Origin of the sequence: Gordonia alkaliphila (assembly GCF_039542465.1) — a bacterium.
GTDB lineage: Bacteria > Actinomycetota > Actinomycetes > Mycobacteriales > Mycobacteriaceae > Gordonia > Gordonia alkaliphila.
This window is the reverse complement of record NZ_BAABIE010000003.1, coordinates 225932-283032: the sequence shown is the minus strand read 5'-3', so window position 1 is coordinate 283032 and position 57101 is coordinate 225932. Positions and strand designations below refer to the sequence as shown.

At 69.2% G+C, this 57101-nt stretch carries 49 protein-coding genes, 1 tRNA gene and 1 pseudogene (2 of these 51 running past the window's edge); 26 read left to right on the top strand and 25 right to left on the bottom strand.

Annotated features, from left to right (window positions below):
• From ABD989_RS05135 to ABD989_RS05110, 6 genes are all read right to left on the bottom strand, one after another.
• Window positions 1–348: the beginning of a protein kinase domain-containing protein gene (locus ABD989_RS05135; protein WP_345312666.1), read on the bottom strand. 975 nt of this gene lie to the left of the window's left edge; 348 of the gene's 1323 nt are visible here — the first part of the coding sequence; the start codon lies at window positions 346–348; its stop codon lies off the left edge, out of view.
• A complete protein-coding gene (locus ABD989_RS05130) occupies window positions 348–1835 on the bottom strand; it encodes a peptidoglycan D,D-transpeptidase FtsI family protein (RefSeq protein WP_345312665.1) in 1488 nt (495 codons plus the stop codon). Before ABD989_RS05130 ends, ABD989_RS05135 begins: the two co-directional genes overlap by 1 nt.
• Window positions 1832–3247 carry an FtsW/RodA/SpoVE family cell cycle protein gene (locus ABD989_RS05125; RefSeq protein ID WP_246993195.1) on the bottom strand — a complete coding sequence of 472 codons (1416 nt, stop codon included), beginning with the start codon at window positions 3245–3247 and terminating at the stop codon, window positions 1832–1834. Before ABD989_RS05125 ends, ABD989_RS05130 begins: the two co-directional genes overlap by 4 nt.
• A complete protein-coding gene (locus ABD989_RS05120) occupies window positions 3244–4683 on the bottom strand; it encodes a PP2C family protein-serine/threonine phosphatase (protein WP_345312664.1) in 1440 nt (479 codons plus the stop codon). The genes ABD989_RS05125 and ABD989_RS05120 overlap by 4 nt, the downstream gene beginning before the upstream one ends.
• Window positions 4680–5141 (bottom strand): FHA domain-containing protein FhaB/FipA, encoded by a 462-nt coding sequence (locus ABD989_RS05115; RefSeq protein ID WP_246993200.1) that lies wholly within the window; start codon window positions 5139–5141, stop codon window positions 4680–4682. The genes ABD989_RS05120 and ABD989_RS05115 overlap by 4 nt, the downstream gene beginning before the upstream one ends.
• Before the next feature lie 121 nt (window positions 5142–5262).
• Window positions 5263–6729 carry an FHA domain-containing protein gene (locus ABD989_RS05110; protein WP_345312663.1) on the bottom strand — a complete coding sequence of 489 codons (1467 nt, stop codon included), beginning with the start codon at window positions 6727–6729 and terminating at the stop codon, window positions 5263–5265.
• Between the two features lie 258 nt (window positions 6730–6987).
• On the opposite strand from ABD989_RS05110, the gene ABD989_RS05105 reads away from it, so the two are divergent.
• From ABD989_RS05105 to ABD989_RS05085, 6 genes and pseudogenes are all read left to right on the top strand, one after another.
• Window positions 6988–7073, top strand: a tRNA-Leu gene (locus ABD989_RS05105).
• Between the two features lie 183 nt (window positions 7074–7256).
• Entirely contained in the window at window positions 7257–7613 is a 357-nt protein-coding gene (locus ABD989_RS05100) for a TSUP family transporter (protein ID WP_345312662.1), read from the top strand.
• Between the two features lie 213 nt (window positions 7614–7826).
• Window positions 7827–7913 (top strand): annotated as a pseudogene (locus ABD989_RS17725) (IS3 family transposase); the annotation flags it as partial.
• A 226-nt stretch (window positions 7914–8139) separates the two neighbouring features.
• Window positions 8140–8421, top strand: coding sequence for a hypothetical protein (locus tag ABD989_RS05090; RefSeq protein WP_345312660.1), 282 nt, complete (start codon window positions 8140–8142; stop codon window positions 8419–8421).
• Between the two features lie 10 nt (window positions 8422–8431).
• Window positions 8432–8587, top strand: coding sequence for an integrase core domain-containing protein (locus ABD989_RS17720; protein WP_425556480.1), 156 nt, complete (start codon window positions 8432–8434; stop codon window positions 8585–8587).
• A 151-nt stretch (window positions 8588–8738) separates the two neighbouring features.
• Complete coding sequence (locus tag ABD989_RS05085; RefSeq protein WP_345312659.1) at window positions 8739–9965, top strand: GNAT family N-acetyltransferase; 1227 nt, start codon at window positions 8739–8741, stop codon at window positions 9963–9965.
• A 6-nt stretch (window positions 9966–9971) separates the two neighbouring features.
• Here the strand turns inward: ABD989_RS05085 and ABD989_RS05080 are convergent, their stop codons facing one another.
• From ABD989_RS05080 to ABD989_RS05070, 3 genes are all read right to left on the bottom strand, one after another.
• Window positions 9972–11051 carry a cutinase family protein gene (locus tag ABD989_RS05080; protein WP_345312658.1) on the bottom strand — a complete coding sequence of 360 codons (1080 nt, stop codon included), beginning with the start codon at window positions 11049–11051 and terminating at the stop codon, window positions 9972–9974.
• A gap of 268 nt (window positions 11052–11319) precedes the next feature.
• Window positions 11320–12411 (bottom strand): PE-PPE domain-containing protein, encoded by a 1092-nt coding sequence (locus tag ABD989_RS05075; RefSeq protein ID WP_345312657.1) that lies wholly within the window; start codon window positions 12409–12411, stop codon window positions 11320–11322.
• A gap of 293 nt (window positions 12412–12704) precedes the next feature.
• The gene (locus ABD989_RS05070) at window positions 12705–14018 is read right to left on the bottom strand and encodes a cutinase family protein (RefSeq protein ID WP_246993228.1); all 1314 of its coding nucleotides are present in this window, start codon (window positions 14016–14018) and stop codon (window positions 12705–12707) included.
• Window positions 14019–14264: 246 nt separating this feature from the next.
• On the opposite strand from ABD989_RS05070, the gene ABD989_RS05065 reads away from it, so the two are divergent.
• The 8 genes from ABD989_RS05065 to ABD989_RS05030 all read left to right on the top strand — a co-directional run bounded on the left by ABD989_RS05065 (window position 14265) and on the right by ABD989_RS05030 (window position 24404).
• Window positions 14265–15074, top strand: coding sequence for a thioesterase family protein (locus ABD989_RS05065; protein ID WP_246993230.1), 810 nt, complete (start codon window positions 14265–14267; stop codon window positions 15072–15074).
• Window positions 15075–15177: 103 nt separating this feature from the next.
• Window positions 15178–15945 (top strand): hypothetical protein, encoded by a 768-nt coding sequence (locus ABD989_RS05060; RefSeq protein ID WP_246993232.1) that lies wholly within the window; start codon window positions 15178–15180, stop codon window positions 15943–15945.
• Window positions 15946–16119: 174 nt separating this feature from the next.
• Complete coding sequence (locus ABD989_RS05055; protein ID WP_345312656.1) at window positions 16120–17313, top strand: thiolase family protein; 1194 nt, start codon at window positions 16120–16122, stop codon at window positions 17311–17313.
• A complete protein-coding gene (locus ABD989_RS05050; RefSeq protein WP_345312655.1) occupies window positions 17310–18158 on the top strand; it encodes an acyl-CoA thioesterase in 849 nt (282 codons plus the stop codon). The genes ABD989_RS05055 and ABD989_RS05050 overlap by 4 nt, the downstream gene beginning before the upstream one ends.
• Window positions 18159–18299: 141 nt before the next feature.
• A complete protein-coding gene (locus ABD989_RS05045; RefSeq protein ID WP_345312654.1) occupies window positions 18300–19766 on the top strand; it encodes a class I adenylate-forming enzyme family protein in 1467 nt (488 codons plus the stop codon).
• A 129-nt stretch (window positions 19767–19895) separates the two neighbouring features.
• On the top strand, window positions 19896–21704 hold the full coding sequence (locus ABD989_RS05040) for a DUF3556 domain-containing protein (protein ID WP_345312653.1): 1809 nt from the start codon (window positions 19896–19898) through the stop codon (window positions 21702–21704).
• Complete coding sequence (locus tag ABD989_RS05035) at window positions 21701–23119, top strand: phytoene desaturase family protein (protein ID WP_246993243.1); 1419 nt, start codon at window positions 21701–21703, stop codon at window positions 23117–23119. The genes ABD989_RS05040 and ABD989_RS05035 overlap by 4 nt, the downstream gene beginning before the upstream one ends.
• 13 nt (window positions 23120–23132) lie before the next feature.
• Complete coding sequence (locus tag ABD989_RS05030; RefSeq protein ID WP_345312652.1) at window positions 23133–24404, top strand: PucR family transcriptional regulator; 1272 nt, start codon at window positions 23133–23135, stop codon at window positions 24402–24404.
• 88 nt (window positions 24405–24492) lie between these two features.
• Here ABD989_RS05030 and gdhA read toward each other — a convergent pair whose 3' ends face one another.
• From gdhA to ABD989_RS05015, 3 genes are all read right to left on the bottom strand, one after another.
• Window positions 24493–25836: an NADP-specific glutamate dehydrogenase gene (gdhA, locus tag ABD989_RS05025; protein WP_246993246.1), complete on the bottom strand. Its 1344-nt coding sequence runs from the start codon at window positions 25834–25836 to the stop codon at window positions 24493–24495.
• Window positions 25837–25975: 139 nt separating this feature from the next.
• Window positions 25976–26539, bottom strand: a complete 564-nt coding sequence (locus ABD989_RS05020; protein WP_246993248.1) for a DUF2812 domain-containing protein — start codon at window positions 26537–26539, stop codon at window positions 25976–25978.
• A gap of 142 nt (window positions 26540–26681) precedes the next feature.
• Window positions 26682–28280: a DUF6777 domain-containing protein gene (locus ABD989_RS05015; RefSeq protein WP_345312651.1), complete on the bottom strand. Its 1599-nt coding sequence runs from the start codon at window positions 28278–28280 to the stop codon at window positions 26682–26684.
• A gap of 223 nt (window positions 28281–28503) precedes the next feature.
• Here ABD989_RS05015 and ABD989_RS05010 point away from each other — a divergent pair, with 223 nt between their 5' ends.
• On the top strand, window positions 28504–29079 hold the full coding sequence (locus tag ABD989_RS05010; protein ID WP_345312650.1) for a Rho termination factor N-terminal domain-containing protein: 576 nt from the start codon (window positions 28504–28506) through the stop codon (window positions 29077–29079).
• Between the two features lie 18 nt (window positions 29080–29097).
• Here the strand turns inward: ABD989_RS05010 and ABD989_RS05005 are convergent, their stop codons facing one another.
• Entirely contained in the window at window positions 29098–29484 is a 387-nt protein-coding gene (locus tag ABD989_RS05005) for a YccF domain-containing protein (RefSeq protein WP_246993256.1), read from the bottom strand.
• Between the two features lie 60 nt (window positions 29485–29544).
• On the opposite strand from ABD989_RS05005, the gene ABD989_RS05000 reads away from it, so the two are divergent.
• A complete protein-coding gene (locus ABD989_RS05000) occupies window positions 29545–29796 on the top strand; it encodes a hypothetical protein (protein WP_246993258.1) in 252 nt (83 codons plus the stop codon).
• A 28-nt stretch (window positions 29797–29824) separates the two neighbouring features.
• Here the strand turns inward: ABD989_RS05000 and ABD989_RS04995 are convergent, their stop codons facing one another.
• The 4 genes from ABD989_RS04995 to ABD989_RS04980 form a co-directional block, all read right to left on the bottom strand.
• The gene (locus ABD989_RS04995; protein ID WP_246993260.1) at window positions 29825–30397 is read right to left on the bottom strand and encodes a LemA family protein; all 573 of its coding nucleotides are present in this window, start codon (window positions 30395–30397) and stop codon (window positions 29825–29827) included.
• A 70-nt stretch (window positions 30398–30467) separates the two neighbouring features.
• Window positions 30468–32288 carry a DUF2207 domain-containing protein gene (locus tag ABD989_RS04990; RefSeq protein WP_345312649.1) on the bottom strand — a complete coding sequence of 607 codons (1821 nt, stop codon included), beginning with the start codon at window positions 32286–32288 and terminating at the stop codon, window positions 30468–30470.
• A gap of 50 nt (window positions 32289–32338) precedes the next feature.
• Window positions 32339–32938 (bottom strand): DUF937 domain-containing protein, encoded by a 600-nt coding sequence (locus tag ABD989_RS04985; RefSeq protein ID WP_246993264.1) that lies wholly within the window; start codon window positions 32936–32938, stop codon window positions 32339–32341.
• Window positions 32939–33112: 174 nt separating this feature from the next.
• On the bottom strand, window positions 33113–34117 hold the full coding sequence (locus ABD989_RS04980) for an alpha/beta hydrolase (protein ID WP_246993266.1): 1005 nt from the start codon (window positions 34115–34117) through the stop codon (window positions 33113–33115).
• A gap of 230 nt (window positions 34118–34347) precedes the next feature.
• Between ABD989_RS04980 and gltB the strand changes: the two genes are divergently transcribed.
• Window positions 34348–38922: a glutamate synthase large subunit gene (gltB, locus tag ABD989_RS04975; protein WP_345312648.1), complete on the top strand. Its 4575-nt coding sequence runs from the start codon at window positions 34348–34350 to the stop codon at window positions 38920–38922.
• Window positions 38915–40369: a glutamate synthase subunit beta gene (locus tag ABD989_RS04970; RefSeq protein ID WP_345312647.1), complete on the top strand. Its 1455-nt coding sequence runs from the start codon at window positions 38915–38917 to the stop codon at window positions 40367–40369. The genes gltB and ABD989_RS04970 overlap by 8 nt, the downstream gene beginning before the upstream one ends.
• Before the next feature lie 38 nt (window positions 40370–40407).
• On the opposite strand, the gene ABD989_RS04965 is transcribed toward ABD989_RS04970, so the two are convergent.
• Window positions 40408–41436: a LacI family DNA-binding transcriptional regulator gene (locus tag ABD989_RS04965; RefSeq protein ID WP_345312646.1), complete on the bottom strand. Its 1029-nt coding sequence runs from the start codon at window positions 41434–41436 to the stop codon at window positions 40408–40410.
• Window positions 41437–41580: 144 nt separating this feature from the next.
• On the opposite strand from ABD989_RS04965, the gene ABD989_RS04960 reads away from it, so the two are divergent.
• Window positions 41581–42768, top strand: coding sequence for an acyl-CoA dehydrogenase family protein (locus ABD989_RS04960; protein WP_345312645.1), 1188 nt, complete (start codon window positions 41581–41583; stop codon window positions 42766–42768).
• Complete coding sequence (locus tag ABD989_RS04955) at window positions 42765–43883, top strand: CaiB/BaiF CoA transferase family protein (protein ID WP_345312644.1); 1119 nt, start codon at window positions 42765–42767, stop codon at window positions 43881–43883. Before ABD989_RS04960 ends, ABD989_RS04955 begins: the two co-directional genes overlap by 4 nt.
• Before the next feature lie 18 nt (window positions 43884–43901).
• Here ABD989_RS04955 and ABD989_RS04950 read toward each other — a convergent pair whose 3' ends face one another.
• Together ABD989_RS04950 and ABD989_RS04945 are read right to left on the bottom strand one after the other, a co-directional pair.
• Complete coding sequence (locus tag ABD989_RS04950) at window positions 43902–45308, bottom strand: serine/threonine-protein kinase (RefSeq protein WP_345312643.1); 1407 nt, start codon at window positions 45306–45308, stop codon at window positions 43902–43904.
• 76 nt (window positions 45309–45384) lie between these two features.
• Window positions 45385–46356 carry a DUF4352 domain-containing protein gene (locus ABD989_RS04945; protein ID WP_345312642.1) on the bottom strand — a complete coding sequence of 324 codons (972 nt, stop codon included), beginning with the start codon at window positions 46354–46356 and terminating at the stop codon, window positions 45385–45387.
• A 436-nt stretch (window positions 46357–46792) separates the two neighbouring features.
• Here ABD989_RS04945 and ABD989_RS04940 point away from each other — a divergent pair, with 436 nt between their 5' ends.
• Window positions 46793–47314, top strand: a complete 522-nt coding sequence (locus tag ABD989_RS04940; protein WP_345312641.1) for a hypothetical protein — start codon at window positions 46793–46795, stop codon at window positions 47312–47314.
• Here the strand turns inward: ABD989_RS04940 and ABD989_RS04935 are convergent.
• On the bottom strand, window positions 47311–47541 hold the full coding sequence (locus ABD989_RS04935) for an RNA-binding S4 domain-containing protein (protein WP_246993281.1): 231 nt from the start codon (window positions 47539–47541) through the stop codon (window positions 47311–47313). The two genes, ABD989_RS04940 and ABD989_RS04935, sit on opposite strands and share 4 nt — an antisense overlap.
• Before the next feature lie 175 nt (window positions 47542–47716).
• Between ABD989_RS04935 and rraA the strand changes: the two genes are divergently transcribed.
• The gene (gene rraA, locus ABD989_RS04930) at window positions 47717–48199 is read left to right on the top strand and encodes a ribonuclease E activity regulator RraA (RefSeq protein ID WP_345312640.1); all 483 of its coding nucleotides are present in this window, start codon (window positions 47717–47719) and stop codon (window positions 48197–48199) included.
• 40 nt (window positions 48200–48239) lie between these two features.
• Window positions 48240–49793 carry a succinic semialdehyde dehydrogenase gene (locus tag ABD989_RS04925; RefSeq protein WP_345312639.1) on the top strand — a complete coding sequence of 518 codons (1554 nt, stop codon included), beginning with the start codon at window positions 48240–48242 and terminating at the stop codon, window positions 49791–49793.
• Window positions 49794–49826: 33 nt separating this feature from the next.
• Here ABD989_RS04925 and ABD989_RS04920 read toward each other — a convergent pair whose 3' ends face one another.
• Entirely contained in the window at window positions 49827–50324 is a 498-nt protein-coding gene (locus tag ABD989_RS04920) for a hypothetical protein (RefSeq protein WP_345312638.1), read from the bottom strand.
• Window positions 50325–50337: 13 nt separating this feature from the next.
• The gene (locus tag ABD989_RS04915; RefSeq protein ID WP_345312637.1) at window positions 50338–51051 is read right to left on the bottom strand and encodes a DUF6474 family protein; all 714 of its coding nucleotides are present in this window, start codon (window positions 51049–51051) and stop codon (window positions 50338–50340) included.
• Between the two features lie 130 nt (window positions 51052–51181).
• On the opposite strand from ABD989_RS04915, the gene ABD989_RS04910 reads away from it, so the two are divergent.
• On the top strand, window positions 51182–52822 hold the full coding sequence (locus ABD989_RS04910; RefSeq protein ID WP_345312636.1) for a TM0106 family RecB-like putative nuclease: 1641 nt from the start codon (window positions 51182–51184) through the stop codon (window positions 52820–52822).
• A 56-nt stretch (window positions 52823–52878) separates the two neighbouring features.
• Here ABD989_RS04910 and ABD989_RS04905 read toward each other — a convergent pair whose 3' ends face one another.
• On the bottom strand, window positions 52879–53595 hold the full coding sequence (locus ABD989_RS04905; protein WP_345312635.1) for a TMEM165/GDT1 family protein: 717 nt from the start codon (window positions 53593–53595) through the stop codon (window positions 52879–52881).
• A gap of 162 nt (window positions 53596–53757) precedes the next feature.
• Here ABD989_RS04905 and ABD989_RS04900 point away from each other — a divergent pair, with 162 nt between their 5' ends.
• Window positions 53758–55800 (top strand): ABC transporter ATP-binding protein, encoded by a 2043-nt coding sequence (locus ABD989_RS04900; RefSeq protein WP_345312634.1) that lies wholly within the window; start codon window positions 53758–53760, stop codon window positions 55798–55800.
• On the top strand, window positions 55797–56549 hold the full coding sequence (locus ABD989_RS04895; protein ID WP_345312633.1) for an energy-coupling factor transporter transmembrane component T family protein: 753 nt from the start codon (window positions 55797–55799) through the stop codon (window positions 56547–56549). The genes ABD989_RS04900 and ABD989_RS04895 overlap by 4 nt, the downstream gene beginning before the upstream one ends.
• A 75-nt stretch (window positions 56550–56624) precedes the next feature.
• Here the strand turns inward: ABD989_RS04895 and ABD989_RS04890 are convergent, their stop codons facing one another.
• Window positions 56625–57101, bottom strand: the 3' portion of a protein-coding gene (locus ABD989_RS04890; RefSeq protein ID WP_246993301.1) for a superoxide dismutase. Its footprint extends 153 nt past the window's final position; the window shows 477 of its 630 coding nt (coding positions 154–630); the start codon falls outside the window, past its right edge; its stop codon occupies window positions 56625–56627.

Sequence of the window (57101 nt, the reverse complement as noted above, 5' to 3'; positions counted from 1 at the left end):
CAGCGACAGCGTGCCCATGCGGGTGATCACCGAGTTCAGCGGTTCGCCGTCGACCAGTTCCATCACCAGGTACGCGAGCGGATCACCGCCGTTGCGGTCCGGGGTCTCGCCGTAGTCGAAGACGTTGGCGATGCCGGGGTCGTTCAAGCGCGCGGTGGTCTGCGCCTCGGTGCGGAACCGGGCCAGGAAGGTCGGATCGTTCGAGTACTCGGCCTTGAGGACCTTGACCGCCACGTGTCGTCCCAGGCGGGTGTCGAGGGCCTCCCACACCTGGCCCATGCCGCCGGTGGCGATCAGTCGGACCAATCGGTACCGGTCGGCGATGATGGTGCCGTTCTGCAGGCTCATCAGTTACCTCCCGTATAAGCATTCAACACTGCGCGTCCAATCGGCGCGGCAATCACGCCGCCATAGGATTCGGCTCCCTGGTTTCCGTTCTCCACCACTACGGCGACGGCTATTCGGGAGTTCGAGCTGGGAGCGAAGGCGATGTACCAGGCGTACGCGCTTCCGCTTCGGTTCGGATCGGTGGTTCCGGTCTTGGAGGCGATACCCGACTGCGACTGGTACGTCTGCTGTTCGGACTTCACCATCATCTCCGCGATGGAGTCGGCCTCTTCGGCGCTGATCGGTCGATTGACCGACGACGGCGTGGTGGTCGAGACCGTCCGCAGATCGGCCGTCTGCAGCTTGTCCACCAGGTACGGCCGCATCCGGATGCCGCCGTTGGCCACCGTGGCGGCGATCACCGCGTTCTGCAGGGCCGTGACGCGGACGCTGCGCTCGCCGATGGACGACTGCGCGAGGGCGGCCTTGTCGTCGCCGAGATCGCCGACGGTGGAACTGGCGACGTGCATCGGGATGCCCGGCGGGTTCTCGCCGACCCCGAACTTCTTCGCGGTGCCGATGAAGGCGTCGAACGGATTGCCGGGCAGCTTCTCGGTCACCAACTGCGCGAACGCGGTATTGCACGAGTATTCGAAGGCCTGGGTGAGGCTCACCGTGCCGCCGGTGGAGCCCGGGCAGGCCTCGCCGTTGTTGTTCGGCAGGGAGGCGCTGGAGTCCGGGAGCGGGAAGGTGGGCGCGGCCGTCAGACGGGTGTTCGGCGAGAGTCCGGCGGCCAACCCGGTGGCGGTGGTCACCACCTTGAAGGTGGAGCCGGGCGGATACAGCTCGTCGATCGCGCGATTGGTCATCCGCGACGGCATGTCCTCGTCGGTCAGCTCGTTCCAGCTCCGCTCGGCTGCCGCGAAATCCTGTGTGGCCAGGGAGTTCGGGTCGTAGCTGGGGGTGGAGACCATCGCCAGGATCTTGCCGGTGGCCGGCTCCAGGGCGACGACGGCACCGCGGCACACACCGTCGCATTGGCCGTTGCGCAGCGCGTCGAAGGCCGTCGTCTGCAGGCGCGGGTCGATGGTGGTCACCACGTTGCCGCCGCGCGGATCGCGGCCGGAGAACATGTCGGCGAAGCGTTGGGTGAACAGGCGGTCGTCGCTGCCGCTGAGGAACGCACCCTCGGCGGCCTCCAGGCCGCGGTCGGCGCCGTAGCGCAGCGAGTAGAAACCGGTGACCGGCGCGAATGCGTTCGGGTTGGTCGGGTACTGCCGCTGGTACTTGAAGCGATTGCCGCTGGGCACCGATCGCGCGAGCACCGTGCCGTCGGCGGCGACGATCATGCCGCGCTGCCGGGAGTACTCGTCGAACAGGACGCGGAGGTTCCGGGGATCGTTGCGGAGGGCGTCGGCCCGAAACACCTGGACGTAGGTGGCGTTGCCGAGCAACAGCACGATGATGACGATCACCGCGATCGACACCCGTTGAATGGGACGGTTCACTTGCGCACCACCTGGGTGGGCAGCGCGGTGACCGGCGCCTTGGGGCGTGCCTTGGGCACGTCGGGTTCGCGGGCGGCGTTGGAGATCCGGATCAGCAGGGCCAACAGGATGTAGTTGGCCAGCAGCGACGAGCCGCCGTACGACAGGAATGGCGAGGTGAGGCCGGTCAGCGGGATCAGCTTGGAGACGCCGCCGAAGACCACGAACAGCTGCACGATGATGGTCACCGACAGGCCGGCGGCCAGGAGCTTGCCGAAACTGTCGCGGACGCTGATCGCGGTGCGCAGGCCGCGCATCACGAAGATGAAGTACAGCATGAAGATCGCGCCGAGACCGACGAGACCGAGTTCCTCACCGAACGCGCTCATGATGAAGTCCGTGTTGGCGAAGGGCACCATGTTGGGACGACCCGAACCCAGTCCGGTCCCGAAGAGACCACCGGTGGCCAGCCCGAACAGGCTCATCGCCACCTGGTTTCCGGTGTTGTAGAAGTCCGCGAACGGGTCCAGCCACACCTGGATGCGGACCTGGAGGTGGCTGAACAGCTGGTACGCCACGATCGCGCCGACGGCGAACAGTCCGACGCCGAGCATCAGCCAACTGACGCGCTCGGTGGCGATGTACAGCATGGTCAGCACGGTCGCGAAGATCAGCAGCGAGGTGCCCAGGTCGGTTTCGAAGACGAGGACGCCGAGCGCGATGATCCAGGCGGCCAGCAGCGGTCCCATGTCGCGGGCGCGCGGGAAGTCGATGCCGAGGAACCGGCGGCCCGCATTGGTGAACAGGTCGCGGCGGGACACCAGGAACGCGGCGGTGAAGATGATGATCAGGATCTTGGAGAACTCACCGGGCTGAATGTTGAACAGCGGGGTCTTGATCCAGATCTTGGCGCCGTTGATCGACGACCCGGGCAGGATCGCAGGCAAGGCGAGGAAGATCAGGCCGGCCAGGCCCAGGGTGTAGGCGTAGCGGGCCAGCGTGCGGTGATCGCGCAGCAGGATCAGGGTGGCGGCGAAGGCCAGGATGCCCACCGCCGCCCACAGCAGCTGCTGGTCGGCGTTGTAGGTGCGCTCGGTGGCTTCCATCAGCTCGTCGGTGCGCGCCGTGCCCAGGTCGAGGCGATGGATCATGACCAGGCCCATGCCGTTGAGTGCGGCCACCGCGGGCAGGAGAGTGGGATCGGCGTACGGGGCGAACCGTCGGATCACCAGGTGGGCGACGGCGAACAGCGCGGCGTAGGCCCCGACGTACTTCGCGAGGGCCCAGGAGATCTCCTGCGCCTGCGCGGCTTCCACGATCAGCAGCGCGACCGTCACCAGCACCAGGGCACACAGCAGCAGCACCAGTTCGGTGGTGCGGCTGCGATCGGCCGGTGCCGCGGCGGGCGCGTGCGGAGCGGGAGTATCGGTCACCGGGGCTCCCGGCAGGTCTTGCGACCTTCGTCGTCGACGGTCGGGGCGGCCGGGCTGGACTCCGGCGCACTGGTCGCGCTCGAGGTGGGGCGCTCGGAGGTGCGCGGGTTCGGTTCCGGCGAGGTGTCGTTGGGGTCCGGGACGGGCGTCGGGCCCACGCACAGCGGCAGGAACTCGAGCGTGCGCACCGTCTCGTGGATCTCGGCCCGCGGCAGATTCTTGATGCTGATGGTCTCGACGGTGGTCTGGCCGACGCCGGTGAGGTCGGCGACGCGCATGGGGTCGCAGACCGTCGCCGAATCGACGTCGACGAAGGTGACGTCGGGCTTGTCCTGATCGAGGTTGGTGACGCACACCTTCTCGGACGGCTCGTTGAAGTCGAGGAACAGGATGCCGCCGGGGGTGCCGCGGTGGATCACCACCGACGAGCCGTCGGCGGTGACGAAGTAGTTGGACAAGGCTTGCGCGCGCACCACGAAGAACGCGGTGATCAAGGCGCCCACCACGAGAAGCGTGCCGATCAGCAGCAGGGCCGGTCGCCACGGGCGGTGTCGGGTGTCGGTCGGTGGTTCGTCGTTGATCGTCGGACGCTGGGTGGGCGTGGGCGGCGGCCGGAGTGCGGCGGCGCGCCCGGCGGCGGTCGACGGGTCCGGGGTGTACCCGGCCTGATCGTCGCCGCTCGCGGCACCGCCGAGGATCGGTCGGGAATCGCCGAATTCGTTGTCGACGACGTCGGCCAGCACCACGGTGACGTTGTCCGGGGCGCCGCTGCGGAGGGCGAGCTCGATCAGGCGGTTCGCGCACTGGGGTAGGTCGGCCACCGACGACAGGGTCTCGGCGAGCGTCTCGTCGCTCACCACGTCGGACAGACCGTCGCTGCACAGCAGGTAGCGGTCGCCGGCGCGGGACTCGCGCATGGTGAGGGTCGGTTCCACCTCTTGGCCGGTGAGGGCCTTCATGATCAGCGATCGCTGCGGGTGCGTGTGCGCCTGCTCGGCCGTGATGCGGCCCTCGTCGACGAGGCTCTGGACGAAGGTGTCGTCGCGGGTGATCTGCGTGAGGACGCCGTCGCGCAGCAGATAGCCGCGGGAGTCGCCGACGTGGCACAGGCCGATCTTGGTGCCGGCGAACAGGATGGCGGTGAGGGTGGTGCCCATGCCGTCGAGTTCGGGGTTGCGTGCCACCTGCGCGGCGATCGCTTCGTTGCCGTGCCGGGTCGCGGCGTCGAGCGCCTCGAGGAGGTTGCCGCCGGGCTCGTCGTCGTCGAGGGTGCGCAGGGCCTGGATCACCAGCTGGCTGGCGACCTCGCCGGCCGCGTGACCGCCCATGCCGTCGGCCAGCGCCAGCAGACGGGCGCCGGCGTAGGCGGAGTCTTCGTTGTTGGACCGGACCAGGCCGCGGTCGCTTTGCGCGATATAGCGCAGGCCGAGGGTCACGACCGGAGCTCGATCACGGTCTTGCCGATCCGAATAGGCGTGTTCAGGGGGGCTCGCACGGCGGTGGTCACCTTTCCGCGGTCGAGGAAGGTGCCGTTGGTGGACCCGAGGTCCTCCACGTACCAGTCGTCGCCGCGCTTGGACAGTCGTGCATGGCGTTCCGAGGCGTAGTCGTCGGACAGCACCAGGGTGGAGTCGTCGGCCCGACCGATCAGGACCGGCTGGTCGCCGAGCGTGATGCGGGTGTTGGCGAGGGCGCCGGCGGTCACCACCAGGTAGCGGGCGCTACCGCGGCCGGAGGCGCGACGTCGTTCGCGGAAGCCGCCGCCGCCCGACGGACGACGCTGCCCCGCGGCCGACGACAGATCGTTGCGCATCGAGCGGATGATCGCGTACACGAAGAGCCACAACAGGATCAGGAACCCGAAACGGGTGAATTGAAGGACGATTCCCTGCATTTCGCGTTTCACCTCCCGTGAAATCTGTGCTGCCGGGGGTTCCGGCGGCATGCACCAACGCTTCGATGCAGTACGCGGCCGGGGCGTCGAATGGCCCCGACCGCATTCTATGGGCTGCTGACTACTGGAAGCGGACCGTGATGTCGGAGTGGCCCAGGCGGATCTGGTCGTTGTCGGCCAGGTTCCAGTCGCTGACCGGGTGGCCGTTGACAGTGGTGCCGTTGGTGGAGTTCAGATCCTTGAGCATGGCGTTCTGGCCGTCCCACCGCACCTCGACGTGGCGGCGCGAGACGCCGGTGTCCGGGAGGCGGAACTGCGCATCCTGGCCGCGGCCGATCACATTGGAGCCGGGGCGCAGAGCGTAGGTGCGGTTGCTGCCGTCCTCGAGGACCAGCGTGATGGTGGCCGGCGCCTGGCCGCCGCCTGCAGCGGGCTGGCCGTAGCCGGGCTGCGCGTAGGCGGTCTGCTCGTACGCGGGCTGACCGTACTGGTCGTAGCCGGGCTGCTGGTCGTACTGGGGCTGCTGCTGGTCGTAGCCGCCCTGCTGCTGGCCGTACCCGGCGTCGGCCGGCTGCTGGCCGTAGCCCTGGTCGTACTGCGGCTGCTGCGCGTAGCCCTGGTCGTAGCCGGCCTGCTGCTGGTCGTAACCGGGCTGCTGTGCGTAGCCCTGGTCGTAGCCCTGCTGCTGGTCGTATTGGGGCTGCTGGCCGTAGCCCTGGTCGTAGCCGCCCTGCTGCTGGTCGTAGCCCTGCGGCTGACCGTAGGCCGGCTGCTGGCCGTAGCCCTGCTGCTGGTCATAGCCGGGCTGCTGTGCGTAGCCCTGGTCGTAACCCTGCTGCTGGTCGTAACCCTGCTGCTGGTCGTAACCCTGCTGCTGGTCGTAACCCTGCTGCTGGTCGTAACCCTGCTGCTGGTCGTAACCGGGTTGCTGACCGTACGCCGGCTGCTGGCCGTAGCCCTGCTGCTGCGGCTGACCGTACTGGTCGTAGCCCTGCTGCCCGTAGCCCTGATCTCCGGCGGGCTGACCGTACTGGGGCTGCTGTCCGTAACCCTGACCCTGCTGGTCGTACTGCTGCTGGTCGTAGCCGCCCTGCTGGCCGTAGCCCGGGTACTGGCCGTCGTTGCCGGGTGGGTTGGTCATTTCGGGAGCTCCTCGGTTCGGGCTTTCGGATGGTAGGGCCGGTTCAGGCCGCGGCGGGACCGGACGGGGGCGCACATCGGGATCGATGACCCCGCGCGTGCGGAACTGACCGGTATGGAGCGCGTCCACTTGATCGAACTCTACGACGACGGGGCCGTAAGTCTGCCACCCATTGTCACGGATGAAGTCTTCGAGGTGGCGAGAAAAGATCTTCCGGTTCAGTTCGTACTCGTCACCGACATGGTCCAGATCGGAGGAGCTGAGGGTCACGACGTAGCTGTTGGCCACCAGCGATGCACCGTCGCCGAGATCCTCGGCGGAGGCCTCGGCTTCGCGTTGCAGACTGTTCTCGATCTCCTGCGGAGCCACTTGACCGCCGAAGACCCGCGCGAAGCCGCCGTCGACGGCGGACTCGAGCTTGCGCTCGAATCGGTCGAGAAGACCCACGAGTGCTCCTTCCAGTCGGTCGTCAGCGTGTCCACGTGCTCGTGTTAAGGGTCAATGCTACCGGGATCAAGCTCCGACGTGCTTCTTGCGGCCTCTCAGGCGCACCGCTGGTCACTCTCGTATCGGGCTGCGGTTTCTGCGCCGCCTCACATCGTTGCTGGTCAGCGCCTGGAGCTGTCGCCGATTTTCGCTTGGGCGCTCCGCCGTGTAATCTCGGTCAAGTCGTAAGCAAGACAACGTCGAGCGAGCGACAGCCGCGGGCGAGTGGCGGAATGGCAGACGCGCTGGCTTCAGGTGCCAGTGTCCTTCGGGACGTGGGGGTTCAAGTCCCCCTTCGCCCACCATGAGAAGAGCTGCACCATCGTTACTCACGATGGTGCAGCTCTTTTGCTTGTCCGGGTCGACGCTCGTGGCCGGACGGAGGCGTGAAGAAAACGGGCGGTGTTACCGGTGTGGCGGATCGCGGTCGAAGTGTGGTGCGGTTGCCTGGTGAGCCGTCCACCTCGTCGCAAAGAGCACCCCGGTCCGTGACTCTCCTCGTCATCGCCGCGCTCTGCACCGCCGTGGCCTGCGTCATTGGCGGCGCCAGTGGATTCGGTGCCGCGATGATCGCGACGCCGCTGATTTTGATCGGTGGTCTGGACATCACCGACGTGGTGGTGGTGAACCTGGTGGTTGGGCTCCTGACTCGGCTTGCAGCCGGGTATCAACTTCGCCGACACGTCGAATGGCCGCGGGTACTCATCCTCGACGGCGCCAGTTTGCCCGGTGCTTGGCTGGGCACCCTGGTTGTGACGATGCTCCCGCAAGCGGTCCTTAAACCTGCTGCTGGCATCGTCGCAGTCCTGTGCGGAATGAAGTGTCATGGGTTTGATGGAGAGTGAGTAACCCGGAAGGAACAATCCCTCTCATGCCTCGTCCATCGAAGTACCCGCAAGAGCTTCGTGACCGACCACAAGGATCGATGGGGAATCGAGCCGATCTGCACTGTGCTGACCGAGCACGGCTGCAAGATCGCCCCCTCGACCTCTTACGCCGCCCGCCATCGGCTGCCGTCACAGCGGCAATTGCGTGATGAGGAACTGAAAGCCGAGATCATGGCCTCGTACGACGCCTCCAAGCAGGTGTACGGGATACGCAAGATCCATGCCGACCTGCGGCGTAAAGGTATCGATGTCGCGCAGTGCGCGGTCGAACGATTGTGCCGTGACCGGGGCATTCGCGGTGTCGTGCGGGGCAAGTTCCCGCGCACGACCCGGCCGGCGCCCGAGACCGGCCGGCCCGCCGATCTGGTCGACCGTGATTTCACCGCACACGCGCCGAACCGGCTGTGGGTCGCCGACATCACCTACGTCCGTACCACCGCGGGCTGGGTGTACGTCGCATTCATCCTGGACGTGTACTTCCCGGATGATCGTCGGCTGGCAGTCCTCGACCCGCATGTTCGCCGACCTGGTTCTGGACGCGCTCGCGATGGCGATCTGGCAGCGCAGCCGCCACGGGCAAGACCTTGCCGGTCTGATCCACCACTCCGACCGAGGCGTGCAGTACCGGGCGATCCGCTACACCGAGGAACTCGACCGCGCCCTCGCAGTCACCTCGGTCGGCTCACGCGGGGACTCCTACGACAACGCCATGGCCGAAGCCCTGAACTCGCTGTACAAACACGAACTACCGGCAGACGTGGACTGACGCCGCCGCGGTGGAGTACGCCACCGCCGAATGGGTCGCTTGGTACAACCATCAGCGCCTCCACGGCGCTCTCGGTCACGTCCCGCCCGCCGAGTACGAAGCCGCCTACTGGACCGTCGCGAACACCGGCGAACCCATCCCTCAACCCGCCCTACAGAACAACTGATCGGTCTCCATCACACCCGTGACTTGACATTTCCGTACCGGCGCCATCGTCTTGATTCTGGCGGCCGGGGTGATGACGGTGGTGTCCAGCTTCCTGTAGGCGGATGGAGCGATAGCCTCGGACGAGCGACCGGCGGATGGAGGAGACGACGATGAACCCTGGTGAACTGCGCGCACGTGGGACCGACGTGGCGGTCGTGACCGAGCCGGATCTGGTGCGCGAGGCGTACGCGGTGTTCAAGCGCGCGATGGTGGGCTTGGAGTTCGGTCCGTTCGATCCGGTCGACGTGTCCGAACCCGGCCGCTTCCTCGCCGCATTCGACGGCGAGCAGGTCGTCGGCAGCGCCAACTCCTACGCCACGCAGCTCACGGTACCCGGCGGCGCGCGGGTGCCGCACGCCGCGGTGAGTCAGGTGGGGGTGTTGCCGACGCATCGTCGTCGAGGCGTGGTCACCGCGCTGATGCGCACGCAGCTCGCCGCTGCCGCGGCGGCCGGGGAATCGGTGGCGACGCTGCGCGCGAGTGAGGGCGGCATCTACGGCCGCTTCGGCTACGGCATCGCCAGCCACGTGCGGTCGGCGCGGATCGACACTCGGACGGCCCGCTTCGTCGACGACGGCCCCGGCCCGGGCAGCGTGCGCCTCGCCGACGACGGCGGGGTGGCGGTGATGGCCCCGATCGCGGCGCGGGCCGCCCAGAACGGGGCGGTCTCGCGCGCGCACGTCTGGTGGCGCAAGTGGGAACTGCGCGCCGCCGAATACAAGAGCCCGAGCTACCTCGTGGTGCACAGCACCGACGGCGTCGACGACGGCTACGCGATGTACCGGCCGCTGGACACCGCGGGCTGGTTCACCAGCGACGACAAGACCATCGAGGTGAACGAGCTGGTCGCGCTGAACCCGGGTGCCCACCGCGGCCTGTGGCGGCACCTGCTGGAACTCGACCTGGTGGACACCGTCACCGTCGGCACGCTGGCGCTCGACGATCCGCTCCCGCTGCTGTTCGTCGACGAACGCGCGGTGACGCTCGGTCCGGTGCGCGACGAGTCCTGGCTCCGCCTGACCGACGTCGCCGCCGCGCTCGCGGCGCGCACCTACGGCGACGCCGCGCCGGTCCACCTCGCGGTGCACGACAGGCTGCTGCCCCAGAACGACGGCGTGTACCGCATCGGCGCCGACGGCGCGGTCCGCGTCGCCGCCGACACCCCGGCCGCGGTCACCGTGTCGGTGTCCGACTTGGCCGCGACGTACCTCGGCGGGACGCGCTGGTGGCGGTTGGCCGCCGCGGGCCGGATCGACGTGGCCGACCCGGCGGCGGTCGCGCGGCTCGACCGGCTGTTCCGCGTCGACCGCGAACCGTACGCGGGAGTGTTCTTCTAGCTAGAACTACTGGGTCGCGGTCTGCTGGGCTGCGGCCTGTGGGGTTTCATCCTCGTGGGCTTCGCGGATCGTCGGCAGCGGCGGCAACACGACGCTGCCGAGCTCCTCGGGCACCGCCCCGGCGAGCACCGGCGGCGCGTAGTCGCGCAGCGGCGTCGGAATGTATCGGGTGAGACTGAGTTCGGCGGGCGGCACCAGCTCGGGCGCGACGGTCCGCGCGATGTCCTGGGCGACGGCGAGTACCGGCTCCAGCTCGGCGGGATTCGGCAGCACGGCGAGGTTCACCTGCACGGTCACCTCCAACGACAGCAGCGGGGCGGGCTCGCTGCCGTCGGTCGCTGCGAGGTCGACGGGTGCGCCGACGCGCGTGGGACCGGCGACGGTGTGCTCGCCGGGGACGTCGCTGACCTCGCTGCGGCGGTACCCGTGGTCGCCGGCCGCGTAGCCGAGCAGACCGTTGATCAGCGGCAGCGGATTCTCCAGCGGGTTGCCGACGTAGCAGACGAAGTCGGCGGCGGCCCGGCAGACGGAGCTGGTCGGGATGGCAGCGGCCGGCCGCGGACCGGTATGGGTGAAGCCGGGAATGACCGACGGGAGCTTGGCCATCGCGCCGTGGTCGGCGCGCGGATCGGCCACGAGCGTGAACGAGGTGTTCTGCCGCATCTTCGGGTCGCGGTTCCAGTCGTCGCGGACGTTACCGGCCACCAGGGCGCCGAAGCTGTAGCCGGTCACGTGGATGGCGCTCTCCGGGCAGCGCGCTCGGAACGCCCGGGCCTGGGAGTTCAGGGCGCGTTCACCGCGGGCGGCGGAGACGTCGCCGGGGGTGAGGCCGACGGGGGCGAGTGAGGCCGGGTAGACGATGCCGGTCGCATCGCGCGGGGCGCCGGGCACGTGCTGCCCGTGGGTGTCGCCGACGCCGCCGACCGCGAATTCCTTGGTGTCCGGGCAGCCGCCGGCCGCGGCGGATCCGGCGGCCATGGTGCCCGCGACAGTCGCGGCGGGCGCCAGAAGCGCTAGGGCCAGCACGGCCACCCAGCGTGCGGAGGATCGACGGTGGGGTGATTCGAGAGTCGTTGATCGAGTCATGGGCGGTATCTCCTCGGGGCGGACGGGTCGCTGAAAACCCTTGGCGGACAAGCCCATCCGCGGGAGATGAACCTTTGCCGCTATAGAGATACCGACGCCGTGTCGCCGCTGAATCGCCGTTTCGTTAACTGACAATGAACTCTGTCAGGAGCGTTGGTGAGGACCCCCCGGATGCACGGCGGCGGTCCGAGAGAATCCTCGGACCGCCGCCGTGAATGCGACGCTGTGGGTGTGGCGTCGTGGGTGTGACGCTGTGGGTGTGGCGTCGCTACTGCTGCGTGAGCGCGGTTCGCAGGGCCCGAAGCACGGTAGACGACGCTGCCGTGACGGGTTCGGAACGTGGTTGCGGAGACGGGGCCGAGGGGAGGGCCGGCAGCGCTGGGAGCACCACGTCGCCGATCTGCTCGGGCACCGCGTCCGCGAGCGGCGGAGGCACGTAGTCGCGCAGCGGAGTGGGGATGTAGCGGGTGAGCGACAGTTCGGCCGGCGGCACGATGCCGGGTGCCACGTCGCGCGCCACGTCCTGGGCCAGCGCCAGAACCGGCTCCACTTCGGCGGGCGACGGGAGCACGGCGAGCGCCACCTCCACCGGCAACGGCAGTGGTAATACGGTGGCGACCTCGCCCGGTGCGCCGATCCGGGTCGGGCCCGCGACGTCGTGTGCGCCGGGCTCATCGGTCACCTCGCCGCTGCGATAGGTGTGATCGCCGAATGCATAGCCCAGCAGGCCGTTGATCAGCGGCAGCGGATTCTCCGCGGGGTTGCCGACGAAGCAGATGAAGTCGGCCGCCGAACGGCAGATGGAGCTGGTCGGGATGCTGCTCGCCGGTCGCGGACCGGTGTGGGTGAAGCCCGGAATGAGCGACGGCAGCTGGGCCATCGCGCCCTGCTCGGCGCGCGGATCGGCGATGAGCGTGAACGAGGTGTTGTTCCGCATCTTTGCGTCGTGGGTCCAGCTGTCCCGGACGTTGCCTGCCACGAGTGCGCCGAGGCTGTAACCGGTCACGTGGATGGCGCTGTCGGGGCAGCGTTTCCGGAACCCCCGCGCCGCCGAGTTCAGCGCTGCGGCGCCCTGTGCTGCGGAAGCGTCGCCCGGGCCGAAGCCGATGGGCGCGAGCGAAGCCGAGTATCCGATACGGGTGGCACCGGACGTGCCCGGCACCCAGGCGCTCCGCGTGTCGCCGACGCCGCCGACAACGAACTTCTTGGTGGCCGGGCACGTGCCGGTCGCGTGTGCGGCGCCCACCGGCGCGTTCAGCGTCAGGGCGATCGCCGACAGCAGGAGCGCGAGGGCCAGGGTCCTCGGCCGCCACGAGCGTCGATGGACATCGGAATGCCCGGGTCGGGTCGTTGTCAACATGGGTCGTGCGTCTCCTCGCGGGCGGGACATCGGGTGCAGTACGGGCTATCAGGGGCGGCAGGCACGACCCGGGAGTTCGACCGCGACACCTGCCGCACGCTCTGAGGGCGCTGGAGCCAATAGTCGAATTCCCTTGTCCGACAGAATCATTCGAACGAATGGACCTGTCGCTACGTCATTAATAGTGGATTACTGTGAAGTAGGCAAGGATTACCTTACAAATACTTGAATACACAACTAATGTTGGCGCAGTTCGACGCTTCCCGATGGCACAGATTTGCGTGCCGGCGGCGCTACCGGTCGTCGGTCGGGGGTCGGTAGCCCTGGGGGCCACCGCCGCTGATCACCGCGGGGGCGTTGAGGGACTGACCGCAGGATGCCTTCGGTCGGGCTCCGGCGCCGCAGCCGTCGACGGGGGCGGGTCCGGCAGTGACCGCACCGGCCTGCAGGCTCGATCGATCCCAGCGCTCGCGGGCGGTTGTGCTCTGGGCAGGGGTGGGCGCGGTGGCGCGTAGCAACCGCAGGATCGTCTCGAAGCCGGCGGTCTGGTCGCTGTCGGTGCGTGGATCGGTGGTCAGCACCCCGGGGACGACGAGGAGTAGCTGCACCAACTCATCCAAGCGAGTGGGGATCGCCGGTAGGACGATGTCGCCGATCTCGTCGGGCACCGAGTTCGCCAGCGGTGGGGGCAGGTAGTCGCGCAGCGGAGTGGGGATGTAGCGGACCAGGGACAGTTCCGCGGGCGGAACCAGGTCGGGGGCGACGGTGCGCGCGATCTCCTGCGCCACCACCAGCAGCGGTTCCACTTCCTCCGGCGCCGGGAGCGCCGCCAGGACTCCGAGCAGTGGGAACTGGGGGATCAGCACGGCGAGGAGGATCCGACCGGCGCTGAGCGTCGCGGTCTCGACGAGGTGATCGCCGGGGGTGTCGGTCACTTCGCTCTTGCGATAGGTGTGATCCCCGGTGAGGTAGCCCAGGACGCCGGCGATCAGTGGGAGGGGATTCCGCGTCGGATCGCCGACGTAGCAGATGAAGTCGCTGCCGGACCGGCACACGGAGCTGGTCGGGATGGTGCTGAAGGGTCGTCGACCCGTGTGCGTGAAGCCGGGGATGACCGAGGGCAGCTTGGCCATGGCGCCGTGGTCGGACCGGGGATCGGCGATCAGGGTGAACGACGTGTTCACGCGCATCTTCGGGTCGCGGTTCCAGCTGTCCCGCACGTTCCCCGCGACCAGCGCACCCATGCTGTAGCCGGTGACGTGGATGGCGCTCTCCGGGCAGCGGTCGCGAAACGACCGGGCCGCTGCGTTCAGGGCGGCTTCGCCCTGTCGCGCCGAGACGTCGCCCGGCGTGAGTCCGACGGGTGCCAGCGAGGCGGTGTACGCGATGCGGGTGGCCCCGGCGGCACCCGGGACGAAACGACTCTGCGTGTCGCCCACGCCGCCGACGGCGAACTCCTGCGAAGGCGGGCAGGCGCGCGCCGCCCGGGCCTCGCCGACCGGCAGCGCCAACGCCGTGATGATCAACATCGGCAGCGTCGTCAGCAGCAGGAGCCACCTGGCTCCTCGTCGGTCGCGGCCGTGCCCGGAGTCCGTGTTTCTGGACATCGGTCGTACTCTTCTCAAACTGCGCGCGCGGGCGGGGCCGTTTGCGCGGGGGATCTCTGTTAATCGAGATCCGGCACACAGTCGTATCTCTTTGTGATGTAGATACCTCATGAGCGGTAGGTTTGGCGAATCCGTGCCCGTACCGGCCCTGAGCGGCACAGATTTGGCGCAAACCCATGACTTCGGACCTGCTTTTGACATGTGCGGGGTGCCGCCGGAGGGTTTGCGATGGGTAGGGTTCGACGGATGAGCCATGTACTCGACGAAGCGATCGCGGTGACCGTCGGCGAGGCCGGCGTCTTCCATGCGACGACCCATGCGGCGTACGCCAACATGGTGGGTCCGTTCGGTGGCATCACCGCGGCCACGGTGGTCCACGCCCTCCAGCAGCATCCGGACGTGCTCGGCGAGCCGCTGGCGCTGACCTTGAACTATGCGGCACCCATCGCCGACGGCGACTGGGACCTGCACACCGAGATCATCCGCACCAACCGCACCAACCAGCACTGGGTCATCCGGATCGTGCAGAACGGTACGACGGTGTCCACCGGCAGCGCGGTCTTCGGTCTGCACCGCCCCACGTGGGGCAGCACCGAGCCCCGTCCGCCGGCCGCGCCGCCCGTCGAGGAGGTGGCCGCCCAGGGGTTCCCCGACTTCATCGCGTGGGCGAACAACTACGACATGCGGTTCGTCGTCGGCGGCCTGAACGACGGCGCCAGCGACGACTCGACGTCGACGCTCTGGCTACGCGACGTGCCAGAGCGGTCGCTGGATTACCCCTCGCTGGCCTCGATCGCCGACAGTTTCTACCCGCGCGCCTTCCTGCGGCACGGCACCTTCATGCCGGCCGGGACGATCTCCCTGACCACCTACTTCCACGCCACGCCGGCCGAGTTGACCGCGCAGGGCAGCGACCACCTGTTGATCACCGCCCGCGGCGTCCGCTTCGGAAACGGTCACTTCGATCAGGACGGTCAGATCTGGTCGGGTGCAGGCGATGACGCGGTGCTGCTGGCCACCACGCACCAGCTGGTTTACTTCAAGGATCCCCAGTAGCTCCGGCGGTGTGCAGTCCGGGGCGCACTGAGGCGTAGGTCATAATCACCGGGGGGCGGTGTTCAGTGGGGATGCTGCTGATCCACGGAAGAGGGGTGCCGCGATGACGGTGCGTGTGCAGAAGAATCCGATCCGACGGCTCGGCGGCCTGCTGATCGCGGGAAGCGCGGTGATCGCGTTGGCCGGCTGCAGCAGCAGCGACGACTCGTCGTCGGCCGCGACCACCACCGGGTCCGATGGTGCGACCACCGCGAATACCGCGACGTCGACGAAGCTCACCGGTGATGCGAAGGAACTGGTGCTGCCCGCCGACGAGTTCCCGAAGGGCTTCGTGGCGCAGGAGATCCCGCAGGGCCAGCTGAAGGCGGCGACCGACCAGGTCCTCGCGGCGATGAAGGGCGTGAAGATCGAGCCGTCGTCGTGCGTGCAGTTGAGCCTGCTGCCGGAATCCATCGACCTGGAGACCATCGGCCTGGCCGTGGCGACCAAGGGCACGTCGAGCCTCAGCACGTCGGTGGCGCCGCAGCAGATCAGCATGGACGATCAGCGCAAGTCGGTCACCGGCAAGTGCGCCAACCTCGAGATGATGTTCACCGAGGGGCAGACCGCCGGAGCGACGGCGACGGTGAAGCAGAAGGTGCAGAAGGCGCCCAAGACCAAGGCGGATGAGGCTCTCGTGGTGGAGCAGGAAACCACCACCAAGATCTCCGGCACCACCGTGAAGTCGTCTGCTCTGCTGGGCTTCGCCGAGGTGAACGGCTACCAGGTGTCGGTACAGTACATGTCCGCCAATGGCGCCGAGATCGACGACGACGCGTTCAACGATGTCTTCGTTGCCGCCGTCAACCGCGTCGCGAACGGCACCGACTAGTCGTACCCGCGAAAGCGGGGGCGGCCCAGATCAGCGGGCCGCCCCCGCTTTCGGCATCGCGGGGTACGGACACCGCTGCCGACCGGGACTTCGCGAAAGTCGTGCACAGTAACTCTGTCTATTATAGTAGCGACAGTCACACTGCTAACTAAAGCGCTCTCGGAAGGACTCGCTGTGTCTCAGTTCGCCTCGGAGGTCTTCGTCTACGACGCCGTCCGCACCCCGAAGGGGCGGGTGAAGCGCGCCGGCGGCACGCTCGCCGACGTCCCCGCCTACGAGCTGCTCGCGACGCTGCTGCGGGCGTTGCGGGAGCGCGGACTGGATCCCGAGCAGGTCCATGACATGGTCATCGGCACCAGCACGGCGGCCGGTGAGCAGGGTGGCGACATCGCCCGCGCCGCGGCGCTGTGGGCGCAGTGGCCGGACACTGTTCCCGGCGGTGTGGTCTCGCGACTGTGCTGCTCGGGGCTGGATGCCATCGGCACCGCGACGGCCAAGGTGGCGTCGGGCATGAACGACGTGGTGCTGGCCGGCGGCGTGGAGTCGATGTCGCGGGTCCCGATGCTGTTCGATAAGCCGAGCTTCGCCTTCGAAGGTGAGCTGCAAGACGCGACCGGGTACGTCACCATCGGCGTCGCCGCCGACCTCACCGCCGCGGATGCCGGCTTCACGCGCGAGGAGCTCGACGCCTACGCGGTGCGCTCGCACCAGCGTGCCGCGGCGGCCCCGATGTCGGATTCGGTCATCCCGATCAGGCCCGGGGACACGGTGGTCCTCGCGCGCGACGAGGGCGCCCGTCCAGACGCGGACCTGGCCGGGTTCGCCGCCGTGGCCACGCTGTTCGGCGACGATCCCTCGTGGGACCTGGTGGCCCGGCAACTCCCCGACTCGCTGCGCCCGGAGGGCGGACTGCACACCGTCGGGACGGCGCCGCAGCTGTGCGACGGCGCGTCGGCGGCCGTGCTCGGTTCCGCGTCGGCAGGCTCGACGCTGGGTACGGCGCCGATCGGCGAGATCGTCGCCGCCACCCAGACCGCGGTGCGCTCGCCGCGGCTCACCGCCGGCGTGCAGGCCGCCCGGGACGCGCTGGAGCGGGCCGGGATCACCGCCGCCGACCTGGACGTGATCGAGGCGAACGAGTCGTTCGCGGTGTCCCCGCTGCTGCTGACCCGCGAACTCGACCTGGATCCGGCCCGGGTGAACCCGAACGGCGGATCCGTCGCGACCGGCCACCCGCTCGGCGCCAGTGGCGGGTCGCTGCTGGTCAACGCGCTCGATCAGCTCGCGCGCGTCGACGGCGAGTTCGCCCTGCTGGCGATCCCCGGCGGCCTCGGCCTCGGCGCCGCCGTGGTGGTGCGGCGCGTGTGAAGCCGACGCCCGTGTCTCCGCTGACCAACGCGCTCGCAGCGCTCGAGCTGACCGAGATCGACGACGACCGGTTCACCGCGGACAACATCGACCTCGGCGCCCGACGGCTATTCGGCGGGCAACTGCTGGCGCAGATGCTGGTGGCCGCCGCGCGCACCGTGCCCGAGCCCGCGCAGCCGCGTTCGCTGCACGTCTACTTCCTGGCACCCGGCAACTCCGAGGACCGCGTGGAGTTCGCGGTGACGCGCACCCGGGACGGCCGTCGACTGTCCAACCGATCGGTGACCGCCGAGCAGGCGGACCGCGTGCTGGCGACGGCCATGGTCTCGGTCGCCGCGCCCAGCGAAGGAGTCGCCCATCAGGCGCCGATGCCGACGGTCCCGCCGCCCGAGCAGTGCCCGACGCTGGCGGATTGGGCCGAGCAGTGGGGCGGCCTCACCGAGATCTGGTCGACGATGAACGTCGCCGACTTCCGGCTGGTCCCGGATCCGCCGGACGGCACGACGATGGCCTGGCTGCGCGCGGCCGGTCCGCTGCCGGACCAGCCCGTCACGCACGCGGCCTGGGCGCTGCTGATGTCCGACATCACCGCCCTGGCGGCGGGACTCGCCGCACACGACGTCCCGGTCGGCGGCGAGCACCTCGGCGACCGGCCCTGGGGCGCGGTGTCGCTGGACCATGCGATGTGGTTCCACCGGCCGGCCCGCGCCGACGAGTGGCTGCTGTACGCGCAGCGCTCTCCGTCGTCGTCGGACGGTCGCGGGCTGGTGGTGGCCGACGTCTTCACCGTCGACGGCCGCTGCGTCGGATCGTTCACCCAGGAGGGTCTGTTCGCCCAGTCGTGAGCGCACGGCGAACCCCGGGCCCTTCGGTGGTTGTGCTCCGGGTACAAAGTTCCGCCGATAGTTCGTGTCTGCAGGCCGTTTCGCCGTGCCGCAAAGCTCCATAGTGTCAATGGTCACAACCGACTACGAAAGGTGTTGACCGTGACAGGCACGTATTTCGCGTGGGACCTGGCGTATCGAGGAGACGCGCCGTGTGTCCGCGACGATCGGTTGGAACTGACGTACGCGCAGTTCGCGCAGCGTGTGGAAGCGGTCGCCGAGCAACTGGCCGGACTGGGCGTCGGACCCGGCGATGTGATCGCGACGTTCCTTCCCAACCGGGCGGAACTGCTGGTGGTCCTCAGCGCGGCCTGGCGCCTTCGGGCCGTCGGCACCCCGGTCAACCCCGGCTTCACCGACCATGAGGCCGAGTACCAACTCGCCGACTCCGGCGCGAAGGTCGTGGTGGCCGCCGCGCCGGTGGGTGACGCGGCGAAGCGCACCTTTGTCGACGTCGAGACCTTGGCGACGGTGCCGAGCGCCGCCTGGACGCCTCCCACGGCGCCGACCGACGCCGACGACGCGCTGCTGATCTACACCTCGGGGTCCACCGGGCAGCCCAAGGGCGTGCGACTGGGCCACGGCAATCTGCACTTCTTCGCTCGGGCCGCCGGCGAGCACTTCCAGGTCGGCGCGGACGGGCACGCGCTGCTGATCCTGCCCCTGTTTCACGTCAACGCGATCGCGGTCAGCTGCCTGACGCCGATCATGGCCGGGGGACAGGTGAGTATCACCGGCCACTTCTCGGCGAGCCGCTTCTTCGACGACGTCGCACGCCTCAAGCCCACCTACTTCTCCGCGGTCCCCACCATCTACGCGATGCTCGTCTCGCGCGGTGACATCCCCGCGGGTGCCACCGATTCGCTGCGCTTCGCCGTCTGCGGCGCCGCGCCGATCTCCCGCGAACTGCTGGAGAAGGTCGAGGCGAGCTTCGGCATCCCGATCGTCGAGGGCTACGGGCTCACCGAGGGCACGTGCGCCTCGGCTTGCAACCCCATCGACGGCGTGCGCAAGCTCGGCACGGTGGGTCCGGCGATGCCCGGTCAGCAGATCCGGATCGTCGGCGCGACGGGCGAGGACGTGCCCACCGGCGAGCGCGGCGAGGTGCTCATCGGCGGCCCGGCGGTGATGCGCGGCTATCTCAACCGGCCCGAGGCGACCGCCGAGACGATCGTCGACGGCTGGCTGCACACCGGTGACGTCGGCACCTTCGACGAGGACGGCTACCTGCGCATCGTCGACCGGATCAAGGACATGATCATCCGCGGCGGCGAGAACATCTACCCCAAGGAGATCGAGGCCGCGCTGTCGGCGGAGCCCCGCGTCCTCGAGTGCGCGGTGATCGGCGCCCCCGATCCGTTCTTCGGTGAAGTGCCGGTCGCCTATGTGGTGACCTACCCGAACGCCGACGTCACCGCCGAGGCCCTGGCCGCGTTCGTCGAGGACCGGCTGGCCCAGGTGAAGCGGCCCGCACGGATCCACATCGTCGAGCAACTGCCGCGCAATCCGGTCGGCAAGATCGACAAGCCCGCCCTGCGGCGCCGCAGCGCCGAGGCCGCCGCCGTCTGACCGCGGCGTCGTCCGACGCCAGCCCGATCAACACCCACCCGACGCCGAGCAGCTCTCGGCGCGATGACCCCTGCCCGCACCGGCTGGAAGCCGCCGGGCCGCGACAATCCGAAAGAGGAGAGCACGACAATGGGTTTCACCGAAGGAGACTTCCCGCCGGTCGATCCGGCGACGTTCCGACAGCTACCGCTGTCCGAACGGATCCGCATCCTCGCCACCCACTGGGGCGACTACGGTTTCGGCACCGCGAAGGTGGTGCACGTCATCTACCTGGTGAAGGTGGCGCTGCTGTACATCGTCTGCGGTGTGTCGCTGGCGACCCTGACCTCCGGGCTGAACCCGCTGCACATCAGCGAATGGTGGAACGAGCCGATCGTCTACCAGAAGCTCATCCTGTGGACGGTGTTCGTCGAGGGCGTCGGCGTCGCCGGTTCCTGGGGCCCGCTGGCCGGCAAGTTCAAGCCGATGACCGGTGGCATCCTGTTCTGGCTGCGTCCGCAGACCATCCGGCTGCCACCGTGGCCGGACACCGTGCCGGGCACTCGCGGTGACACGCGCACCGTGTTCGACGTCGTGCTGTACGCGGCCTTCCTGATCAACCTGCTGGTGGCGATCGTGCTGCCGGGTAAGGAGTCGACCAGCTTCACCGATGCGATGGCGAACTCGCCGCTGCACATCGACCCCGCGCACGGCCTGATCAACCCCGTGGTGCTCTTCCCGCTGATGGCGATCTGGGTGCTGCTGGGCCTGCGCGACAAGACGATCTTCCTGGCAGCTCGCGCCGAGCAGTACCTGCCCGCGGTGATCTTCTTCGCGTTCCTGCCGTTCGTCGACATGATCGTCGCGCTGAAGCTGCTGATCGTCATCGTGTGGATCTGCGCCGGTATCTCCAAGATCGGTCTGCACTTCACCGCCGTGATTCCGCCGATGATCTCCAATACGCCGTGGCTCACGATCAAGCGTCTCAAGCGTGCCAACTACCGCAACTTCCCGACCGATCTGCGTTCCTCGGGCGCGGCCAGCTTCCAGGGCCACGTGCTGGGCACCATCGTCGAGATCGCGGCCCCGCTGGTCCTGCTCCTGTCGGTCAACAAGTGGCTGACGCTGGCCGCCGTCATCCTGATGGTCTGCTTCCACCTGTTCATCTTCTCGACCTTCCCGCTGGCCGTGCCGCTGGAATGGAACGTCCTGTTCGCCTTCGCCTCCGTGTTCCTGTTCTGGGGCTTCCCGGCCTGGGAGGGCTTCGGCGTCGCCGACATGAGCTCGGGCTGGCTCACCGTCGGCATCGTCATCGCGCTACTGGTGTTCCCGGTGCTGGGCAACCTGCGCCCGGATCTGGTCTCGTTCCTGCCGTCCATGCGTCAGTACGCGGGCAACTGGGCGTCGGCCCTGTGGGCCTTCACTCCGGGCGCTGAAGACAAGCTGAATCAGCACGTGGTGCGGCCCACCGTGAACCAGATCGACCAGCTGACCGTGGACTACGGCCCCGAGGCCGCCGAGATCACCATGCAGCAGACCATCGCCTGGCGCTCGCTGCACAGCCAGGGCCGCGGCCTGTTCTCGGTGCTGTACCGAGAGTTCGGTGACGAGATCGACGCCTACACGATCCGGGAGGCGGAGTTCGCCTGCAACTCGCTGGTCGGCTTCAACTTCGGAGAGGGCCACCTCCACAACCACCGTATGATCGAGGCGTTGCAGCGGCGCTGCAATTTCGCTCCCGGCGAGTTCACGGTTGTCTGGGTCGAGTCCCAGCCGATCCACCGATGGAAGCAGGACTACATGGTGATCGACGCTGCGTTGGGCGTGATCGAACGCGGTCGCTGGAACGTGCGCGACGCCGTCGAGGCACAGCCGTGGCTCGCCGACGGCCCCATCCCGATCGACGTCCACTGGCGCAGTGAGAATGCTCCCCGCCGCGGCGGAGTGCGCTTGTCATGACGACTGCTGTCGTGATCGGCGGCGGGCCCAACGGGCTCGCCGCCGGTCTCCGGCTCGCCCGCGCCGGCGTCGATGTCACCGTCCTGGAGGCCCGGGACGAGGTGGGTGGCGGCGCGCGCTCGGGTGAGCTCGAGGTTCCCGGTGTCATCCACGACCACTGCTCGGCCGTGCACCCGCTGGGCGTGGGCTCCCCGTTCTGGCAGGAGATCGGGCTCGACCGTTACGGCCTTCAGTGGGCGTGGCCGGAGATCGACTGCACCCACCCGCTCGACGACGGCGACATCGGCGTTCTGCACCAGTCGATCGAGGAGACCGCCGCCGGCCTCGGCGTCGACGGACGGCGCTGGAAGCTGGCCTTCGGCGACATCGTGCGGGGCTTCGACGAGCTGGCGCCGGACCTGCTGCGGCCGATCGTCAACGTGCCACGACATCCGTTCCGGCTGGCGGCGTTCGGGCCGCGGGCGCTGCTGCCGGCCACGATGATGGCGCGGTTGTTCGCCACGCCTGCGGCGCGAGCGCTGTACGCGGGTGTGGCCGCGCACGGCTTCACCCGACTGGATACGCCGATGACGGCGGCGTTGGGCATCATGATCACCGCGAGTGGGCACCGCTTCGGCTGGCCGGTGGCCGTCGGCGGTTCCGGCGCGATCACCCGGGCGGCGGCCGATGCGCTGCTCGACCTCGGCGGCACCATCGAGACGGGCGTGATGATCTCGGACCGCTCGCAGATTCCGGATGCCGACCTGGTGATGCTGGATCTGTCGGCATCGCAGGCGTTGTCGCTGTACGGCGACCGGATGCCGGACCGGATCGCGAAGGCCTACGGGCGCTACCGCGTCGGGTCGTCGGCCTTCAAGGTGGACTTCGTGATCCGCGGGGACATTCCGTGGCGCAACCCGGAGTCGGCCCGGGCGGGCACCGTGCACCTGGGCGGTGACCTCGCCGAGGTCGCGTACACCGAGAAGCAGCGGGCCGCCGGGGTGCTGGTGGAGAACCCGTTCGTCCTGGTCGGGCAGCAGTATCTGGCCGATCCGAGCCGCAGCAGCGGCGACCTGAACCCGATCTGGTCGTACGCCCACGTGCCGCCGGGGTTCGACGGTGACGCCACCGAGGCGGTGATCCGGCAGATCGAACGGTTCGCGCCCGGCTTCCGCGACACCATCGTGGCGACCACCTCGACGGGCACCATGGCCCTGGAGCAGTACAACCCCAACTACGCCGCGGGCGACATCATCGGCGGCGCCAACACCGGACTGCAGACGATCCTGCGGCCGCGGCTGGCACTGGACCCGTACGCGACCGGGGTCGACGGGGTGTACCTGTGCTCGCAGTCGGCGCCGCCGGGCGCCGGGATCCACGGCCTGTGCGGCATGCACGCCGCCGACTCCGCGCTGCGCTCGATCGGGCGCCGATGACCGAGTGGCCCTCGTGAGTAAGCCGATCGCCGACGACGACGCCGAGTTCCGCGAGGTACTCGGCGTCGTCGCCGGCCGTCTGCGCGACGTCGAACAGCAGATGGTCGACGACATGTCGGCACGGATGCTCGAGATCGATCACCTCGACGGCGACCCCGTCTTGGTGACGCTGCTGCGGGCCAGCGTCGAGGGCAACATCACGACGATCAACCACGTGCTGTCCAACGACATCCCGATCAGCAATCTGCAGCCGACCACCGCGGCCGTCGAGTATGCGCTGCGGCTCGCGCAGCGCGAAGTGCCCTCGAACTCGTTGATGCGGGCCTACCGCACCGGCGAGTTCGAGTTCAACAAACTCGCGCTGGATGTTCTCTCCGAGATCGATGTGAGCGAGCGGATCGCGGTGCGGGTCGCGAAGTACGTGGCAGTGGTGCTGTTCGAGTACATCGACTGGATCACCCAGTACGTCTTCCACGCGTACGAGACCGAACGCGTGCGCTGGATCGGGGCCGAGGGCGGCGTCCTGTCGTCGGCGGTCAACCAGCTCCTCGTCGACGACGGTTCGTCGTCGATGGAAGTCGAAGCGGAGGCGTTCGAGGCGGAGACCGGATACCGCCTCGATGTCACCCACCAGGCAGTGATCCTGTGGAGCGCCGACTCGTCCGTGGTCCTCACCGAGATCGATCGTGCCGCGAGGACTCTGGCGTCAGCTGTGCGCGCGGTGGCGCCGCCGATCGTCACCGCGACCGATCGCAGCACCGTGTGGATGTGGATTCCGCTCGGGCCGGGCACACCGGCGGTGGACACCGCGACGGTCGAGTCGCGGATGACGCTGCCCGCGCATCTGCGTCTGGCGCTGGGTCTGCCGGGCCCCGGGCTCGTCGGCTTTCGTCGCTCCCACCAGCAGGCGCGGGCGGCCTACGAGGTCGCGACCGCGGTGCCGCGCGAAGAACCGGCGGTGGTCGGGTACGGCGATCGCGGGGTGGCGGTGGTCTCGATGATGGCGCGCGACCTGCCCTCCACCCGCGCGTGGGTGCGGGAGATCCTCGGCCCGCTCGCCGGGGACAACGCCGGAGCCCAGGTGCTGCGCGAGACCATGTCCGAATACCTCAAACACGGCGAGAGCCACGTGCGCACCGCCGAGCGCATGATGCTGCACCGCAACACCGTGAAGTACCGCATCGGCAAAGCCGTCGAAATCCTCCCGGACGGACACGATCGGATGGATCTGGCGCTGGCGCTGACGGTGTGCGAGTACCTGGGCACCGAGGTGCTGGCGACCTGATTGCGCGGCCTGTCGGCCGACGGGCCCGATGACAACGACGACGCCCCGAGCCGTGCGGCTCGGGGCGTCGTCGTGGTGCAGTCGGATATCAGATGACGCCCAGGGCCAGCATGGCGTCGGCCACCTGGACGAAGCCGGCGACGTTGGCGCCGACGATGTAGTTGCCCGGTGCGTCGTACTTGTCGGCGGTGGCCAGGCAGTTGTCGTGCAGGGCACCCATGATCTTGCGCAGGCGCTCCTCGGTGTGCTGGAAGCTCCACGAGTCGCGCGAGGCGTTCTGCTGCATCTCCAGGGCGCTGGTGGCCACGCCGCCGGCGTTGGCGGCCTTGCCCGGAGCGAAGCTCACGCCGGCCGCCTGGAGCACCTTGATGGCGTCCGGGGTGGTCGGCATGTTGGCGCCCTCGGCCACCACGAGGCAGCCGTTGCGGACCAGCGCGGACGCGTCGTCGGCGTCGAGCTCGTTCTGGGTGGCGCACGGCAGCGCGACGTCGGCCGGGACGTGCCACAGGCTGTTGTCGGTGCCCAGGGTGGCACCGTTGCCGCGCAGCTCCACGTACTCGCTCAGGCGACCGCGACGGACCTGCTTGACCTCCTTGAGGAGCTCGAGGTCGATGCCCTTCTCGTCGACCACGTAGCCGGAGGAGTCCGAGCAGGCGATCACGGTGCCGCCGAGCTGGTGGATCTTCTCGATGGCGTAGGTGGCGACGTTGCCCGAACCGGACACGAGGACCTTCTTGCCCGCGAAGTCCTGGCCCTTGGCCTTCATCATGTCCGAGGCGAAGAACACCGTGCCGTAGCCGGTGGCTTCCGGACGCACCTGCGAGCCGCCCCAGGTGAGGCCCTTGCCGGTGAGGACGCCGGACTCGTAGCGGTTGGTGATGCGCTTGTACTGGCCGAACAGGTAGCCGATCTCGCGGCCGCCGACGCCGATGTCACCGGCGGGCACGTCGGTGTACTCGCCGATGTGGCGGTACAGCTCGGTCATGAACGACTGGCAGAACCGCATCACTTCGAGGTCGCTGCGACCCTTGGGGTCGAAGTCGGAGCCGCCCTTACCGCCGCCGATGGGCAGGCCGGTGAGCGCGTTCTTGAAGATCTGCTCGAAGCCGAGGAACTTCACGATGGAGAGGTTCACGGAGGGGTGGAACCGCAGGCCGCCCTTGTAGGGGCCCAGGGCCGAGTTGAACTCGACGCGGAATCCGCGGTTGATCTGCTCGCGACCCGCATCGTCGGTCCACGGCACGCGGAAGATGATCTGGCGTTCCGGCTCGCACATGCGGGTCAGTACGTCGAGGTACTCGGGATGCCGGTCGATCACCGGGCTCAGAGACTCGAAGACTTCCCGAACCGCCTGGTGGAATTCCGGCTCACCCGGGTTCCGTCGGATCACAACGTCGAAAACGTCCTCGAGGGGACCACCCAATTCGCTCACGATTACAACTCCTTCGCTGCAGAGACGCAGCTGTCGTCACCCGGCGCAGGCCGGGCATTTCCGCTAGAACTCTATCGGCGCGGACGCCACCGGCGACAATCGGACCCCGGTCTGGGCGCGGATCGGGTGGTCGCGAGGATCAGTGATGGACCAGTTCGGGGAAGCGTTCGGCCGCGGTCGGCCGTTCCCCACGGCCCAACTGCACCGACAGCACCGCGGCGATCACGCCTACCGCGGCGAGAGCGATCGCCGGGGCCCAGAAGTCGCGCGGAGATGCGCCGTCGACCGGATCGATCGCGGAGACGATGCCCAGGAGTACGGCGCCGAGGAGGGTGACGGCCGCGAGGATGCCCAGACTCAGGCTCCAGCGGTGGGCGTTGCGGTAGACCTCGTCGTTGATGAATCCGACCGGTCGCTCGCCGACGTACTCCATCCGCCAGACGTGCAGCGGACCGACGGCGCCGACGTGGTCCCAACCGCGATCCTCACGGAAGGTGTAGTAGTCGGCGGGCGCCGGATTCGCACGACGATCCACCACGTACCGGACCTGCGCCGGCTCGCCGTCGTTGAAGCGAAGCCGCAGCGGGCTCCAGACGTCGACGTCGTGCAGGTGCCGACCGCGAGCGGCCTGGTTCTCCAGGTAGCGCTCGAGCGAGCCCGGAGCGAGATGGCGTACGGACGCCAGCCATGCCGTAGTAGTCATCGGAGACCTCCAAATCCACAGCGGGATAACGTGTTTCAGTTTCCACTGTCGGCTCGCTCGGTCGCCGTTGGCAAGCGAGATGAGACGAAAGGTAAGCAACGTCTCTCCCGGCCGCGGGTGTGGTGCGGCACCGCCCGCCCGGTCAGGACGACGGCACCGCGCCCGAGGTCGGGGCCGTTTCGCTGGTCGACGTCGACGGCTCGCTGGTCTCCGTGGTGGGGCTTTCGGTGGTCGGGGTTTCGGTCGTCGGGGTTTCGGTGGTCGGGGTTTCGGGGGTCGACGGCGCGGCAAGGGTCTGCCACTGGGCGCGCAGCACCTCGATGGACTGGGTGCGGCCGACCGGCGTGAGCTTCCAGACACGGTTGCCGTCGGCGGCCACCGCGGCGTTCACCTGGGCCGACAACAGGTCGTCCGGACTGAACATGAGCGCGCAGTCACTGTTGGTGGGTGTCACCGCGGTGCCCTCGAACTGAGCGGGCAGCTCGCACGTCACCTCGCGGCCGTCGACCTCCCGGTAGGTGAGCGAACCGATGGCGTCGCCGCTGCCGTCGAAGACGGTGGCCGCCGGGGCGTACGGGGTCGCCGGGGCCCCGGGGGTGTCGGCGGCGTCGGTCATCGGGGCGTCAGTAGGTGCGGTGTCGGGTGCGCCGGAAGTCGGGGTGTTCGGATCGACCGGAGTGTTTTCGGGGTTGTTGCCGTTGCTCTCGGCGCGTTCGGTGACAGCCGGGGCCGCCGCAGTGTCGCCGGCACCGGCGAGGCCCTGCTCCTGCGCCGCCTCGTCGGATTCGAAGGAGGGGGCCGCATTGTTCTGCAGTGCCTGGGAGCGGAAGTCCGGGAGGCCGGGCGGCGGAGTGTCCGGCAGCACGATGGTGTCGCCGACCACCTGATCGACCAGCTGGTTCACGTTCAGATCGGTCAGCGTGAGGGTCGGCGCGACGACGGTGGTCTGCTCCGGAGTCGCCCCGACGGTGGTGTTGTTGGTGACGTACGTGTTGTTGTAGGTCACGCGGTGGATGTTGTTGACGGTGTAGTCGGGCCACGGATCGCCCGTGACGCGGTACCCGCCGATCGGTGCGGCGGCCGGCGGACGCAGGGGATTGCCGCACGCGCAGACCACGCGCGGTACGCCGGCGGCGTCGACGAAGACCGCCGTGCCGGCCTGCAGCACCGCCTGGAACGGCGACGCGCCGCCGCCGCGGTAGGCGTGATTGGTGACCCAGGTGTCGGCGGTCAGCACGACGGGGCTGAGGGAGTTCAGGTACCAGGGGATGTCGACGGTCCGAATGCCCTGGACCGACGCCCAGGCGCGGGCGGCCGCGGGATCGGCGGCCAGCTGATTGCCGAGTGAGGCGGTGTCGCAGGCCGCGGTGCCGGTGGTGCCGTAGAAGCCGGGGGTGGTGCCGTTCACGAGGCGGACACCGTTGCCCGGGGCGGATTGGACCGCGGGGCGTACGGGTTGGGCCCGGTTGACCAGCGTCACCGGTTGGGTGAACGGATCGGGTCCGGCGTCGTTCGCGGCACGCAGCGTGAGCCCGGGAATCAGGGATTTGCCGGTCTTGGCGAAGAACACCTGATTGGCGGCGACCGCCAGGATCATCGCCAAGACCACCACCGTCGCGGCGAGGATGATGGTGAGTCGGCGGGAACTGCGTCGCCGCTCGATAGCCAGCGCCGCGGTGGTCGGATCCATCGGGCCGTGGCCGGGATGTGGGGTACCAGGTGGGATCGGCGGGTACGTCATGGCTGGACTCCTTGTGAGCGACGGAAGAACCGGGCTGGCCTCATCTACACATCGTGAGATGCGCGTGCTGGGTTAGCGCTTCGGCGGTATTTCCCTCATTGGAGGGACACGCGACGTCGACGAATCCGGCCACGTCGGTGCTGCACATTCGCGCGACCGCGGGTCACAATGGCTGTGGCCGAAGGGCTCGCAGCATTCCGACTCGCACGCTGAAAGGGCAGACATGAGCAGTGGACCGAAGAAGATGATCAAGCGCCTCGAGGAGCAGATCCGTCGCCTCACCGAAGAAGTCATGGCACTGCGCGATGCCCTTCCGGTGGTGGGCGGCAATCGCAATTCCGAGCCGGCCGCGGCAGCCCCCGCGGTGACTCCGAAGACGTCGGAGGCGGCCGCCGAGCCCGCCGTCGAGTCGGCTCCGAAGCCGACCGCAAAGCCCGCAGTCCAGAAGGAAGCCCCGAAGAAGGAAGCCACGAAGAAGGAGGCTCCCAAGAAGGAAGCTCCCAAGAAGGAGGAAGCGGCGGCCATCAGCGCGGCACCGAAGAAGCCGGCGCTGGACAAGCCGGTCGCCAAGAAGCAGGTCACCGCGGCCAAGGCCCAGGCGGCACCGAAGACCCCCGCAGCCAAGACCCCCGCGGCCAAGACCCCCGCGGCCAAGACCCCCGCGGCCAAGACCCCCGCCGCCAAGCCCGCCGGTGCGAAGGCCAAGACCGTGGCGGAACTGCGTGCAGAGGCCAAGGCCAAGGGCATCAAGGGCTACTCGAGCATGAAGAAGGCCGAGCTGCTCGCTGCCCTCGGCTGATAACTACCAGCTGGGGAACTACGCGCGCGGGTCGTCGGCCGGAACGATCTGCGCGCCCAGGGGCAGCAGCGAGACCGGCACCATCTTGAAGCTGGCGATGCCCAGCGGAATGCCGATGATCGTGATGCACAACGCGATCCCGGTGGCGATATGGCCGAGGGCGAGCCAGATGCCGGCGAAGATCAGCCAGATCACGTTGCCGATCGTCGACGGCGCACCGGAACTCGGATCACGCACCACGGTCCGTCCGAAAGGCCAGAGCGCGTAGTTCGCGATCCGGAAGGACGCGATGCCGAACGGAATGGTCACGATCAGAATGCAGCAGATGATTCCCGCGGCCACGTAACCGATGGCCATCCAGAATCCGCAGAGCACCAACCAGAGAATGTTCAGGATCGTCTTCATCACTTCATTGTGCGCCGCACCCGCGATCAGCGGGTGAAGCCTGCGCGTTAGGGTGAAGCAATGGGCTCACAGGTGGCGCGGGAAGCGCTGTGGTCGACGCTTGCCACCATTGTCTTGGTACTGCGTTTCGTCGCCACCATCGTGACCGTCTTCGTAGGAATTCTGTGGGTGGTGGCCGCGGTGCGGGATTCGCTGCTGAACGGGTGGCTCTGGTGGTTCCTCGGTGCGGCGGCCACCTGGCTGGTCACCACCTACCTCTACAGCGTTCTGCGTGTCCGCTATCCCTCCCGCAGCGAGCGCTGGGAACCCTGACGAGTAACCGGCCGGCACCGGATCCCGACTAGAACTGCACGTTCGGGGCCTGGGTGTGGCCGACGGGGGCCTGGTAGAACTCGCGGGCCTTCACGCCGGACATCGGCGCGAACAGCATCCACGGCAGCGTCTTGACGGCCTGATTCAGGCGGGAGACGGCGTCGTTGTAGTACTGCCGCGCGAAGGACAGCTTGTTCTCGGTCTCGGCGAGCTCGGTCTGCAACGCCCGGAAGTTCGGGGCGGCCTGCAGCTGCGGGTAGTTCTCGGCGACGGCGAAGAGTCGGCCCAGGGCGCCGCCCATCTGCGCTTCGGCGGCGGCCTTCTCCGCGACGCTCGACCCCTGTGCCGCGTGCTGGAGGCTGGCGCGGGCAGCGGTCACCGCTTCGAGGACGCCGGCCTCGTGCGCCGCGTAGCCCTTGACCGTGTTCACCAGGTTCGGGATCAGGTCGGCGCGACGAGTCAGCTGGACGTCGATGCCGCCCATGGCCTCTTCGCAGGTGATGTCGGCCTTGCGCAGCTTGTTGAAGCCGACGACGCCGATCACGCCCGCGAGGACGATGAGGCCGATGACGACGGCGAGCACGATGATCACGATGACCATGGGATTCCTCTTTCGATAGGGGAGGGACTGTCAGTATGCGTGTTGTGCGCGGGTGCCCGCCGAGGCCGACTCACCACGAGCCGCCGCCGCCACCGCCGCCGCCCCCGCCGGAGAAGCCGCCGCCGAAACCGCCGCCGCCACCACCACTGCCCGACGACGACTGGGAGGCGGTGTAGGCCGACAACGACGACGACAGGCTCGATTCGAAGCTGTCGAAGGCGGATCCGCCCGCCCCGAAGCCGCCGACGCCGTGCCCGGCGTAGAAGCCGCCGCCGAACCACAGGGGCTCGGGCGGCTCCGCGCCGGTGCTGTAGCGGTACTTGTCGGCCCAGGCGTCCGCGCAGTCGAAGGCGATCGCGTACGGGATGTACTGGGTGTACAGCTCTTTGCGGGCGCTGAAGTCGAGCCGCTCCTGATTGGAGCGCGTCGACAGCAGGCGTTCGAAGCCCGAGGCGCGGGACCACACCTGGCGGCCGAGTCGCGTCCGACGGGTCCCGACCCCGGAGGCCCACAGTCCCGCGCCGCCGATGGCGAACGCCGCCAGCGGCAGGGCCCAGATGGTGGCCGGGACAAAGCGGAAGACGGCCAGGACGAAGGCGATGCACAGGGCGAAGAGCACTGCGACGCGGCCGAGGTTCTCCGAGCCGCTGTGCTTCACGGTGCCGCTGGACGAGCCCCAGATCTTGACCGTGCTGGCCAGCGACTTCTGCGCGCCGTTCAGGGCGCGGCCGGCGGACACCGAGCCGTCGGCGTCGAATGAACTGCCGGCGGTGCCGAGCCCGAGGCTCTGCAGCAGAGCGCGGTCGGCGGCGTCGAGACGGCGGTCGACCTCGGGGGAGACCGTCGACGTCACCGTCCAGTCGCTGCCGTTGCGGTCCAGGCGCACCGCGCCGATCTCGGCGAGGTGGAAGAGCGTGGCCACGAGCGCGCGCTTGGGCATGGTCTCGTTGGCGACGAAGAACGTCTGGGCGGGGCCGAGGACGGCCCCGGAGACCTGCGGGTCCTCCGGCGGCCCGTACATGACCGGCATCAACGGTGCCGACTCCCGGCTGCGGAGGGTCCACCAGAGGCCGAGGCCGAAGGTGACCAGCGACAGCACCAGCGCGATGATCAGGCCGGTCACCGAACGGCCGAAGACCGGATCGAAGCGGATGGACCACGGCAGCACGGTCCGGTCGGGCGCGGCGAAGGGTAGGTCGGCGCGGACCGCGACACCGGTCATCGGCGCGAGCTGCCCGGTGGTGACGACGCGGGTGGTGGCATCGGGTGCGGTGATGGTGCACTCGACGCCGCGGTTGGTGGCGCAGGTGAAGGCGAGCGGTTCGGCGGGCAGCCGGATGGTGCTCTCGGTGCGCAGCATGGTCATCTGCCAGCCGTCGGCCACGACGCGCCAGATCAGGCGGGAGGCGTCGTCGTTGCCCCAGCTCGAGGTGTCGTTGCGGCCCGGCGGGGAGTTGCCCGGGGCCAGCACGTTCTCCACGCGGTACTTGATCACGTAGGTGTGCGAGCCGGGAGTCACGTAGCGGTCCGGGTCGCCGATCTTCGCGACCCGGAACCGGTTGCTCTGTTCCCAGCTCAGGTCGAACGGCACGGCGGTGCCGTCGACGGTGATGGAGATGTCCGTGGGCGGGTACCGCACGCCCCGGTTGGCGGCGTCGGCCACGTCCCAGAAGCGGAAGATGCCGTGTCGGCCGTACGGGAATTCCGCGGTGACCGTCTCGACGGCGTCCAGCGAGCCGTCCCGGTGGACGGTGACGTCGGCCTTGTAGTCGGTCACCACCACCGGGTCGGCGCTCACCGAATCCGACGACGACGTGAAGCCGAAGGCGGGCACGAAGATGGCGATGAAGGTGATCACGAGCGCCGCCAACGACAAGAGCACGCGCTTCATAGATTCGCTCCTAGGTGTTCCGCCACCGGTCGGCGAACGGGAGAGTCAGACTACTTGCCGCCGAGCATGCCGCCCAGGATCGACCCGAGCGGATTGTTGCCGCCGCCCTTGCCGCCAAGAACGCTGCCCAGGATGTCGCCCAGACCGCCGCCGAGGCCGCCACTGCTCTGCGTGCCGCCGCCGAGCATCCCGCCGAGGAGATCACCCAGGCCGCCGCCGGAGGCCTGACCGCTGGTCGACGACTTGCCGCCGAACTTCGACATCACGAAGCTGAGCACGATCGGAGCCAGCAGCGGCAGCAGCTTCTGCACCAGACCCTGGTCCACACCGGCCGCGGGCACGGCACCGCTGATCCCCTGGGCGACGGTGTCGGTCTGGTCGCCGAACAGCTTGCCGACGATCTTCTCGCCGTCGGCGGTGTCGACCTGCGCGAGGTCGATCTCGCCCTGGGCGAGGTCGTTGTCGTGCTGGGCCAGCGCGCCCGCGAGGTTCGCGGTGGAGGCCTCGTCGCCGGTTTGGGCGGCCAGGCCCGCGACGAGGCTCGGCAGCGCTTGGGCCGCGGCGGCGCGGATGTCGTCGGTGCTGGCGCCGGTCTGGGCGGCCAGCTGGTCCAGGGGCAGACGGTCGAGCAGTCCGTTGAGATCAGCCATGGCTCGGATTCTGCCACGGCGACACGGCGATTCGGTTGCAACCGAGAGGTTCCGTGGTGGGCGTGCTCCTAGGCAGCGGGCGGCGCGGTGCGGAGAGTGAAATCGCCGGTGGCGCAACGGGTCCCCACACCTGCAGGGCACCGTCGGCCCACGTATCGGGGTGTCTGAGCAGGGTCAGCGGACGTGGCGGTCGAGGAAGTCCTTCGCCTGTCGCACGGCCTTGCGCGACTCCGGCGTGAAGTACGGGAACATCTGGAACACGTGCCCCTGACCGGGCCACTGCTGCAGCTCCGAGGTTCCGCCGGCGGCCAGGATGTTCGCGTGGATGGCGCGGGCGTCGTCGGCCATCACCTCGCGGGCGCCGTACTGGATCAGCGTGTCGGGGATCGTCATGTCCGGGGTCAGCGCCACCCGCATCCGGGTGTGTGCGCCGGAAGCTCCGCCGACGTACATGCGGAGCAGCCGCTGAGCGGCGACGGCGTCGATGTGCGGGTCGCGGACACCGGTGCGTTCCAGTGCGCAGGCCATGTCGAACGACGGGTCGTACAGCGGGGAGATCAGCAGCATGGCGGCCGGCTGCGGAATCCCGTCGCGATGGTTGGCGGCGATGAGGTCCTGCGCGAGATGGCCGCCGGCCGAATCGCCGGCGACGATGATCTGCTCGGGAGCGAAGCCCTGATTCAGCAGCCAGCGGTAGCCGCGGATGGCGTCGTCGCCGCCGGCCGGGAAGCGATGGCGGGGTCCGAGGCGGTAGTCGAGGCTGAACGCGCCGATGCCGGTGCGCCGGGTGAGGCGTGCGACGAGGCCGCGGTGGGTGCGCGGCGAGCAGATGAGGTAGCCGCTGCCGTGCAGGTAGTACAGAATGCTGCGGCCGGAGGCCGGATTCGGGAGCGCGCCGCCGTGACGGTCGGCCTCGTGAACCCACTCGCCGCGCACGTGCCCGTCGTCGTACCGGGTCTTGATCGCGGTGGTGCGGGTGCCGCGCGGCACCGGACTGATGGCGGCGAGCGAGCTGTTCAGGGCCGGCCGCACCGTGGTCAGGGCCACCGGACCCACCAGCGGTACGCGGCTGACCACCCCCATCATCGGGCGCGCTGCGCGCCAGGCGTAGCCGTTGAGAGTGCGGGCGCGCAGCGAGCCGCGCCCGGCCAGACCGTCGGAGACCTCTGTGCTGCTCACCCTTGAGACGCTACGGCGGAAATGCCTCATTGCGGGCAGGTTTCGGCGGGATCACCAGCCGATTTTGCGTCCGGTCGCCGCGGCGTGGCAGACTTGACCTACTGCGCTCGGTTCTTCCGAGCGGGCCAGCAATGAAGCTGATCTCCCCGGCGGTGCGATTCGCGCTGATTCTTCCGGGACTTCTCCAGTACGTATGAGTGCGCAGCGTGGCGTACGGAGTAGGCAGATCCATGATGCACTTGCCGGGGCCCGTCGGGCTCTACGACCCCATCAACGAACACGACGCGTGCGGCGTGGCCTTCGTCGTCGACATGCACGGCCGTCGCAGCCGGGACATCGTCGAGAAGGCGATCACCGCACTGGTCAACCTCGAACATCGCGGTGCCGCGGGCGCGGAGCCGAACACCGGTGACGGCGCCGGCATCATGCTGCAGGTGCCCGACCGGTTCCTGCGCGCCGTGGTCGATTTCGAGCTGCCGCCGGAGGGCGAGTACGCCACCGGTATCGCCTTCCTGCCGCAGGCCGCCGACGATGTGGTCGACGCCGTCGCCGGTGTCGAGAAGATCGTCGACGCCGAGGGCCTGGTGCTCCTCGGCTGGCGCGAGGTCCCGGTGGACGACGCGTCGCTGGGCGCCCTGGCGCGCGACGCCATGCCGACCTTCCGCCAGGTGTTCCTCGGCGGCGCGTCGGGCATGGACCTGGAACGACGGGCCTACGTGGTGCGCAAGCGCATCCAGTACGAGCTGGGCGAGAAGGGCGCCGGACAGGACGGTCCGGGCCGCGACACCGTCTACTTCCCGAGCCTGTCCGGGCAGACCATGGTCTACAAGGGCATGCTGACCACGCCGCAGTTGCGCGACTTCTACCTGGATCTGCAGGACGACCGGGTGGAGAGCGCGCTGGGCCTGGTGCACTCGCGCTTCTCCACCAACACGTTCCCGTCGTGGCCGCTGGCCCATCCGTTCCGTCGGGTGGCGCACAACGGCGAGATCAACACCGTCACCGGCAACGAGAACTGGATGCGGGCGCGCGAAGCGCTGATCGACGCCGACGTCTTCGGCGCCGGTGCCGCCGACAAGATCTTCCCCGTGTGCACGCCGGGCGCGTCGGACACCGCGCGCTTCGACGAGGTGCTGGAACTGCTGCACCTCGGCGGCCGCAGCCTGCCGCACGCCGTCCTGATGATGGTGCCCGAGGCCTGGGAGCGGCACGAGACCATGAAGCCCGAGCACCGGGCGTTCTACGAGTACCACTCGGCGCTGATGGAGGCCTGGGACGGACCGGCGTCGGTCTGCTTCACCGACGGCACCGTGGTCGGCGCCGTGCTCGACCGCAACGGCCTGCGGCCCTCCCGCATCTGGGTCACCCGCGACGGCCTCGTGGTGCTCGGCTCGGAGGTCGGCGTCCTCGACATCGACCCGTCCGAGGTGGTCTCCCGGCAGCGCCTGCAGCCGGGCAAGATGTTCCTGGTCGACACCGCGCAGGGCCGCATCGTCGGCGACGAGGAGCTCAAGGACGGCCTGGCCGGCGAGCACCCGTACCAGCAGTGGCTGGACGAGAACCAGATCCACATGGCCGATCTGCCCGAGCGCCCGAAGGTGTTCATGAACCACGACCGCGTGGCGCACCGGCAGCAGCTGTTCGGCTACACCAATGAGGACCTCCGCATGCTGGTGGCGCCGATGGCGGCCGCCGGCGCCGAAGCCATCGGTTCGATGGGCACCGACACCCCGATCGCGGTGCTGTCGGCGCGACCGCGCATGCTGTTCGACTACTTCCAGCAGCTGTTCGCGCAGGTGACCAACCCGCCGCTGGATGCGATCCGCGAGGAGATCGTCACGTCGATCGGGCAGCGGCTCGGCGGTGAGCGCGACCTGCTCCACCCGGGCCCGGAGTCGGCCCGGCAGATCGTGCTGAGCCAGCCGATCCTGGACAACGAAGAACTGTCCCGACTGGTCGACATCGACGGCACCGCAACGGGTTTCCCGTCGGCGCACATCCACGGCCTGTACCCGGTGGCCGAGGGCGGCGCGGGTCTGCGTCGCGCCCTCGACGATGTGCGGGCGCAGGTGTCGGCGGCCATCGCCGACGGCGCACAGATCATCGTGCTGTCCGACCGCGAGTCCAACGAGAAGCTCGCCCCGATCCCGTCGCTGCTGCTGACCGCGGCGGTGCACCACCACCTGGTGCGCGAGCGCACGCGGACGCGGGCCGGCATCGTCGTCGAAAGCGGGGATGCCCGCGAGGTGCACCACATGGCGCTGCTGATCGCCTTCGGCGCCGTCGCCATCAACCCGTACATGGCCTTCGAGTCGATCGACGACCTGGTCGACACCGGTGTGCTGTCGATCGATTACCCGACCGCCTGCGCCAACTACATCAAGGCCGCGGGCAAGGGCGTGCTCAAGGTGATGAGCAAGATGGGCATCTCCACCGTGCCGTCGTACAACGGCGCCCAGCTGTTCCAGGCCATCGGCCTGAGCCAGGGCCTGGTCGACGAGTTCTTCACCGGCCTGCGCAGCCAGCTCGACGGCATCGGCCTCGACGAGGTGGCCGGCGAGGTGGCCGCGCGCCACGATCTCGCCTTCACCGAGCGGGCCTCCGAGCGGGCGCACCGCGAGCTCGAGGTGGGCGGCGAGTACCAGTGGCGTCGGGAGGGGGAGTACCACCTGTTCAACCCCGACACCGTGTTCAAGCTGCAGCACTCCACGCGCACGGGGCAGTACGGCGTGTTCAAGGAGTACACCAAGATGGTCGACGATCAGTCGGCGCGCCTGGGTACGCTGCGCGGCCTGTTCGACTTCAACTTCGGTGACCGGGACCCCATCCCGATCGACAAGGTGGAGCCGGCCAGCGAGATCGTCAAGCGCTTCTCCACCGGTGCGATGAGCTACGGCTCGATCTCCGCCGAAGCCCACGAGACGCTGGCCATCGCGATGAATCGCCTTGGCGCACGGTCGAATTCGGGTGAGGGCGGGGAGGACCCGCGTCGTTTCATCCGGGACGAGAACGGCGACTCGCGGCGCAGCGCCATCAAGCAGGTGGCGTCGGGGCGGTTCGGCGTGACGAGCCACTACCTGACCAACTGCACCGACATCCAGATCAAGATGGCCCAGGGTGCGAAGCCGGGCGAGGGCGGTCAGCTGCCCCCGCACAAGGTGTACCCGTGGGTCGCCGAGGTCCGCGGCAGCACGCCGGGCGTCGGCCTGATCTCGCCGCCGCCGCACCACGACATCTACTCGATCGAGGATCTGGCGCAGCTGATCCACGACCTGAAGAACGCGAATCCGGAAGCTCGGATTCACGTGAAACTCGTCTCCGAGCTGGGTGTGGGCACGGTCGCGGCCGGTGTCTCGAAGGCGCACGCCGACGTGGTGCTGATCTCCGGGCACGACGGCGGTACCGGTGCGAGCCCGTTGACCTCGCTCAAGCACGCCGGTGCTCCCTGGGAGATCGGCCTGGCCGAGACCCAGCAGACGCTGCTGCTCAACGGTCTGCGCGACCGGATCGTGGTGCAGGTCGACGGCCAGCTCAAGACCGGCCGCGACGTCATGATCGCGGCGCTGCTCGGCGGCGAGGAGTTCGGTTTCGCCACCGCGCCGCTGGTGGTCTCGGGCTGCATCATGATGCGCGTGTGCCACCTCGACACCTGCCCGGTGGGCGTCGCGACGCAGAATCCGCTGCTGCGCGAGCGCTTCACCGGCAAGCCGGAGTTCGTCGAGAACTTCATGCTGTACATCGCCGAAGAGGTGCGAGAGCTGTTGGCGCGCTTGGGGTTCCGCACGCTGCAGGAGGCCGTCGGGCAGGTCGAGGCGCTCGACACCACCAAGGCCGTCGCGCATTGGAAGGAGGCCAAGGCCGGTCGACTGGATCTGTCGCCGATCCTGGCGCAGCCCGAGTCGCCGTTCATGAACCAGGACCTGTACTGCTCCGGCACGCAGGACCACGGTCTGGACAAGGCCCTCGACAACGAGCTCATCGCGAAGGCCCGGTCGGCCATCGAGTCGGGTACGCGCGTGCACATCGAGACGCCGATCACCAACGTGAACCGGACGGTCGGCACCATGCTCGGGCACGAGGTCACCAAGGCCTACGGCGCGGCGGGACTCCCGGAGGGCACCATCTCGGTGGCGCTCACCGGCTCGGCGGGCAACAGCTTCGGCGCCTTCCTGCCCGCGGGCATCACCATGCGCCTGACCGGTGACGCCAACGACTTCGTCGGCAAGGGTCTGTCCGGCGGCAAGATCGTGGTCGCCCCGTCGGTGGACGCCCCCGCGGGCTTCCTCGCCGAGGAGAACATCATCGCCGGCAACGTGATCGGCTTCGGCGGCACCGCGGGCAAGATCTTCCTGCGAGGTGTGGCGGGCGAACGGTTCTGCGTGCGGAACTCGGGCGTGCAGGCCGTCGTCGAAGGCGTCGGCGATCACGGCTGCGAGTACATGACCGGTGGACGCGTGATCGTTCTCGGCACCACCGGCCGCAACTTCGCGGCCGGCATGTCCGGCGGCGTCGCCTACGTCTACGACCCGAAGGGGGAGTTGGCCGGCAACCTCAACACCGAGTTGGTGGACCGCGAGGTGCCCGACGCCGACGACCTGGCCTACCTGCAGGCCATGCTCACCGAGCACCGAGACGAGACGCGGTCGCCGGTGGCGGCCAAGATCCTCGGCAACTGGGCGGTGGCCCAGACCAAGTTCGCGAAGGTCATGCCCCGCGACTACAAGAGAGTGCTTGTCGCCATCGACGTCGCCGAGCGCACCGGACGAGATGTGAACGAAGCGATCATGGAGGCGGCTCGTGGCTGATCCGAGAGGTTTTCTCAAGTACACCGAACGGGAGACGCCCACCCGGCGTCCCGTCGAACTTCGACTGCGCGACTTCAACGAGGTCTACAACAAGTTCGACCACGGCACCCTGCAGAAGCAGGCGAGCCGGTGCATGGACTGTGGAATCCCGTTCTGCCACAACGGATGTCCGCTCGGGAATCTGATTCCGGAGTGGAACGACCTGGTCTTCCGCGGGCGGTGGGCCGACGGCATCGAACGACTGCACGCCACCAACAACTTCCCGGAGTTCACCGGGCGGCTGTGCCCGGCGCCGTGCGAGGCGTCGTGCGTGTTGGGCATCAACGCCCCGGCGGTGACCATTAAGCAGGTCGAGGTGGAGCTCATCGAAAAGGCCTTCGACGACGACTCGGTGGTCCCGGTGCTGCCGTCCGAGCCGACCGGTCGCAGCGTCGCGGTGATCGGTTCCGGCCCGGCCGGACTGGCCGCCGCCCAGCAGCTGACCCGGGCCGGGCATGCGGTGACCGTCTTCGAGCGCGCCGATCGGATCGGCGGACTGCTGCGGTACGGCATCCCCGAGTTCAAGATGGAGAAGCGCATCATCGACCGTCGTCTCGAGCAGATGACGGCCGAGGGCACGGTCTTCCGCACCGGCGTCAACGTGGGCGTCGACATCACCGTCGAGGAGTTGCGCGCGCAGTACGACGCCGTGGTCCTGTCGGTCGGCTCCACCATCGGCCGCGACCTGCCGATCCCCGGGCGCGAGCTCACCGGGATCTACCAGGCCATGGAGTTCCTGCCGCAGGCCAACCGCGCCGCGGTGGGCGAGGAGGTGGCCGACCAGGTCACCGCGGAGGGCAAGAAGGTCGTCATCATCGGCGGCGGCGACACCGGTGCCGACTGCCTGGGCACCTCGCTCCGGCAGGGCGCCGAGGTGGTCCACCAGTTCGAGATCATGCCGCGCCCGCCGGCCGAGCGTGCCGACTCGACGCCGTGGCCGCTGTACCCGCTGATGTACCGGGTGTCGTCGGCGCACGAAGAGGGCGGCGAGCGCGTCTTCAGTGTCAACACTGAACAGTTCCTCGGCGAGAACGGTCAGGTCACCGGCCTGCGTGCGCACGAGGTGCAGATGGTGGGCGGCCGCTTCGAGAAGGTCGAGGGCACCGACTTCGACCTGGAGTGCGACCTGGTTCTGCTCGCGATGGGCTTCGTCGGCCCGGAGCGCGGCGACCTGCTCGACAAGTTGGGTGTCACCTATGACCCGCGCGGCAATGTCGCGCGCGGCGAGGACTTCGGGGCCAACGGCGTCCCCGGAGTCTTCGTTGCCGGGGACGCCGGCCGCGGGCAGTCGCTCATCGTGTGGGCGATCGCCGAGGGCCGCGCCGCGGCCGCGGGGGTCGACAAGTACCTGATGAGCAGCACGGAGCTCCCCGCTCCGATCGTCCCGACCCAGGTGGCGCAGCGCTGACCCGCACGGTCTGACCTGCCCAGCTCGGTCTCGGTGATCTACTGCGGTGCGGTGGAGCCGCGGGGGACCAGTTCCACGGGCAGGATCACGTCGGCGGGCCGCTCGTCCGGGTGAGCGATGTTCTCCAGCAGCAGCCCGACACCGGCGGCGCCGATCTCGTGGGCGGGGGTGACGACCGTGGTCAGCGGGACCGGGAGCTGGGCGGCGACCGGGATGTCGTTGTAGCCCACCAGGCCGAGCTGATCCGGGATGGACAGGCCCCGGTCGCGGGCGACGCCGAGAATGCCGATCGCGATGGAGTCGCTGGCCGCGAAGATCGCGTCCGGCGGGTCCGGGGCGTCCAGCAGCCGGTGGGCGGCCGCGATGCCGCCGGCCACGTCGAAGGCGGTGTGGGTGACGTGCTCGGCGGGGAGCGAGACGCCGACGTCGGCCATCGCGGCGACGAACCCGGCGAGGCGGTCGTTGCCGGTGGTCGCGTGCGGCGGACCGCCCACCACGGCCGGGCGGCGGTAGCCGCAGTCGAGCAGGTGTCGACCGGCGAGTACTCCGCCGAGGTGGTCGTCGCCGCCGGCGTACGGCAGCCCGGAGTCGGCGTGCCGGTTGAGCGCGATCGCGGGCACCGAGAGCCCCAGGTCGGCCACGAACTCGGCGGCGGGACTGTGCAGGCTGCTGAGCAGCAGACCGTCCACCTGGCGGCCGGTCAGCAGGTCGATGGCGGCGCGCTGATCGGCCGGGTCGTCGGGCGGACTGCTCAGCAGCAGCGAGTAGCCCGCCGTGCGCGCGGCCTCCTCGGCGCCCTGGTAGATGGTCGCGACCACGCCGTCCGTGAGTCGCGGCATCACCGCGCCGATCGTGGTGGTGCGCCGAGTGCGCAGGCTCGCGGCCCAGAGATTGGGGCGGTAGCCGAGCTCGTCGGCCACCGCGCGAATCCGGAGCGCCGAGTCCGACCAGCCGTCGACCGGCTCGGTCTGGCGCAGCACCCGCGACACCGTCGAGGTGTGCACCCCGGCGCGGTCGGCGATCTCCTTCATCGTCGGCGGCCGTGCGGTGCGCCTGGATTCGGACATCTCGGGGCCTTTCGGTGGTGGGGATTGACCCGATGGTGCGTGGCTGGTTAATCTCATTTCAACACGGCGCAATCGATTGCGCAAAGGATTGCACAATCGTCGCGGCCGTGCGCTACAGCTTTCGCACCGGAGAAGGAAACCGCCATGGCCGACACGCGCACCGTCACCGAACTCTTCGCCCTCGACACCCTCCTGCACGACGACGAACGGCAGATCCGGGACACCGTCCGGCAGTTCGGCAACGAGAAGATCCGTCCGCACATCGCCGACTGGTTCGACGAGGCGCGGATCCCGGTGCGTGAACTCGCGAAGGAGCTCGGCGGCCTCGGCGTGCTCGGCATGCACCTGGAGGGCTACGGCTGCGCCGGCATGAGCGCGGTGTCGTACGGCTTGGCCTGCCTGGAACTGGAAGCCATCGACTCGGGTATCCGCTCGCTGGTGTCGGTGCAGGGCTCGCTCGCGATGTTCGCCATCCACCACTGGGGCAGCGAGGAGCAGAAGGAGCACTGGCTCCCGCAGATGGCGGCCGGCGACGCGATCGGCTGCTTCGGTCTCACCGAACCCGACTTCGGCTCCGATCCCGGCGGCATGCGCACGCGGGCCGTTCACGACGGCGGCGACTGGGTGCTCAACGGCACCAAGATGTGGATCACCAACGGCTCCGTCGCCGACGTCGCCGTGGTGTGGGCCAACACCGACCTGGAGGAGGGCTCGCGGGGTATCCGCGGCTTCGTCGTGCCCACCGACACGCCGGGCTTCTCGGCGCCGGAGATCCGCGCCAAGATGTCGCTGCGCGCATCGGTGACCTCCGAGCTGGTCCTGGAGGACGTGCGGTTGCCCGAGTCGGCGATGCTGCCGAAGGCCGCCGGTCTGCGCGGCCCGCTGTCGTGCCTGAACGAGGCGCGCTTCGGCATCATCTTCGGCGCGATCGGCGCCGCGCGCGACTGCCTGGAGACCGCCGTCGACTACGCGTCGACCCGTCTCGTCTTCGACAAGCCGCTCGCCGCCTACCAGCTGACCCAGGCCAAGCTCGCCGACATGGCGCTGGAAGTGGGCAAGGGCCACCTGCTGGCGTACCAGCTCGGACGACTCAAGGACGCGGGTGAGGTGGAGCCGGCACAGGTGAGCCTCGGCAAGCTGAACAACACCCGCGAGGCCATCAAGGTGGCGCGCGAATGCCGAACCATCTTGGGCGCCAACGGCATCACGCTCGCGTACCCGGCGATCCGGCACGCCAACAACCTCGAGTCGGTGCTCACCTACGAGGGCACCTCCGAGGTGCACCAGCTGAGCATCGGCCGCGCCCTCACCGGCGCCTCGGCCTTCCGGTGACCGACACCGCGGGCGCGCTCGACGGCCTGGTGATCGCCGACTTCGGTCGGGTGCTGGCCGGACCGTACGCCACCATGCTGCTCGCCGACCTCGGCGCCGAGGTGATCAAGGTGGAGCGGCCCGACGGCGGCGACGACACCCGCTCGTGGGGTCCGCCGTTCGCCTACGAGCAGGCCACCTACTTTCAGGCGGCCAACCGGAACAAGATCTCGCGCGCGCTGAACCTGCGCGACGACGACGATCTCGCCGCCGCCCTGGAGCTCGCCGCGCGCGCCGACGTGGTGGTGGAGAACTTCCTGCCCGGCGCCATGGACCGGTTGGGTCTGGGCTACGCGGCGGTGGCCGAGGCCAACCCGGGAGTGGTCTACTGCTCGATCACCGGCTTCGGTGGACACAACGACCTGCCGGGATACGACCTGCTGGTGCAGGCGGTCGGCGGTCTGATGAGCGTCACCGGGCCGTCGCCGGAGGAGCCGATCAAGGTGGGCGTCGCGCTGGTCGACGTGGTGACCGGACTGCACGCCGCGGTCGGGATCCTGGCGGCGCTGCGCCACCGGGATGCCACCGGTCGCGGCCAGCGCATCGAGGTGAACCTGCTGTCGTCGTTGCTGTCGGCCCTGGTCAATCAGGCGTCGGGCTACGTGGGCGCGGGCGTGGTCCCGCGGGCGATGGGTAACAAGCACCCGAGCATCGCGCCCTACGAACTGGTGCCGACCGCCGATCGAGCGTTGGCGCTGGCCGTCGGGAACGACCGGCAGTTCCGCGCGCTGGTCACCGAACTCGGCGCCGCCGCGATGGCCGACGACCCGCGCTTCGGTACCAACACCGAACGGGTGGCGCACCGCGGCGCACTGCTCGAGGGGTTGACGCCGCTGCTCGCCGCGGACACCGCTGACGGCTGGTTCGGCCGCCTCACCGCGGTGGGCGTGCCGTGCGGTCCGGTGAACGACCTCGGGGAGGCGTTCGCCCTCGCGGAGCGGCTCGGCCTGGCACCGATCGTCGAGATCGACGATCCACGGCGCGACGGCCCGGTGCGGACCGTCTCGCACCCGATCACCTTCTCGGCGACGCCGGCTGCCTACCGGTCGGCGCCCCCGAGGCTCGGCGAAAGCTGAGGCACCCGGCGGCTACGGTCACCAATCCCAGATGAGGGTGCCGTCCGGACCGATCTTGCAGGTCGCAATACCGTCCGTGTACTGGACTCGGGCCCGGGCGCCAGGTTCGCTGCAGCTGGATCCGCGTTCGACAGCGGGACGGGACTGGTGTGTGAGGTCGGTCCACGCCTCGTTCATGGCGCTGCAGTAGAGCGTGCCGTCGGCGGAGTAGTCGTTGAACTGATCGGCACCGCACGGCTGGCCTTCGACCGGCGCGGGCGTGACCGGCACGGTGACCGTCTCGGTCGGGGTCTGCGCCTGCACCGTCGGGGTGGTCGCCGCCGTTGTCGTGGAGCTCGGCGTCGTCGTGGTCGTCACCGTGTGGGTGCTCGACGGTGCCGCAACCGTCGAGTCGGAGCCGTCCGATTGCCCGTTCAGGAAGACGAAGGTGCCGGCAGCCACGAGCGCGATGGCGGCGACGATGACGGCCGCCGGCAGGAGCCATTGGCTGCGGCCGGTGGTCGTGGTGTGCGCATGGCGCACGGCCGGTGCGGAGCCGGCCAGGGTCGGGGAGTACGCCGGGCCGCCGGTGGGAACCGCACTGGGCTGGGTGGCGGCGGAGAGCGCCGCGACGAACTCGGCGCAGGTGCCGTAACGCGAGGCAGGATCCTTGGCGAGTGCGCGTGCGAAGACCGCGTCCCACCCGGCCGGGACGTGCGGTGCCACGGTGCGGATCGGCGGGACCGGTCGGTGCAGGTGCGCTGCCATGAGCGCCGAGATCGAGGTCTCGGTGAAGGGCGGACGGCCGGCGAGCAGGTGGTAGGCGGTGCAGGCCAGCGAGTAGATGTCCGACCGGTTGTCGACGGGAGATCCGTCGATCGCTTCGGGACTGATGTACGCCATGGTGCCGATGGTCATGCCGGTCGCGGTGAGCGACGTCGATTCCTCGGCGGCCTTGGCGATCCCGAAGTCGGCGAGCTTCACGGTGTCGAGCGCCGGAGGGTTCGCGTCGCGATCCCACGCGATCAAGATGTTGCCGGGCTTCACATCCCGGTGGGTGATCTTCTGGGTGCGCCAGGCGTAGTCCAGCGCCGCGCCCGCCCCGGCGATCAGCGGCAGGACCAGATCCACGGACAGCGGACCCCGCGCCTGCACGAGGGCGCCGGCGTCGGTGCCGTCGACGAACTCCATGGCGATCCACAGGCTGCCGTCGTGCTCGCCGCGGTCGTACAGGGTGACGATGTTGGGATGCGACAGCTGCGCGAGCAGGTCCGCTTCGCGCGCGAACCGGGCGGTGAAGTCGTCGCTGCGGGAGAGTTCGCCGGGCAGCAGTTTCAGCGCGTCCCGGCGCGGCAGCCGCGGATGCTCGACGAGGAACACCTGACCCATGCTGCCCGCGCCGAGCCGACGCAGAATCTTGTATCCGGCGATGCGGTCGTCGTTCATGCAGGTGTCCTTTCGCCGCAGCCGCCGGGCCCCGTGTCACGACACGGGGCCCGGCGGATCGGATCATGCGGGTCGGTCAGCGGGTGGCGAAGTAGACCTCTTTGCCGAAGATGCCCATGTCCACACGGATCAAGCCCTTGTCGCCGTCGGCGATCTCGAAGTCGACGTTGCCGGTCACCGAGGCTCCGTTGTACACCTCGCCGTCGAAGGTCGGATCCGGACCCACGGCGTTGTTGTCGTAGGAGTTGATCACGTTGCCTGCGCTCGTGACATACGCAACGGTGAGGTCGAAGGTCGACTTCGAGCCCTCGCCGACGTACTTGGCGGTGAGGTTGGCCAGGGCGTACTCGTTGCCCGCGGCGGGTTCGTCGTTGAAGCTGTTGGCCGCGAGCACCTTCTGCGTGGCGTTGGGATCGAAGCTGTTGAGCGTCACTTCCCAGTCGCCGGCCTTCAGCGTGCTGCCGAGCGGTGCCGGATTCTCCTTGGAACCGACCGCGCCGGAGTCCTCGCCCTGATCGGTGGTCTCGCCGTTCGGGTCGACCAGGGAGACGGTGTCGTCGGAGTTCAAGGCGTCGTCGACGGCGTCGGTGACCACCGTGAGGAACACGACGACGCCGACGATCGTGCCCACGATCGAGATGATCACCGCGGCGATGGCGGTGCCCTTCGGCTGCGAGTTGAACAGCCCGACGATGCCCAGGATGAAGGCGATCGGCAGCAGGATCCAGCCGATGATCAAGGCGCCCGGGATGCAGGCGAAAAGGAAGCCGACGAGCGCGGCGACCAGGGCGATGATGCCGATCGTGTTGCGCGACTTCGGTGCCGGGGGAGGCGGTGGGGTGCCGAACGCGGGATAGGTCGGCGGCACTTGAAACTGCCCCGAACTCTGGAATTGACCGGGAGTCTGGAACTGACCCGAACTCTGGAACTGGCCCGGCTGGTACTGGCCGGACTCCTGGTCCTGGGGAGTGCCCGGCTGCTGCGGCGGCACCGGCTGCTGCGGGGTGCCGTCGGGCTGCTCTGCGGGCGGGGGCGTGGGGTTGGTCATCGGAAGTCCTCCTCGGCGATCGACCTGCCGGCTCGGGGTCGCCGGAGAATGTCGTTAGAAGGTATATCGGAGAGCTCCGACATTCTCGGCGTGTCGTCCGAACGGCCGACACACTCGGCGGACCGTCGTGCGGCGCACCACAGGCGACGCGCCGAGGCGGCCCGCGCGGGTAACGTTCGGCGGCCGGAGCACGACATACGGGCCAAGAGCACGTCCGAATCTTCCGGGGAGGAGACCCATGTCATCGCTAACCAACGATCGGGGTCGACGGCGCTCTGGACGCGAGGTCGCCCGCACCGTGTGGGGACGTCTCCGTGCCCCGCGGTCCCTGGCCGCCGACCGCGAGCGCCTGGTGACGACGGAGGAATTCCGTCGCCTGCGGCGCGCTGCGTGACCCTCGCCGCCGCTGTTCGTCTGATTCAGGCACAGTGGAGGCGTGAAGTCTGTCCTCGCCACATTCCGTCGTTCGCCCGGCTTGATCGTCGCCGCGATTCGCGCCGCGACTCTCCGGCAAGCCGTGGTGGCGTTCCTGGTGGCCGCCGTCATGCTGGTCCTCGTCGGACTGGCGACCGTGCTGATCCCCAACTCCCTGTTCAGCCGGGAGATCCCGCCGACGGCGTGGAACTATCCGGTGTGGATCCTCACCGCGGTGCTGGCCGGTCTCCTCGCCGCCACCTATGTGACGGACAAGGACGCGCCCGCGGTGGAGCAGACCGACCGGGAAGGGCGCTGGGGCATCCTCGGCGCGGGCCTCACCTGGTTCGCCGTCGGCTGCCCGGTGTGCAACAAGATCGCCTTGCTCGCGCTCGGCTACTCCGGTGCGCTGGCCTGGTTCGCGCCGCTGCAGCCGGTGTTGGCGGTCGCCGCCCTGCTGCTGCTGTGGTTCGCACTGGCCCGACGACTCGAAGGCGCGCAGATGTGCGCCCTCCCGCCGGTGCCCGCGGGGGCGGCCGGCTAGCTGCTCGGTGCCGTGCGCACGCGCACGCTGATTCCGCCGATCTCCACCACGTCGCCGTCGTGCAGTTGCCGTCCGCGTCGGGTCTCCAGCTCGTCGTTCACGGTGACGAGCCCGTCGGCGAGGACCATTTTGGCGTCGGCGCCGGTCTCGATCAGACTGGCCAGCTTCAAGAACTGGCCCAGGCGGATGCTGTCGTCGCGAATCTCGATGTCGTCCACCCGGCCCATTCTGCCCGGTCGCCGCGCCGTACCCGACTCGCCCCGAGGGTCAGACGACCACGAGCACGTTGAGTCCGGGGATCACCAGCAGGGTGCCGCGCATCCACCGTAGGCCCGCTGTCACGGGGTGACGTGTGTTACCGGGCGGTACAGTCGGCGTCGCGCCCGGCCTACACTCGGTGCTATGACCGCGATCGAATTCACGCCCACCGCCGACCTCGTCGACCAGATCGGCGACGACGTCCGCAGTTGCGACACCCAGTTCACCCAGTACGGCGGCCAGCGCGAGTTCGTCGGCGTGGTGACGACGGTCCGCTGCTTCCAGGACAACGCGCTGCTCAAGTCCATCCTGTCCGAGCCGAACCCGGGCGGCGTCCTGGTGATTGACGGCGGTGGCTCGCTGCACACCGCGCTGGTCGGCGACATCATCGCCGAACTGGGCCGCAGCAACGGCTGGGCCGGGATCGTCGCCAACGGCGCCATCCGCGACGCCAAGACCATCGGCACCATGGCCATCGGCGTGAAGGCTCTCGGTACCAACCCGCGCAAGTCGTCCAAGACCGCGTTCGGCGAGCGCGACGTGCCGGTGGAGCTGGGCGGCATCGTCTTCACCCCCGGCGACCACCTCTATTCCGACGACGACGGCATCGTCGTCGTGACGCCCTGACGCGCACCAGCCCGTTTCCCACCTGAACTGGAGAAGAACCATGGCTAAGCCCACCCCCGCGTATTTCAAGCGATTGGCCGCCCTCGCGGCGATCGACGACCCGGCCGACCGCCCGGCCAAGCCGGTACTCGAAGCCTTCAGCGGCGCCGAGATGGCCACCATCCCGGTGGCTGCCGTCGAGGACCTGGAGCTGGCCGTCGAGCGTGCCCGCCTGGCACAGGTCGAGTGGGCGCAGCGCAGCGCCGCCGAGCGGGCCGCCGTGCTGAGCCGTTTCTCCGAGCTGGTGTACGACAACGCCGACGCCCTGATGGACATCGCGCAGGCCGAGACCGGCAAGGCGCGCATCTACGCCCAGGAAGAGGTCCTGGACGTGGCGCTCACCGCCCGCTACTACGCCACCCACGGCCCCAAGATGCTGGCTGAGCGCAAGGTCCCCGGCATGATCCCGGGCGCCACCGACGTTCGCGTCCGCTTCCAGCCCAAGGGCGTGGTCGGCGTGATCAGCCCGTGGAACTACCCGCTGACGCTCGCCGTGTCCGACGCGGTCGCCGCGCTCGTCGCCGGCAACGCCGTGGTGATCAAGCCGGACAGCAACACCCCGTACTGCGCCCTGGCCCTGGCCGAACTGCTCTACCAGGCGGGTTTGCCCCGCGAGCTGTTCGCCGTGGTCCCCGGCCCGGGTTCGGTGATCGGACAGGCGATCGTCGAGAACACCGACTACCTGATGTTCACCGGCTCGTCGGCCACCGGCGCGCTGCTGGCGCAGCAGGCGAGCAAGCGTCTCATCGGCTTCTCCGCGGAGCTGGGCGGCAAGAACCCGATGATCATCACCGCCGACGTCGACATCGACCGCGCTGTGGAAGGCGCCGCCCGCGCCTGCTTCTCCAACTCGGGTCAGCTGTGCATCTCGATCGAGCGGATCTACGTCGACGCGTCGATCGCCGACGAATTCAAGAGCAAGTTCGCCGACTTCGTCGAGAAGATGAACCTCTCGGCCAGCTACGACCTGTCGGCCGACATGGGCTCGCTCGCCTCCGCCGACCAGGTCAAGACGCTGGAAGAGCACGTCGACGACGCGGTGTCCAAGGGCGCGACGGTGCTGGCCGGCGGCCGCAAGCGCGCCGACCTCGGGCCGTTCTTCTATGCCCCCACGGTGCTCACCGACGTCACCGAGGACATGCTGTGCTGCCGTGAGGAGACGTTCGGCCCGCTGGTGTCGATCTACCCGGTGGCCTCGATCGACGAAGCCGTCGAGCGCGCCAACGACACCGAGTACGGCCTCAACGCGAGCGTTCTCGCCGGTAGCAGCGCCCTGGCGCAGCGGATCGCCGAGCGCCTGCGCGCCGGCACCGTGAACATCAACGAGGGCTACGCCGCGGCCTGGGGATCCACGGCCGCACCGATGGGCGGCATGGGCAAATCCGGTGTGGGCCGCCGCCACGGCGAGGAGGGTCTGCACAAGTACACCGAGCCGCAGACCATCGCCGCGCAGCGTTTCATCGGCCTGGACGGCATGGCGGGCGTGCCGCGCAACGTCTTCCTCAAGCTGACGCCGCTGGCGATCCGCACCCTGAAGTACCTGCCGGGTCGGTAGGCCGACCGGCTGCTGCCGTCGGCGCGCGCTTGCTCAGGCGCGTCGGCGGCAGCGTCGTGTCACGGCCACGATCAGCGCGATGGCGGCCACCAGTGCCGCGACCATGCTCGGGGTGATCCGATCGCCCGGCAACTGGGTGGGCGACGTGCGCCGCAGCTGCGTGAACGCCTCGCGCGCCGCATCGGCCTGCGCGACGGAATCGGCGGGCCGTGCCGCGGGCGCGGCGGGCTTGGGGGCTTCTGCCTTCGGCGTTTCTGTCTGAGGAGCTTCGTCGGCCGGCGGCACCGCCTTCGCGGCCGGGGCCGTCTTCTTGGCAGGAGCCTTCTTCGCCGGTGCCTTGGCGGGCGCGGCCCTCTTGGCGCCAGTCGCCTTCTGCGCAGCCGTCTTCTTCGCCGGTGCCTTCTTAGCGGGAGCCTTCTTCGCCGGAGTCTTCTTGGCGGGCGCCTTCTCGGCGGGGGCCTGCTCGGCGGCCGAGGTCGCCTCAGCGTCGTCGTTTCCGCCGAGGGGTGCGGTGGATTCGTTGTCGGCCACGGTGGGCGTCTCCTTACGGGTGGACGTTCAGGCGGGCCAGCAGATCGTTGTCGATCGCGGTCAGCTCATTGCTGATCGCCCGCTGCGCGGCACGACGCTGCGCCGGGGGCATGGTGTCGGCGGCATCGGCGGCCACCACCAGATTGTTCAGCCGACCCAGCATGGTGTTGACGAAGGCGGAGCTCTCCGGCGTCGAGTCGGCCTCGCCCACCTTCTGCGCGGTCTCCTGGGCGGTGGAGATGCGGGCGCGCAGGGCGGCGCTGGGGCCGCCGAACTGGGTCAGGGTGGCGGCGGGAACGCCCGCGCGGCGCGCCTGCAGAGCGGTGATCTCCGAGCGCGCGGCGACGGCGCCGCGGTACAGGATCGGCCCGGCGATGGGCGCAAGGATGCGTCCGACGGTCAGGTAGCGACGGACCTTCGCCGGATTCAGCAGCGACTGCTTCTCGGCGACCTTCGCTTGTGCCGCAACGGTTTTCGCCTCGGCGGCGGCCACCTTCTGCTGGGCCTTGCCCGCGCTCTTGGTGGTCTTGCGCTCGGCCTTGTGCGCCTTGGCCTGGTACTTGTGCTCGGTCTTCAACGCCTTCTTGTGGCGCTTGGCTTCTTCGTGCGCGCCGACCTTCGCTTCCAACTGGACGCGGGTCTTGACGGCCTTCTCCTCCGCCTTGCGGATCTTGGCTTCGGCCTTGCGCTGCACGCGCGAGGCCCGGCGGGACGACAAGAGACCCATGGTGTCCTTTCCTGCGGAAGACCGGCGCGCAGCGCCTGACTGATACCAGCATTGCATAGTGTCTCTAGGGAATGAGACGGTGGCGCAGCGTTGCCACACCGGCGATGAATGGACGAGAGGTAGGCGGCACGTGGGTTCAGCGGTCCTCGGTGCACGAGACCTGGCCGGGTGTGAACACCGGTTGGCGTTGGACTCGGCAGCGCGCCAGGCCGCCGACGGAGCGCCGGGTCTGGAGACTCCGGAGGCGCGTCGCCGGATCGAGGCCGCGCAGGCCCACCGCGCGCAGGTCGTCGAGCAGCTCCGCGACCTCCTCGAGTCGGAACCGGCCACCGTCGTGGTGATCGACGACGATCTGCCGCAGCGCCGCCGTGCCGAACTGACCATGCAGGCCTGCGCCGACGAGGTCGACTGGATCTTCACCGCCGCGCTGCCGGCCGACGTCGAGGCCGGCCGACGCGGACATGCCGAGGCGCTGATCCGCGGCGGCAACGGCTACCTGCCGATGATCATCGTCAACCACCGGATCACCACCCCGGTGAAGGGCGAGCGGGATCCGGAGGTCCCGATCACGCTGCAGACCAGCCCGCTCGGACCCTGGCGGCCCGCGCTCGACGCGACGCGGAGCGCGCGGAGCAACCGCCGCGATGCGCTGCGGTTGGCGCAGTTGGCCGCGATGCTCGAGGCGGAGGGGCTGGCGCCGTCGGACGATCGCGCCGACTGGGTGGGCGTGGTGATCGGCGTCGACGCCGACTGCATGCTCGCCGTGCCCCTCGGAACCGTGATGGACGAGTACGACACGACCTTCGCGCGTCGTCGTGCGGTGGCGGAGGGAACGATCGCCACCGTCCCCCGCCGCATCAACGAGTGCCGGAGCTGCGACTGGTGGCCGCAGTGCGAGGCGCAGCTGGTGGAGGCCGACGACGTGAGCCTGGTGGTCGGCGGCACCGGCACCGCGGCACTCACCGCCGCGGGGATCACCACCGTGGAACAGCTGGCCGACTACCGCGGCGACGCGCCGCAGGACTGGCCGGGCAACCTGGCCTTCCTGGATGCGGTGGTCGCGGCGAACTGTCGTCGACTGGATGTGCCACTGGTCCGACGCCTCGAGCGGCCCGCGGTGTACCGCGCCGACATCGAGGTGGACGTCGACATGGAGAGCTACGGGGAGCGCGGCGCCTACCTGTGGGGCACGCTCCTGACCGATCATTCGACGCCGGAGCGCGGCGCCCAGTATCTGCCCTTCGTCACCTGGGATCCGTTGCCGACCTTCGACGAAGGTCATGCCTTCGGCCGCTTCTGGTCGTGGCTCACCGAGCGTCGTCGTCTGGCCCGCGAGGCCGGGAAGACGTTCGCCGCCTACTGCTATTCCGAGCAGGCCGAGAACCGTTGGCTGCGGGCCAGCGCGGACCGGTTCGCCGGACTCCCCGGCGTCCCGACGCGCGCCGAGGTGGACGCGTTCATCGCCTCCGACGAATGGGTGGACATCTACGTCGCGGTGAACCGCAACTTCATCTGCCCCAACGGCAAGGGCCTCAAGCGGATCGCGCCGGTCGCCGGTTTCTCCTGGCACGACGCCGAGGCCAGCGGCGAGGCGTCCATGGAGTGGTACGCGGCGGCGGTCGGTCTCGACGGCGCCGCCACCGACGTGAGCCAGCGCGACCGGCTGCTGCGGTACAACGAGGACGACGTACAGGCCACCAAGGTGCTGCGCGAGTGGCTGACGTCCGAGCAGATCCTGCGCCTGCCGACCGTGCCGGAACTCCTCGGCTGATCACCGGAGGCTTCGACAGGCTCAGCCGGCGGTGGGGACCCAGCCGGCGGTTGGGATCAGTGGACGGAGGTGTCGACGGGTTCGGGTGTCGACATCGCGGCTTCCCGGGCACGACGACGACGGGTCGCGACGATCACCGCCGTGCCGATGGTGATCATGGCCGCCACCGCGACGAGCGTGCCGATCAGCAGCTGCGTTCCGGCGCCGAGCAGGCCGTCGACCAGCAGCCACACCGCGAAGCCGAAGAACAGCGCAGCGGCGACGAGCGCGATGATGCGTTCGGGCAGATGTTTGCCGAGCAATCGGCCCACGGCGATGGCGAGGGCGTCGGCGGCGACCATGCCGAGGGTCGACCCGATCCAGATGCCGAGCCAGTTGTTGTCGGTGGCCAGCGTGATGGTGGCGAACATGGTCTTGTCGCCGAGTTCGGCCAGCATGAACGCGCTCATCACGGCCAGGAAGACCGAGCCGCTGACCCGCGCGGCGCGGGAGGTCTCGTCGTCGGACAGCTCGTCGCCGCGCAGGGTCCACAGGGCGAAGGCGAGCATCGCCAGGCCGCCGGCCACCGACATCAGGTCGGTGGGGATCGACGCCCCGAGGAAGTGGCCGAAGAACACCGAAATGGCGTGGACCAGTGTGGTTGCGACGAGGATCGCACTCAGCACCACCCACCAGCGGTACCGGATGGCGTAGGTCAGGGCCATCAGCTGCGACTTGTCGCCGAGTTCGGCGACGAAGATCACGCCGAATCCCAGGAGAGTCGCGGTCATCATGTAGGCCAGGCTAGGCAGCCTTGGATACCGGTCACAACACTCGTCCCTGCCGCATCTGTCCAGGTCGGAGGGCCATAATCGGGGTTTCGGCCACCCGGACCCGTCGGTGGCGGCGGTGCGGCGTCTTGCGGGTCGGTGGAACACACCAGGCACAATGGCCGGGTGACATCCTCCACCTCCGATCTGCGTGCCCGCGCGATCACCGGACCCCTGCGCCCGCTGGAGATCGCGATCGTCGCGATCCTGTCGGGTTTGACGGTGGTGGCGGTGGTCGTGGCCGCGGTGATTCCGATGGCGACCGCCGCCGGACTGTTCGCGCCGGTGCCGATCGCGCTGGTCGCCGCCCGCACTCGCCCGCGCGCCGTTGTGGCGGCCTCGGTCACCTCCACCGCGGTGACCTTCGCCGTGGCCGGCATGGGCGCGGCGCTGTCGGTACTGGCCGCCGCGGTGGTCGGCGGAGTGGTCGGCGAAGTGAAACGTCGCGGCGGGGGCCTCGCGGTGCTCACCGCGGCGTCGCTGATCGTCGCGCCGGTGCTGGCGTCGTTCTCCGTGCTGGTGCTGTGGGTGCTGGTGCCGCTGCGCGAACTCGCGCTGGAAGTGCTCAAAAACTTGATCGAAGGCGTCGGCAAGGCCGTCGTCTGGGTCGGCGAGCGGTTCGGCGCCGACATCTCCGGGGTGGGCGACTGGTTCGCCGGTCTGGCCCGGAACATCGTCGATCACTGGTGGATCTGGCTGTGGGTGTCGGGCACCGTCGGCACCTTGCTGTCGTTGTTGGTGGCCTGGTGGATCCTCAAGGGCGTGGTGAACCGCCTGGCCCACATCAAGATGCAGGACACCCTGGAATCGCACCGCGACCTGGAGGTCGACGAGGCGGTTGATCCTCTTCCGCTGCGGATGGTCGGGGTGGGCTACCGCTATCCCGGCACCGAGGTCGACGTCCTGACCGGCATCGACCTGACGCTCATCCAGGGCGAGTTCGTCGCCGTCGTCGGCGCCAACGGCTCGGGGAAGTCGACGCTGTCCAAGCTGCTGGCGGGCACGCCCGCGACCATCGGCGTCATCGACCGCCCGGGCGACCCCGGCCTCGGTCGGCGCGGCGGCACCGCCATGGTGCTGCAGCGCCCGGAAGCCCAGATGCTGGGTTCACGCGTCGCCGACGACCTCGTGTGGGGTCTCCCGGCCGACCAGGACGTAGACGTCGAGGGCTTGCTCGCCGAGGTCGGTCTGTCCGGGCTGGCCGAGCGCGAGACGTCGGACCTGTCCGGCGGCCAGCAGCAGCGGCTGGCGGTGGCGGCGGCGCTGGCACGGGAGCCGCGCCTGCTGATCGCCGACGAGGTGACCTCGATGGTGGACCCGGAGGGCCGGCGCGAACTCATCGAGATCCTCGCCGACCTGCCTCGACGACGCGGCATCTCCGTCGTGCTGATCACCCATCGCGACGCCGAGGCGCGCGCCGCCGACCGGGTGATCCACCTGGAGGCCGGGCGGATCGTGACGCACCATCCCGACTGGATGCGGCCCGAGGCGCACACGCCGGTGCTGCCCGCCGTCCACTATGGCGAGCCGCTGCTCGAGATCAACGACGTCTCGCACACCTACCTCGCCGGCTCGCCGTGGGAGGTCACCGCGCTGCACCGGGTGGATCTGGTGGTCAATCGCGGCGACGGCGTGCTCATCGTCGGCGGCAACGGCTCCGGCAAGACCACCCTGGCCTGGATCATCGCCGGTCTCATCGCGCCCAGCAGCGGGGAAGTGGTGCTCGACGGTGCGCCGATGACCGAGCAGATCGGCGCCATTGGCCTCGGCTTCCAGCACGCGCGTCTGCAGCTGCAGAAGACCACGGTGAGTGAAGAGATCATGGCCGTCGGCGGTGAATCGGTCGGCACCCTCGAGGTGGCCCGCGTCCTGGACCTGGTGGCCCTGCCGCGCGAGATCGCCGCCCGCCGCGTCGACTCGCTGTCCGGCGGCCAGATGCGGCGCGTCGTGTTGGCCTCGCTGGTGGCGTCTGAGCCGAAGGTGCTGGTGCTCGACGAGCCGCTGGCCGGTCTGGACCCGGGCGCGCGCGAGGAGGTCCTCGACGTGCTGGCGGGGCTGCGTCACCGCGGTATCACGATCATCATCATCTCGCACGACCTGGAGGCCCTCGACCGCGTGTGCAACCGGCGAGTGGAACTGGTCGCCGGCGTTCTGGAGGCACGACGATGACCCTGCGCACCCCGCCCCTGCGGCAACTTCCCGGCGACTCGGTGATCCACCGACTGTGGGCCGGCACCAAGCTGATCATCGTGCTGACCCTGGGCGTCATGACCTGGGTGCTGCCGACCTGGCCCAGCCTGGCTTTCGTGGCGCTGTTCGTGGTGGTCTTCGCCCTGCTCGCGGGTATCCCGATCGGCGCGATCCCGCGGCCGCCCTGGTGGTTCTGGGCCCTGATCGGCGTCGGCATGGCGGTCACCGCGGTCTCCGCGGGCGGCGCGGGCGTGCTGACCTTCCTGCGCGGCACGGCCTTGGGCCTGATCGTGCTCGCCATGAGCATCATGGTGGTGTGGACCACGCCGATGGCCGAGATCGCCCCGGCGATCGCCCGGCTGATGGCGCCGCTGCGCCTGCTACGGCTGCCGGTCGACGAGTGGGCCGTCTGTATCGCACTGTCGTTGCGCGGGTTGCCGCTGCTGATGGAGGAGATGCGGATGCTGCGCGCCTCCTACCGCCTGCGCCCGACGTCGAACGCCAATTCCGGGCACCCGTCGGCGGAGATGTCGATCATCGACATGGTGGTCGCGGCGATGAGCTCGGCCATGCGTCGGGCCGCGGAGATGGGCGAGGCGATCACCGCGCGCGGCGGCACCGGTCGGCTGACCGCCTACCCGTCCCGGCCGGGCCGGGCCGACGTGGTCGCGCTGGTCCTGACCGCGCTCGCCTGCGCCGGTGCCATCACGCTGACCGTGCTGCTCTAGTCCATCGCGACACGATGCGGCGACGGCGGCCACCCGGGAGGGTGACCGCCGTCGGTCGTCGTGCAGTGCTGCGTGTCAGGCGGGGACGATGAGGCCCTTGCCCTGGCTGGTGGCGCGAGCGTAACGCTCGGATGCGTCGTCCCAGTTGACGACGTTCCACCAGGCCTTGACGTACTCCGGCTTCACGTTCTGGTAGTCGAGGTAGAAGGCGTGCTCCCACATGTCCAGCATGACCACCGGGATCAGGGCGGCGGAGGTGTTGCCGCTCTGGTCGGTCAGCTGCTGGATCACCAGGCGGTCGCCGATGGTGTCGTAACCGAGGATGGCCCAGCCGCTGCCCTGCAGGGTGGTGGCTGCCGCGGTGAAGTGCGCCTTGAACGCTTCGAAGCCGCCGAAGTCGGTGCCGATGGCCTCGGCCAGTGCGCCGGTGGGCTCGCCGCCGCCGTTGGGCGACAGGTTCTTCCAGAAAATCGAGTGGTTGGTGTGACCACCGAGGTGGAACGACAAGTTGGCCGACAGTCCGTAGACCTTGCCTGCGATGTCACCGGCTTC

What these genes read in the sequence shown, in the direction of transcription:
- ABD989_RS05115 (WP_246993200.1), bottom strand. Translation starts at nt 5,141, where the DNA reads ATGCAGGGAATCGTCCTTCAATTCACCCGTTTCGGGTTCCTGATCCTG.
- ABD989_RS05090 (WP_345312660.1), top strand. Translation starts at nt 8,140, where the DNA reads ATGATCGTCGGCTGGCAGTCCTCGACCCGCATGTTCGCCGACCTGGTT.
- ABD989_RS05085 (WP_345312659.1), top strand. Translation starts at nt 8,739, where the DNA reads ATGAACCCTGGTGAACTGCGCGCACGTGGGACCGACGTGGCGGTCGTG.
- ABD989_RS05080 (WP_345312658.1), bottom strand. Translation starts at nt 11,051, where the DNA reads ATGACTCGATCAACGACTCTCGAATCACCCCACCGTCGATCCTCCGCA.
- ABD989_RS05075 (WP_345312657.1), bottom strand. Translation starts at nt 12,411, where the DNA reads ATGTTGACAACGACCCGACCCGGGCATTCCGATGTCCATCGACGCTCG.
- ABD989_RS05070 (WP_246993228.1), bottom strand. Translation starts at nt 14,018, where the DNA reads ATGTCCAGAAACACGGACTCCGGGCACGGCCGCGACCGACGAGGAGCC.
- ABD989_RS05065 (WP_246993230.1), top strand. Translation starts at nt 14,265, where the DNA reads ATGAGCCATGTACTCGACGAAGCGATCGCGGTGACCGTCGGCGAGGCC.
- ABD989_RS05060 (WP_246993232.1), top strand. Translation starts at nt 15,178, where the DNA reads ATGACGGTGCGTGTGCAGAAGAATCCGATCCGACGGCTCGGCGGCCTG.
- ABD989_RS05040 (WP_345312653.1), top strand. Translation starts at nt 19,896, where the DNA reads ATGGGTTTCACCGAAGGAGACTTCCCGCCGGTCGATCCGGCGACGTTC.
- ABD989_RS05035 (WP_246993243.1), top strand. Translation starts at nt 21,701, where the DNA reads ATGACGACTGCTGTCGTGATCGGCGGCGGGCCCAACGGGCTCGCCGCC.
- ABD989_RS05020 (WP_246993248.1), bottom strand. Translation starts at nt 26,539, where the DNA reads ATGACTACTACGGCATGGCTGGCGTCCGTACGCCATCTCGCTCCGGGC.
- ABD989_RS05015 (WP_345312651.1), bottom strand. Translation starts at nt 28,280, where the DNA reads ATGACGTACCCGCCGATCCCACCTGGTACCCCACATCCCGGCCACGGC.
- ABD989_RS05010 (WP_345312650.1), top strand. Translation starts at nt 28,504, where the DNA reads ATGAGCAGTGGACCGAAGAAGATGATCAAGCGCCTCGAGGAGCAGATC.
- ABD989_RS05005 (WP_246993256.1), bottom strand. Translation starts at nt 29,484, where the DNA reads ATGAAGACGATCCTGAACATTCTCTGGTTGGTGCTCTGCGGATTCTGG.
- ABD989_RS05000 (WP_246993258.1), top strand. Translation starts at nt 29,545, where the DNA reads ATGGGCTCACAGGTGGCGCGGGAAGCGCTGTGGTCGACGCTTGCCACC.
- ABD989_RS04995 (WP_246993260.1), bottom strand. Translation starts at nt 30,397, where the DNA reads ATGGTCATCGTGATCATCGTGCTCGCCGTCGTCATCGGCCTCATCGTC.
- ABD989_RS04990 (WP_345312649.1), bottom strand. Translation starts at nt 32,288, where the DNA reads ATGAAGCGCGTGCTCTTGTCGTTGGCGGCGCTCGTGATCACCTTCATC.
- ABD989_RS04985 (WP_246993264.1), bottom strand. Translation starts at nt 32,938, where the DNA reads ATGGCTGATCTCAACGGACTGCTCGACCGTCTGCCCCTGGACCAGCTG.
- gltB (WP_345312648.1), top strand. Translation starts at nt 34,348, where the DNA reads ATGATGCACTTGCCGGGGCCCGTCGGGCTCTACGACCCCATCAACGAA.
- ABD989_RS04965 (WP_345312646.1), bottom strand. Translation starts at nt 41,436, where the DNA reads ATGTCCGAATCCAGGCGCACCGCACGGCCGCCGACGATGAAGGAGATC.
- ABD989_RS04960 (WP_345312645.1), top strand. Translation starts at nt 41,581, where the DNA reads ATGGCCGACACGCGCACCGTCACCGAACTCTTCGCCCTCGACACCCTC.
- ABD989_RS04950 (WP_345312643.1), bottom strand. Translation starts at nt 45,308, where the DNA reads ATGAACGACGACCGCATCGCCGGATACAAGATTCTGCGTCGGCTCGGC.
- ABD989_RS04945 (WP_345312642.1), bottom strand. Translation starts at nt 46,356, where the DNA reads ATGACCAACCCCACGCCCCCGCCCGCAGAGCAGCCCGACGGCACCCCG.
- ABD989_RS04935 (WP_246993281.1), bottom strand. Translation starts at nt 47,541, where the DNA reads ATGGGCCGGGTGGACGACATCGAGATTCGCGACGACAGCATCCGCCTG.
- rraA (WP_345312640.1), top strand. Translation starts at nt 47,717, where the DNA reads ATGACCGCGATCGAATTCACGCCCACCGCCGACCTCGTCGACCAGATC.
- ABD989_RS04925 (WP_345312639.1), top strand. Translation starts at nt 48,240, where the DNA reads ATGGCTAAGCCCACCCCCGCGTATTTCAAGCGATTGGCCGCCCTCGCG.
- ABD989_RS04915 (WP_345312637.1), bottom strand. Translation starts at nt 51,051, where the DNA reads ATGGGTCTCTTGTCGTCCCGCCGGGCCTCGCGCGTGCAGCGCAAGGCC.
- ABD989_RS04905 (WP_345312635.1), bottom strand. Translation starts at nt 53,595, where the DNA reads ATGATGACCGCGACTCTCCTGGGATTCGGCGTGATCTTCGTCGCCGAA.
- ABD989_RS04895 (WP_345312633.1), top strand. Translation starts at nt 55,797, where the DNA reads ATGACCCTGCGCACCCCGCCCCTGCGGCAACTTCCCGGCGACTCGGTG.